This window comes from Roseobacter sp. MH60115 (assembly GCF_015644665.1).
Classification (GTDB): domain Bacteria; phylum Pseudomonadota; class Alphaproteobacteria; order Rhodobacterales; family Rhodobacteraceae; genus Roseobacter.
In genome coordinates, this window is sequence record NZ_JADOBQ010000005.1 from 331123 (window position 1) to 388115 (window position 56993).

54 protein-coding genes and 2 tRNA genes (1 of these 56 running past the window's edge) are annotated in these 56993 nt (G+C 59.3%); 26 read left to right on the forward strand and 30 right to left on the reverse strand.

Annotated features, from left to right (window positions below):
• Positions 1-319, reverse strand: the 5' portion of a protein-coding gene (locus ISX84_RS17435; RefSeq protein WP_195821670.1) for an EamA family transporter. 20 nt of this gene lie to the left of the window's left edge; only the first 319 of its 339 coding nucleotides appear in the window; the start codon lies at positions 317-319; its stop codon lies off the left edge, out of view.
• 347 nt (positions 320-666) lie between these two features.
• On the opposite strand from ISX84_RS17435, the gene ISX84_RS17440 reads away from it, so the two are divergent.
• Positions 667-1344: a choice-of-anchor E domain-containing protein gene (locus tag ISX84_RS17440; RefSeq protein WP_195821671.1), complete on the forward strand. Its 678-nt coding sequence runs from the start codon at positions 667-669 to the stop codon at positions 1342-1344.
• Between the two features lie 67 nt (positions 1345-1411).
• Here the strand turns inward: ISX84_RS17440 and uvrB are convergent, their stop codons facing one another.
• The 3 genes from uvrB to radC all read right to left on the reverse strand — a co-directional run bounded on the left by uvrB (position 1412) and on the right by radC (position 5337).
• Complete coding sequence (gene uvrB / locus ISX84_RS17445) at positions 1412-3616, reverse strand: excinuclease ABC subunit UvrB (RefSeq protein WP_326838762.1); 2205 nt, start codon at positions 3614-3616, stop codon at positions 1412-1414.
• Positions 3617-3697: 81 nt separating this feature from the next.
• The gene (locus ISX84_RS17450) at positions 3698-4426 is read right to left on the reverse strand and encodes a vWA domain-containing protein (RefSeq protein ID WP_229884381.1); all 729 of its coding nucleotides are present in this window, start codon (positions 4424-4426) and stop codon (positions 3698-3700) included.
• A 95-nt stretch (positions 4427-4521) separates the two neighbouring features.
• A complete protein-coding gene (gene radC, locus ISX84_RS17455; protein WP_229884382.1) occupies positions 4522-5337 on the reverse strand; it encodes a RadC family protein in 816 nt (271 codons plus the stop codon).
• Positions 5338-5513: 176 nt separating this feature from the next.
• Here radC and ISX84_RS17460 point away from each other — a divergent pair, with 176 nt between their 5' ends.
• The 7 genes from ISX84_RS17460 (at position 5514) to ISX84_RS17490 (ending at position 10232) form a co-directional block, all read left to right on the forward strand.
• Positions 5514-5825 carry an ETC complex I subunit gene (locus ISX84_RS17460; protein WP_195821672.1) on the forward strand — a complete coding sequence of 104 codons (312 nt, stop codon included), beginning with the start codon at positions 5514-5516 and terminating at the stop codon, positions 5823-5825.
• A complete protein-coding gene (locus ISX84_RS17465; RefSeq protein WP_195821673.1) occupies positions 5825-6307 on the forward strand; it encodes a GNAT family N-acetyltransferase in 483 nt (160 codons plus the stop codon). Before ISX84_RS17460 ends, ISX84_RS17465 begins: the two co-directional genes overlap by 1 nt.
• A gap of 225 nt (positions 6308-6532) precedes the next feature.
• Positions 6533-7129, forward strand: a complete 597-nt coding sequence (locus ISX84_RS17470) for a uracil-DNA glycosylase family protein (protein WP_195821674.1) — start codon at positions 6533-6535, stop codon at positions 7127-7129.
• Positions 7130-7419: 290 nt separating this feature from the next.
• A complete protein-coding gene (locus tag ISX84_RS17475) occupies positions 7420-8214 on the forward strand; it encodes an SseB family protein (RefSeq protein WP_195821675.1) in 795 nt (264 codons plus the stop codon).
• Positions 8215-8372: 158 nt separating this feature from the next.
• Positions 8373-8897: a YHS domain-containing (seleno)protein gene (locus tag ISX84_RS17480; protein ID WP_195821676.1), complete on the forward strand. Its 525-nt coding sequence runs from the start codon at positions 8373-8375 to the stop codon at positions 8895-8897.
• Positions 8894-9394 (forward strand): rhodanese-like domain-containing protein, encoded by a 501-nt coding sequence (locus ISX84_RS17485; protein WP_326838763.1) that lies wholly within the window; start codon positions 8894-8896, stop codon positions 9392-9394. Before ISX84_RS17480 ends, ISX84_RS17485 begins: the two co-directional genes overlap by 4 nt.
• A gap of 1 nt (position 9395) precedes the next feature.
• On the forward strand, positions 9396-10232 hold the full coding sequence (locus tag ISX84_RS17490; protein ID WP_195821677.1) for an alpha/beta hydrolase family esterase: 837 nt from the start codon (positions 9396-9398) through the stop codon (positions 10230-10232).
• Positions 10233-10399: 167 nt separating this feature from the next.
• Here ISX84_RS17490 and mdoH read toward each other — a convergent pair whose 3' ends face one another.
• From mdoH to ISX84_RS17530, 8 genes are all read right to left on the reverse strand, one after another.
• Entirely contained in the window at positions 10400-12304 is a 1905-nt protein-coding gene (mdoH, locus tag ISX84_RS17495) for a glucans biosynthesis glucosyltransferase MdoH (RefSeq protein ID WP_229884383.1), read from the reverse strand.
• The gene (locus ISX84_RS17500; protein WP_195821678.1) at positions 12301-13824 is read right to left on the reverse strand and encodes a glucan biosynthesis protein; all 1524 of its coding nucleotides are present in this window, start codon (positions 13822-13824) and stop codon (positions 12301-12303) included. Before ISX84_RS17500 ends, mdoH begins: the two co-directional genes overlap by 4 nt.
• Positions 13824-15065, reverse strand: coding sequence for an OpgC family protein (locus tag ISX84_RS17505; RefSeq protein WP_195821679.1), 1242 nt, complete (start codon positions 15063-15065; stop codon positions 13824-13826). The genes ISX84_RS17500 and ISX84_RS17505 overlap by 1 nt, the downstream gene beginning before the upstream one ends.
• A 48-nt stretch (positions 15066-15113) precedes the next feature.
• Positions 15114-16463, reverse strand: a complete 1350-nt coding sequence (locus tag ISX84_RS17510) for a tetratricopeptide repeat protein (protein ID WP_195821680.1) — start codon at positions 16461-16463, stop codon at positions 15114-15116.
• 174 nt (positions 16464-16637) lie between these two features.
• Positions 16638-17843, reverse strand: coding sequence for a CaiB/BaiF CoA transferase family protein (locus ISX84_RS17515; protein ID WP_195821681.1), 1206 nt, complete (start codon positions 17841-17843; stop codon positions 16638-16640).
• Positions 17830-19455: a thiamine pyrophosphate-binding protein gene (locus tag ISX84_RS17520; protein ID WP_326838764.1), complete on the reverse strand. Its 1626-nt coding sequence runs from the start codon at positions 19453-19455 to the stop codon at positions 17830-17832. The genes ISX84_RS17515 and ISX84_RS17520 overlap by 14 nt, the downstream gene beginning before the upstream one ends.
• Positions 19456-19572: 117 nt before the next feature.
• Positions 19573-20142 (reverse strand): GcrA family cell cycle regulator, encoded by a 570-nt coding sequence (locus ISX84_RS17525; RefSeq protein ID WP_195821682.1) that lies wholly within the window; start codon positions 20140-20142, stop codon positions 19573-19575.
• A 126-nt stretch (positions 20143-20268) separates the two neighbouring features.
• Positions 20269-21156: a DMT family transporter gene (locus ISX84_RS17530; protein ID WP_195821812.1), complete on the reverse strand. Its 888-nt coding sequence runs from the start codon at positions 21154-21156 to the stop codon at positions 20269-20271.
• Between the two features lie 257 nt (positions 21157-21413).
• Between ISX84_RS17530 and ISX84_RS17535 the strand changes: the two genes are divergently transcribed.
• A complete protein-coding gene (locus ISX84_RS17535) occupies positions 21414-22589 on the forward strand; it encodes an aspartate aminotransferase family protein (RefSeq protein ID WP_195821683.1) in 1176 nt (391 codons plus the stop codon).
• Between the two features lie 73 nt (positions 22590-22662).
• A complete protein-coding gene (gene argF, locus ISX84_RS17540) occupies positions 22663-23589 on the forward strand; it encodes an ornithine carbamoyltransferase (protein ID WP_195821684.1) in 927 nt (308 codons plus the stop codon).
• Between the two features lie 7 nt (positions 23590-23596).
• Here argF and ISX84_RS17545 read toward each other — a convergent pair whose 3' ends face one another.
• From ISX84_RS17545 to hrpB, 3 genes are all read right to left on the reverse strand, one after another.
• Complete coding sequence (locus ISX84_RS17545; protein ID WP_195821685.1) at positions 23597-24055, reverse strand: NUDIX hydrolase; 459 nt, start codon at positions 24053-24055, stop codon at positions 23597-23599.
• A 170-nt stretch (positions 24056-24225) separates the two neighbouring features.
• On the reverse strand, positions 24226-24774 hold the full coding sequence (locus ISX84_RS17550) for a sugar O-acetyltransferase (RefSeq protein WP_195821686.1): 549 nt from the start codon (positions 24772-24774) through the stop codon (positions 24226-24228).
• A 4-nt stretch (positions 24775-24778) separates the two neighbouring features.
• The gene (hrpB, locus tag ISX84_RS17555; protein ID WP_195821687.1) at positions 24779-27217 is read right to left on the reverse strand and encodes an ATP-dependent helicase HrpB; all 2439 of its coding nucleotides are present in this window, start codon (positions 27215-27217) and stop codon (positions 24779-24781) included.
• A gap of 94 nt (positions 27218-27311) precedes the next feature.
• Between hrpB and meaB the strand changes: the two genes are divergently transcribed.
• Positions 27312-28301: a methylmalonyl Co-A mutase-associated GTPase MeaB gene (meaB, locus tag ISX84_RS17560; protein ID WP_195821688.1), complete on the forward strand. Its 990-nt coding sequence runs from the start codon at positions 27312-27314 to the stop codon at positions 28299-28301.
• A 137-nt stretch (positions 28302-28438) separates the two neighbouring features.
• On the forward strand, positions 28439-28738 hold the full coding sequence (gene rpmB / locus ISX84_RS17565) for a 50S ribosomal protein L28 (protein WP_195821689.1): 300 nt from the start codon (positions 28439-28441) through the stop codon (positions 28736-28738).
• Positions 28739-28797: 59 nt separating this feature from the next.
• On the opposite strand, the gene ISX84_RS17570 is transcribed toward rpmB, so the two are convergent.
• Both ISX84_RS17570 and ISX84_RS17575 read right to left on the reverse strand, forming a co-directional pair.
• Positions 28798-29490 carry an NAD-dependent deacylase gene (locus tag ISX84_RS17570; protein ID WP_195821690.1) on the reverse strand — a complete coding sequence of 231 codons (693 nt, stop codon included), beginning with the start codon at positions 29488-29490 and terminating at the stop codon, positions 28798-28800.
• Positions 29491-29556: 66 nt separating this feature from the next.
• Entirely contained in the window at positions 29557-30561 is a 1005-nt protein-coding gene (locus ISX84_RS17575; RefSeq protein WP_229884384.1) for a LysR family transcriptional regulator, read from the reverse strand.
• 137 nt (positions 30562-30698) lie between these two features.
• Here ISX84_RS17575 and ISX84_RS17580 point away from each other — a divergent pair, with 137 nt between their 5' ends.
• From ISX84_RS17580 to ISX84_RS17600, 5 genes are all read left to right on the forward strand, one after another.
• A complete protein-coding gene (locus ISX84_RS17580) occupies positions 30699-31574 on the forward strand; it encodes a carbon-nitrogen hydrolase family protein (RefSeq protein WP_195821691.1) in 876 nt (291 codons plus the stop codon).
• A gap of 79 nt (positions 31575-31653) precedes the next feature.
• Positions 31654-31872, forward strand: a complete 219-nt coding sequence (gene infA / locus ISX84_RS17585; RefSeq protein ID WP_005978431.1) for a translation initiation factor IF-1 — start codon at positions 31654-31656, stop codon at positions 31870-31872.
• Between the two features lie 4 nt (positions 31873-31876).
• Positions 31877-32452 (forward strand): Maf family protein, encoded by a 576-nt coding sequence (locus tag ISX84_RS17590; protein WP_195821692.1) that lies wholly within the window; start codon positions 31877-31879, stop codon positions 32450-32452.
• Positions 32449-33471, forward strand: coding sequence for a ribonuclease E/G (locus ISX84_RS17595; RefSeq protein WP_195821693.1), 1023 nt, complete (start codon positions 32449-32451; stop codon positions 33469-33471). The genes ISX84_RS17590 and ISX84_RS17595 overlap by 4 nt, the downstream gene beginning before the upstream one ends.
• Complete coding sequence (locus ISX84_RS17600) at positions 33468-33668, forward strand: DNA gyrase inhibitor YacG (RefSeq protein WP_195821694.1); 201 nt, start codon at positions 33468-33470, stop codon at positions 33666-33668. The genes ISX84_RS17595 and ISX84_RS17600 overlap by 4 nt, the downstream gene beginning before the upstream one ends.
• 37 nt (positions 33669-33705) lie before the next feature.
• On the opposite strand, the gene ISX84_RS17605 is transcribed toward ISX84_RS17600, so the two are convergent.
• The 4 genes from ISX84_RS17605 to ISX84_RS17620 are packed head-to-tail and all read right to left on the reverse strand — an operon-like array spanning position 33706 to position 37658.
• Positions 33706-34437: a proteasome-type protease gene (locus tag ISX84_RS17605; protein ID WP_195821695.1), complete on the reverse strand. Its 732-nt coding sequence runs from the start codon at positions 34435-34437 to the stop codon at positions 33706-33708.
• 40 nt (positions 34438-34477) lie between these two features.
• A complete protein-coding gene (locus ISX84_RS17610; protein WP_195821696.1) occupies positions 34478-35275 on the reverse strand; it encodes a transglutaminase family protein in 798 nt (265 codons plus the stop codon).
• 12 nt (positions 35276-35287) lie between these two features.
• Entirely contained in the window at positions 35288-36229 is a 942-nt protein-coding gene (locus ISX84_RS17615) for an alpha-E domain-containing protein (protein WP_195821697.1), read from the reverse strand.
• 1 nt (position 36230) lies between these two features.
• Complete coding sequence (locus tag ISX84_RS17620) at positions 36231-37658, reverse strand: circularly permuted type 2 ATP-grasp protein (protein ID WP_195821698.1); 1428 nt, start codon at positions 37656-37658, stop codon at positions 36231-36233.
• A 318-nt stretch (positions 37659-37976) separates the two neighbouring features.
• Between ISX84_RS17620 and ISX84_RS17625 the strand changes: the two genes are divergently transcribed.
• The 3 genes from ISX84_RS17625 to ISX84_RS17635 all read left to right on the forward strand — a co-directional run bounded on the left by ISX84_RS17625 (position 37977) and on the right by ISX84_RS17635 (position 39077).
• A tRNA-Phe gene (locus ISX84_RS17625) sits at positions 37977-38051 on the forward strand.
• Between the two features lie 188 nt (positions 38052-38239).
• Positions 38240-38869, forward strand: a complete 630-nt coding sequence (locus tag ISX84_RS17630; protein ID WP_195821699.1) for a HEPN domain-containing protein — start codon at positions 38240-38242, stop codon at positions 38867-38869.
• A 22-nt stretch (positions 38870-38891) separates the two neighbouring features.
• Entirely contained in the window at positions 38892-39077 is a 186-nt protein-coding gene (locus ISX84_RS17635) for a hypothetical protein (RefSeq protein WP_195821700.1), read from the forward strand.
• 672 nt (positions 39078-39749) lie between these two features.
• Here ISX84_RS17635 and ISX84_RS17640 read toward each other — a convergent pair.
• The 4 genes from ISX84_RS17640 to ISX84_RS17655 all read right to left on the reverse strand — a co-directional run bounded on the left by ISX84_RS17640 (position 39750) and on the right by ISX84_RS17655 (position 44628).
• Positions 39750-40154, reverse strand: coding sequence for a DDE-type integrase/transposase/recombinase (locus ISX84_RS17640; protein ID WP_195821701.1), 405 nt, complete (start codon positions 40152-40154; stop codon positions 39750-39752).
• A gap of 187 nt (positions 40155-40341) precedes the next feature.
• Positions 40342-41181: a GIY-YIG nuclease family protein gene (locus ISX84_RS17645; protein ID WP_195821702.1), complete on the reverse strand. Its 840-nt coding sequence runs from the start codon at positions 41179-41181 to the stop codon at positions 40342-40344.
• A 300-nt stretch (positions 41182-41481) separates the two neighbouring features.
• Entirely contained in the window at positions 41482-42756 is a 1275-nt protein-coding gene (locus tag ISX84_RS17650; protein WP_268247503.1) for a DUF3987 domain-containing protein, read from the reverse strand.
• A 45-nt stretch (positions 42757-42801) separates the two neighbouring features.
• The gene (locus tag ISX84_RS17655) at positions 42802-44628 is read right to left on the reverse strand and encodes a sensor domain-containing protein (protein WP_195821814.1); all 1827 of its coding nucleotides are present in this window, start codon (positions 44626-44628) and stop codon (positions 42802-42804) included.
• A gap of 370 nt (positions 44629-44998) precedes the next feature.
• Here ISX84_RS17655 and ISX84_RS17665 point away from each other — a divergent pair, with 370 nt between their 5' ends.
• Positions 44999-45148, forward strand: a complete 150-nt coding sequence (locus ISX84_RS17665; RefSeq protein ID WP_195821823.1) for a hypothetical protein — start codon at positions 44999-45001, stop codon at positions 45146-45148.
• Here the strand turns inward: ISX84_RS17665 and ISX84_RS17670 are convergent.
• Complete coding sequence (locus ISX84_RS17670) at positions 45126-45488, reverse strand: type I restriction-modification enzyme R subunit C-terminal domain-containing protein (protein WP_195821705.1); 363 nt, start codon at positions 45486-45488, stop codon at positions 45126-45128. The genes ISX84_RS17665 and ISX84_RS17670 overlap by 23 nt on opposite strands.
• Before the next feature lie 715 nt (positions 45489-46203).
• Here ISX84_RS17670 and ISX84_RS17680 point away from each other — a divergent pair.
• From ISX84_RS17680 to ISX84_RS17690, 3 genes are all read left to right on the forward strand, one after another.
• Positions 46204-47082: a toprim domain-containing protein gene (locus ISX84_RS17680; RefSeq protein WP_195821707.1), complete on the forward strand. Its 879-nt coding sequence runs from the start codon at positions 46204-46206 to the stop codon at positions 47080-47082.
• 1247 nt (positions 47083-48329) lie between these two features.
• A complete protein-coding gene (locus ISX84_RS17685; protein WP_195821708.1) occupies positions 48330-49109 on the forward strand; it encodes a hypothetical protein in 780 nt (259 codons plus the stop codon).
• A gap of 158 nt (positions 49110-49267) precedes the next feature.
• Positions 49268-50311 carry an MFS transporter gene (locus ISX84_RS17690; protein ID WP_229884415.1) on the forward strand — a complete coding sequence of 348 codons (1044 nt, stop codon included), beginning with the start codon at positions 49268-49270 and terminating at the stop codon, positions 50309-50311.
• Between the two features lie 413 nt (positions 50312-50724).
• Here ISX84_RS17690 and ISX84_RS17695 read toward each other — a convergent pair.
• Both ISX84_RS17695 and ISX84_RS17700 read right to left on the reverse strand, forming a co-directional pair.
• Positions 50725-50801 (reverse strand) — tRNA-Arg (locus ISX84_RS17695).
• A 370-nt stretch (positions 50802-51171) separates the two neighbouring features.
• Positions 51172-52389, reverse strand: a complete 1218-nt coding sequence (locus tag ISX84_RS17700) for a helix-turn-helix domain-containing protein (RefSeq protein WP_195821710.1) — start codon at positions 52387-52389, stop codon at positions 51172-51174.
• A gap of 295 nt (positions 52390-52684) precedes the next feature.
• Between ISX84_RS17700 and ISX84_RS17705 the strand changes: the two genes are divergently transcribed.
• Positions 52685-53344, forward strand: a complete 660-nt coding sequence (locus ISX84_RS17705; RefSeq protein ID WP_195821711.1) for a hypothetical protein — start codon at positions 52685-52687, stop codon at positions 53342-53344.
• A gap of 72 nt (positions 53345-53416) precedes the next feature.
• Here ISX84_RS17705 and ISX84_RS17710 read toward each other — a convergent pair whose 3' ends face one another.
• Both ISX84_RS17710 and ISX84_RS17715 read right to left on the reverse strand, forming a co-directional pair.
• The gene (locus tag ISX84_RS17710) at positions 53417-54154 is read right to left on the reverse strand and encodes a MipA/OmpV family protein (RefSeq protein WP_195821712.1); all 738 of its coding nucleotides are present in this window, start codon (positions 54152-54154) and stop codon (positions 53417-53419) included.
• 57 nt (positions 54155-54211) lie between these two features.
• A complete protein-coding gene (locus tag ISX84_RS17715; protein ID WP_195821713.1) occupies positions 54212-55015 on the reverse strand; it encodes a class D beta-lactamase in 804 nt (267 codons plus the stop codon).
• Between the two features lie 1491 nt (positions 55016-56506).
• Between ISX84_RS17715 and ISX84_RS23410 the strand changes: the two genes are divergently transcribed.
• Positions 56507-56746, forward strand: coding sequence for a cupin domain-containing protein (locus ISX84_RS23410; RefSeq protein WP_326838769.1), 240 nt, complete (start codon positions 56507-56509; stop codon positions 56744-56746).
• Positions 56747-56993 lie beyond the last annotated feature (247 nt).

The following is a 56993-nucleotide window of genomic DNA, read 5'->3' on the forward strand; positions in this document are numbered from 1 at the left end:
GCACCATCGACAGCAGCGCGCAGCCGAGGCCCGCATACTCGCGGGCATGAAGTGCCTCGCCGAACCACACCGCGCCGATCACCGCCAACGCGATGAGCGTGAGCATGGAGTAGGCGACGCCTGCCTGGGCGAGCGTCACGTGGTGCATGGCGTAAAACCAGAAAAGCGCTGAGGTGCCGTAGAGAACGACACCAACGATCACGTAAGTAGACGTAATTGCGTGGCCTGCGTCGGCGGCGGTCTTGATGGCAAAATCGCCGAAAATGACGAGCATTGCGGTGAAAAAGGCAAAGGCATAGCCGAAGGTAAATTGGGTCATTAGGTCACTCGTTTCTAAAAAGTACAGTTTTGAAATGAGGGCAGTGTAACACAGTTTTGCGCAGTGCCTTCAGCAATGCTGCACGGTCCGGAGACGGAAGAGAATCGCAGAGGGCGGTCGCACCCGCCGACTTGGTGCCGCGCGCGAAGAGCGTTACAAAACATACACAAAAAATGACGCTATGTGCCTGTTTCTGCGTCAGTTTATGAGCGGGTTTCTGCCACCCGTTGGCGTAAAACAGCCAAACTTCGATTTTTTGAATTCTAGCACAGGTAGTACCTTGACCTTACCTCCGCAAAGCTGGAAAGCGCTGGTTAATAAACAAATAAATGTGTGGAGATGGACTTATGGTAAAACGTTTTGCGTTGGCGGTCGCCTTGATGGTGGCGACAGCGACTGCTTCCGGGGCGGCGACAATTTCTTTTTCGGATACGGTTGCTGTTCAACCTACGAACTGGTCTGAAACTGCGTCTGTGAACAAGTTTGACCCCTCCCTTGGAACGCTGACCAGCGTGAAGTTCACGCTGTTCGGAGAAGTGATTGGAGACGCCTCTGCCGAAAGTCTTGATGCGTCGCCATCGCAGGTGACATTGGAGGTCGAGGCGCGGATCACGGCCACCGGCCCGGGGCTGCCCGGGGATCTCGGGGTTGTCATTCCGGTGACCAGCGTGGTCGAGAACTTCACCGCGTTCGACGGTGTTGTTGACTTTGACGGCACGTCAGGTGCGTCTTTCACGGGTCTGACTGGCGACGACACCGTGGTGAACGTCTACAATGACGCTGCGACTTTGGCCTTCTTTACCGGTTTGGGTACGGCTGATATCAACCTGACCGGCGAGGGTACATCCAATGGCAGCGGGTCGGGCAACCTGATCACGCAGTTTGCGACCTCTGCAGGCGGTACAATCACGGTTGAATACACCTTCGATGACGGTGACATGGCTCCGATCCCTCTGCCTGCGGGAGCCCCACTGCTGTTGGGCGCTCTGGCAGGTCTCTACCTGGTGCGCCGTAGACGCGGCTAACCTCTGAGAGAGAAAGCTTTGAACGGCGCGTCTGCCCAGACGCGCCGTTTTATTCTGCGGTCGCGTTCTACCGGCCCTTGCGGCGCTTGACCCCACCGCGCATGCCGCCACGGCCCATGGTGCTCCGACCCGATGCCTTCTGGGCGTCGTCTACGGCTTTCTCGACCGCGTATTGCCGGGCCATGGGGTCGTCCGCGATCGCCAGATCGACCGCTTCGAGGCGTTTGACTTCGTCGCGCAGTCGCGCCGCTTCCTCGAATTCGAGGTTTTCCGCAGCCTTGCGCATGTCAGCGCGCAAACCGTCAAGCACCGCCTGGAGGTTGCCGCCGGCCATCTGGCTGTCGATCTTGGCTGTGACACGGCTCTGGTCGGTGTCGCCTTTGTAGAGGCCGGCGAGGATATCCTCGACGTTCTTTTTCACCGTCGCGGGGGTGATGCCGTGCTCTTTGTTGTATTCGATCTGCTTGGCGCGGCGGCGGTCTGTCTCGGCCAGCGCCCGTTCTATCGAACCTGTGATGCGGTCGGCATACATGATCACCCGCCCATCGGCGTTGCGCGCGGCACGACCGATGGTCTGGATGAGCGAGGTCTCGGAGCGCAGGAACCCCTCCTTATCCGCGTCGAGAATGGCCACCAGCCCGCATTCGGGGATGTCGAGCCCCTCTCGCAGCAGGTTGATACCGATCAGCACGTCAAAGGCGCCAAGCCGCAGATCCCGCAGGATTTCGATACGCTCAATGGTGTCGATATCCGAGTGCATGTAGCGCACGCGAATGCCCTGCTCGTGCATGTATTCGGTGAGGTCTTCGGCCATGCGTTTGGTTAGCGTGGTGCAGAGCGTACGGTAGCCGTCGGCGGCAACCTTGCGCACCTCGTCCAGCAGATCGTCCACCTGCATCTCGACGGGGCGTATTTCCACTTCTGGGTCCAGAAGGCCGGTGGGGCGGATCACCTGTTCGGTAAAAACACCACCCGTCTGTTCGATCTCCCAAGATGCGGGCGTGGCGGAGACAAAGACGGACTGCGGGCGCATCGCGTCCCATTCCTCGAATTTGAGGGGGCGGTTGTCCATGCAGGAGGGCAGGCGGAAGCCGTGCTCGGCCAGCGTGAACTTGCGGCGGTAGTCGCCCTTGTACATGCCGCCGATCTGCGGGACGGAGACGTGGGATTCGTCGGCGAAGACGATGGCGTGATCGGGGATGAACTCGAAGAGCGTGGGGGGTGGCTCGCCCGGCGCGCGACCGGTGAGATAGCGCGAGTAGTTCTCGATGCCGTTGCAGACGCCCGTGGCCTCTAACATCTCCAAATCGAAGTTCGTGCGTTGCTCAAGCCGCTGGGCTTCGAGCAGTTTGCCTTCAGAAACAAGCTGGTCGAGCCTGATCTTCAGCTCTTTCTTGATGCCGATGATGGCCTGCTGCATCGTCGGCTTCGGTGTCACGTAGTGGCTGTTAGCATATACGCGGATTTGGTCGAAATTGTCGGTTTTCTCACCGGTCAGAGGGTCAAACTCGGTGATAGATTCCAGTTCTTCGCCGAAAAAAGACAACTTCCAGGCACGGTCTTCGAGGTGGGCGGGGAAGATTTCAAGGCTGTCACCACGCACACGGAAGCTGCCGCGCTGAAACGCCTGATCGTTGCGCCGGTACTGCTGCGCCACGAGGTCGGCCATGACCTGCCGCTGGTCATAGCTGCTGCCCACCTTCAGATCTTGCGTCATCGCCCCGTAGGTCTCGACCGAGCCGATGCCGTAGATGCAGGAGACGGAGGCCACGATGATCACATCGTCGCGTTCCAGCAGCGCCCGGGTGGCCGAGTGGCGCATCCGGTCGATCTGTTCGTTGATCTGGCTTTCCTTCTCGATGTAGGTATCCGACCGCGCTACATAAGCTTCGGGCTGGTAGTAGTCGTAATAGCTGACAAAATACTCCACCGCGTTGTCCGGGAAGAAGCCTTTGAACTCGCCATAGAGCTGCGCCGCCAGCGTCTTGTTGGGCGCTAGGATGATTGCGGGACGCTGGGTTTCCTCGATCACCTTGGCCATGGTGAAGGTCTTGCCGGTACCGGTGGCGCCCAGCAGCACCTGATCGCGCTCGCCGTCGCGCACACCCGCGCTGAGCTCTTCGATGGCGGTCGGTTGGTCGCCTGCGGGCTCGAATTCCGTGGCCATGACGAATTGTCTGCCACCCTCAAGCTTAGGACGGCTGCGTACGTCTGGGGCCGGATTGGCCATGATCAGGGGGGCGTCGGACGAATCGGTCTGGGCGTAGGGCATCGGTGCTCCTTGGAGTTACCTCCAAAGTGTCATGAAACGTCAGGGGTTCAAGGGGCCAGCCTCGCCTGATGACAGAAATTGTCAGGTGGGCAGGCGGTTCCGGTCGACGGTCCGCAACCCGATCAGCTGACACCCCAGCGTGCGGGTCAGCGCCTCCGTCAGTTCATCGAGCGTCTCTGCGGAGGCGTAGGTACCGCCCGTGCGGTCGGCGAGGCAGCGGGCGACCGCGATCCTGCGTTCGTAATCGTCATCCTGCGGGTTGTCCCAACCAAAGTGATCGTCCCGCACCTTAAAGCCGATCACATGCACCGTCAGGTCATGGGCATCTGCGGCCAGGGTGGCCGCGAGCACACAGGGTTGGCCGTCGCAGGTTTCCTTGCCATCGGTCAACAAGACGATGACGCCCGGACGGGCGCGGTAGTCGAGCACCTCGGCAGCCTGCGCCACAGCATCCGTCAGAGGGGTTTCGCCTGCAGGCTGCAGACCGTCGACGGCATCGATGATTGGGCGGGCGGCCTCGGCACGCGGACCGAAACGCAGATCGATATTGCCGCAGGTCGCTGTCTGGCCGGGACCGTAGATCACAAGGCCAAGGCGTCGCACGGCCGCAATCTGCGGGATGCTGTTGTGGATTGCCCGACGCGCCTCGAAAATGCGCGGCTCATCCAGCAGGTTGAACCCCATCTCCGACATGGACCCGGACCCGTCGAAAACGATCATCGCATCCTCTGTACAGCTCTGCGACGCAGGCAGCGTCGCGGGCAAAAGCGTTGCTGCACAGGCCGATAAGATGCGCAAGGTCAGTCGCAAGGGTCACGCCTTTCCTGTTCCGGGTAGCCCACCCTCACAGGGTCGGGACCGTTCTGTCAACGTCCAGTCGCCGGTCATCTGACAAGGCGTTGGAGTCAGAGCAGCCCCAGCGTGCGGAAAGACGTCTCTTCCTTCTTGCCGATGATGACATGGTCATGCACCCGCAGGTCGATGACCTGACAGGCCATGACGATCTGCTCCGTCATCGTAACGTCAGCCTGACTGGGAGACGGATCGCCCGAGGGATGATTGTGCACGAGGATTAGGGCTGAGGCGTTGAGTTCCAGCGCGCGCTTCACCACCTCGCGGGGGTAGACCGGGACGTGATTGACCGTGCCCCGCGCCTGTTCTTCATCCGCGATGACAACGTTTTTGTTGTCCAGAAAGAGAATGCGGAATTGCTCGGTATCCCGGTGCGCCATTGTTGTGCGGCAATAGGTGATCAGTTCTTCCCAGCATGACAGGGCGCAGCGTTTCAGCACCTTTGCCTGCGCCATCCGGTGGGCAAAAGCCTCGACCAATCGCAGTTGCAGATAGACTTTCTTGGTGGTGCCGCGGACCTGCAGCAGGCGGTGCTCTGAGGCGGCAACCACGCCGTTCAGATCTCCGAAAGTCTCCAGCAGTCTTTTGGCCAGAGGTTTCACGTCAATGCGTTCGATGGCGTTAAACAACAAGAGTTCCAGAAGCTCGTATTCCGGCATCGGGGCATGACCCCCTGTCAGAAAACGGGTGCGCAGCCGCGCGCGGTGTCCCATGTAATGAGGGGAGGGGCCGCCGCCGTGCCCGGCAAACTCGCCGGCGGCCAGCGGTCTCGTCTCGACGCCGCTGGGAATGCGGCGCTCCAATTCCTCCAACCCGCGCAACGCAGCTTCGGAAAACCCATGTCTCATATCGGCACACATCAATCCCATGTCATCCACGTGAGTCGGATGTTGGGAAATCAAGGTTAGCGAAATCTTAATCGCATCGATTTTTGAGAAGATTGTTTGCAATTGGTGCTCAATCTGACGGCAGCGGCGGAAATGGCATCTTGCTCCAGAGGGTTAAATCTCCGATATACAAGGCAAGACCTATGAGGAGCCAGGCCATGCGCGCACGCATCTACCAGCCCGCCAAGACGGCGATGCAATCCGGGACCGCCAAGACCCACGGATGGGTGCTGGAATTCGCCCCGGCCTCGGCGCGCGAAGTTGATCCGCTGATGGGGTGGACTTCGTCGGACGACACGCAAAGCCAGGTGCGCCTGCGGTTCAAAACCAAGGCGGACGCGGTCGAATACGCGCAGGAAAACGGCATTGAGGCGGACGTACAGGAACCCAAGAAACGGCGTCCGAACATCCGTCCCGGTGGCTATGGCGAAAATTTCGCGACGGGACGGCGTGGTGCCTGGACCCACTGATGGGATTTGATATTGCCCGCGCACAGGTGTCAGAGGAGGATGTCGCGGCATTGCTCGATCGACACTTCGAGTTGATGCGTGCGCAATCTCCTGCGGAAAGCTGCCACGTCTTGCCAGCCGAAGACCTCGCCGCGGCTGACGTCTCGCTTTTTGCGTTGCGGGATCAGGGGCAGCTTCTTGCCATCGGGGCAATCCGAAACTTTGGCGACTGGGGTGAGTTGAAATCCATGCATACGGCGCAGGAAGCGCGCGGGCGCGGCGCGGGCAAGGCGATGCTGACGGCGCTGATGCAAGAGGCGCGTGCGCTGGGGCTGAAATATCTGAACCTGGAGACCGGGTCCGGCGCGGACCATCTGGCTGCGCGGCGTCTCTATGAGGCGGCAGGTTTTTCGGAGTGCCCGCCGTTTGGCGACTACGTGGCTGACCCGCTGAGCGTTTTCATGACGCGCAGGCTCCGGGTGCCTGAGCAGCAGGGTATTTGACATCTTAACCACCCCGTGGAGCGGTGGAGCGGGGCGCTGGTGGAGCGCACAGGTCGACTGCGTGTCAGCTTTCAAACCCGTTTGCTGCGCTTGGTCCTTTAGGTCCATTCAACCGGCGGCACAAAGCGACACCTGGTTGCGAAGAGATCAACCACGCTTACATTCAGCACTACACTAAATACTCTCGGTGCCTCGAAACGGCCTCCTCCGGTCAAAAGGGAACACATGCCCAAAGACTTGCAGACGCTCACATCTGACATGCTGGCCTGTACGCTTTGCAAGGACCTGCCCCTCGGCCCCAGACCGATTTTCCAGCTGGACCAACAGGCCAGAATTCTGATTGTCGGACAGGCACCGGGGCGCATCACCCATGCAAAGGGCCGCCCTTTCGACGATCCCTCCGGCGACCGCCTTCGCAGCTGGTTGGCGGTAGACAAGCCTACTTTTTACACCGATCCCCGGGTCGGAATTTTCCCGATGGGGTTATGCTTTCCCGGCACGGGGTCGGGGGGCGATCTGCCGCCACCAAAAATCTGTGCGACGACCTGGCGGTCATCCGTTATGCAAAAGCTGGAACAGGTTGAACTGACATTGATCCTCGGTGCTTATGCAATCGCATGGCACCTGCCTGACCTAAAGGGCAAACCGGTGACCGAAGCTGTCCGGCAAGCGTCCGAGGGAGACGGGCACATGTTCGTGCTACCGCACCCGAGCCCCCGAAACAATCGATGGCTGAAACAAAACGCCTGGTTCGAAGCGGATGTGGTGCCTCGCATCCAGGAGAACGTGCGGCGGATACTGGACGTCCCCTCTGTTTTGTAGGGTGGACGCCGGTGTGCAGGAGAACGTCCGGGCTTTGCGCATGCGTTTCGCAACCCTCTGCAGGGCGCACCGGTCACTCCCGGTCTTGCTGCGCGTGCCGATGGCAGGTCGGGTATCATTCGAACGGTGCGCCGCTCTTTCGTTGTCGGCAGAGCGCCTGTCAGATCGGCCAAGACGCAGTTTCGTGTTGACCAGGGTGAATTTGCAGAACATCAGCGGGATCATGGAAAATCTGACGCTCAAGTCGTATGCGCTGCCACAACGGCGTGCCTCTCTGGGAAAGCGCATGCATGGCTGATGTAACCCCGCTCGATCAGGCCCATGCGGCGATGGAGGCGGCCCCCGGCGATGATGCGGTACGGCTACGGTTCTATGACCGTCTGGCCGAGTGTGAGCTCTTCCTGATGCTGTCCGAGGAGGTGCCTGAGGGCGATCAGATATCGCCCGAGCTCTTTGATCTGGGCGACGCCCGGTATGTGCTTGTCTTTGACCGGGAGGAACGGCTCGCTGCCTTTGCGGGCAAGCCGGTGCCTTACGTCGCGCTCTCAGGTCGGTTGATCGCGGAAATGCTGGCAGGGCAGGGGATCGGGCTGGGTGTCAATCTGGAGGTGGCGCCTTCGTCGATCCTGTTGCCGGATACGGCAATTGCCTGGTTGCATGACACGCTGAGCAATCAGCCCCGCGAGGTCGAAGCTGCCATTGCCCAAGTGCACGCGCCGAAAGGTCTGCCGGAACATTTCATCACCGCGCTCGATGGTAAGCTGGCGACGGCACTTGGGCTGGCACAAACGGCCTATCTCGTGGGGGTGACCTATGACACCGGCGCGCGCGGGCATCTGCTGGGATTCGTCGGAGCGGTGCCGGAAGCAGAGGGCGCATTGGCGCGTGCCGCCGGTGAGGCGCTCACGTTCTCCGGCATTGAGGCGGGTGCCATGGATATCGGATTTTTCCGTCACGCTGATCCGATGACCCCTCGGATGGACTCTGTCGGCTTGCGGTTTGATTTGCCTCAGCTGCAGCACCCCGCGCCACAGCAACCTGGCATTCCGGGAGGGGACCTCGCCAAACCGCCTAAACTCCGATAGGCTCCGCTCCTCACGTTGTCCTCACGCGGAATACGGTGATTTTCACAAGGGCGAGAGGCGGCGCTACAGAGGGTGCAAAGCGGCAGGATCGCCGTCTAAATATCTCAAGAGCTCAAAACCCGACCCTAATGATCCTCTTGAAGAACTGGAGTTTTCTGATGAACCGCTTCCCCCTCAAAATTGCAGGTGCCGCCATTGCGCTGACCATCGCGTCGTCGGCCTGGGCCGGTGATCAATACGTTGATCCGACCGGGTTCGCCGTGTCCGGATATGACGTCGTGGCCTATTTTGACCTCGAACAGAACCCGGTCGGTACGGCGCAGCCTGCGGCGGTGCCCGGTGACAAGGATATCACATCGACCTACAATGGCGCGACGTTCGCGTTCTCGTCCGAAGCCAACAAGGCCGCGTTCGAGGCCGATCCCGAAAAATATGTGCCGCAATACGATGGCCATTGCGCCTATGGTGTGGCCAAGGGCGGCAAGGTGCCCGGCAACCCCAACCTGTGGCGTATTCTGGATGGTAAACTCTATCTCAACATCACCCAAAACGTCGTGGGCTTCTGGGAAGAAGACATTCCCGGCAACATCCAGCTCTCTGAAGCGAATTGGGTCGATATCGAAGCGGCACCAGCCTCTGACCGGGCAATTCCGCAGTTTGAAAGCGCTGCACCGGTTGAATGAGCATGACTGAGAAGGACCTGCCTTCTCGTTCCCCGGAAGCCTCGCCGCGTCTGACGCGGCGGGGCTTCTTGGCGCTGGGTACCATTTCCGTGGTCACAGCAGGTGCAGTGGCGTCACGATGGTTCAACATCTGGGCCGAGACGGGCGAGAACGCGCTGAGCGCGCCTCAGGCCCATCAGGCGGCCCTGTCCGGTGATATCCTTTTGGTCGATATCCGCAGACCGGACGAATGGGCGCTGACAGGCGTTGGCGAAGGCGCGATAACGCTCGACATGCGGCGCGAAGACTTTACCGAAGCGCTTCTGGCCGCCGTGCAGAACGACACCACACGCCCCGTTGCCCTGATTTGTGCGCGCGGCGTGCGATCTCGCCATCAGAGCGCGAGACTGACCAAGGCCGGGTTCACGCGCATCATCGACGTGCCCGAAGGCATGCTGGGCTCCGGTGCTGGGCCCGGCTGGATCAAACGCGAACTGCCCCTGCGCAAGGAGAGTTGAGATGAAACGGTTCCTTGCGCTGGCCGCCGCGGCCTGGTTGGGCGGGACGGCACCGTCGCATGCCGCTTGTGGCGAAGACACGGGGGCCTGCTCGATTGAGATGGGCACCTATCACGCGCGTGTGCCGGAGGGTCCCGTCAAGGGCGCGATACTCTATTTACATGGGTTCGGCGGGTCGGGCGAGGGCGCGCTGCGACCCAAGGACTGGGTGAACACGGCGCTTGACCGTGGCTATGTGCTGATCGCGCCGGATGGGTTGCCCTATGCGGAGGGACGCGGGCGTGGTTGGTCGTTCATCCCGGGCCGCCCGAAATTGCGCGATGAGCCTGCGTTCCTGCAGGCCGTGCGGGATGATGCCGCCGCCCGTTTTGGCTTCACGGCGGAACGCGTGATCCTGAGCGGTTTTTCCATTGGCGGTTCCATGACCTCTTACATGGCCTGCGACGTACCGGACAGCTTTGCGGCCTATGCGCCCGTGGCCGGTGGTTTCTGGCGCCCGCATCCGACCGGCTGCGCGGGACCCGTGCGCCTGTTGCACACCCACGGGTGGACAGATGGCACCGTGCCGCTCGAGGGCCGTGTTCTGCGCGGTCGTGACGCGACGGACCCGGAGGCACTGGTGCAGGGGGATATCTTCTACACGCTGCGCATGTGGCGCGAAGTGAACGCCTGCAACCAGTTGCGCGCGGACCGATATGTCACCAAGGGCGACTTTATGCGCCGGGCGTGGGATCGCTGTGCCGACGGCTCCGCATTGGAATTTGCGCTCTTTCCCGGTGGGCATGTCGTGCCGCAAGGGTGGGCAGGCATGATGCTGGACTGGTACGAGGGGCTTTGAGCACAGCTCGCGCCGCCGGCCATTCTGGCGCCCAGACCAATCAATCAGACAGTCCACACAGGTGGGAGATAGGCCAGAAAGTTGCGTGTGACCGGGCCGCGATCCAGTGCTGCTGCCTATCCATAGCGCGAGCTTGAACGCCTCCAATTCCCAATCCTGTGCCGGAGTTATTCAGCGGGAAGCTGGCCTGCGTCCAACAGATTGCGCAGCCGCGATCTCTCAAGGCGGGCGCGGCCGACAATGGCGGGCTCGCGAATAGTGTGCGGGCTTTGCATGCGCAACCCACCGGGCAGCGCGCGCGACAGTGGCACAGCGCTGAGCGCTGACAACGGCACGGCGAGGCAGAGACTGGCGACAATCGGGATGAGCCAGAGAGAAATCAGACCGGAAGCCAAGCCAATCAGAAGTACCGCGCCCAGCAGGGTTTCCGCCCAGTGGAACCGGATCAGCGTACGCAGCGGGTAGGCATGGGCATGGCGCGACTGCGCGGCCCAGGCGTCGGATTGGCCGAGCAGGGCGCGCAGTACCGCGCAGGTCTGCTGGATCATCAGGATCGGCGCATAGGCGATCGACAAGACAATTTCGACCAGAAAAGCAGTCAGGAAAGCACCACGTCCCCCGTAGACCCGCGTGGCCTTGGGATGCAGGGCGATGATGCCTGCGCCCACTAGCTTGGGGGTCAGCAGCATGGCGTACATGATCACCAGGAAGACGGCGGAGTCGATGTGGCTCATCTCCGGCGGCCAATCCGGGAAGAGCGGATTGGTCTCGTTGAAATAGCGCACGACATTGGTGTCCGCGTCGACGCCCAGCAGAGCCCAGATCACCAGCAAGACAAACCACGCAGGAGACAGCAAGTAGCTCACCGCGCCGTGGAAGAGATGAAAGCGCGACACCGGGTGCAGACCCGCAGTGCCCAGCAGGCGCAGGTGCTGGAGGTTGCCGCGGCACCACCGCTGGTCCCGCAGCACGTAGTCGATCAGCGTGCCGGGCGTCTCTTCGAAACTGCCAGAGACGCGCGGCAGAAACCGCACACGCCATCCGGCACGGCGCAGAAGCCCCGCCTCGACAAAGTCGTGGCTGAGGATCAGTTCCGCCTGGCCCTTGCGCCCCTGCAAATGGGGCAGTCCGGCGGATGCCGCAAAGGCGCGCGTGCGGATGATCGCGTTGTGGCCCCAGTAATTGCCTTCGCTACGCGCCCATTTCGCCAACCCTTCGGCCAGCAACCAGCCGTAGGCAATGTTGGAGAATTGCTGCAATCGGGCGAAGATGGTTTCGGCTCCGATCAGCATCGGAAAGGTCTGGATCAGGCCGGTCTCGGGGTCGACGCTAAGCTCGTCTGCAAGGCGGTCGATGGCGCGCCCGGTCATCAGGCTGTCGGCGTCCAGCACCACCATGGCTTCATAGGCGGCGCCCCATCCGGTGATCCAGTCGACAAGGTTGCCGACTTTCTTGTCCGTGTTCGCAGTCCGGCGGCGATAGTGGACGGCAAACCCTTCCGGCGCGGAGGCGGCCAGATCGGCAAAGGCGCGCTGTTCATCCTCGGCAATGGAAGGGTCGCGTGTATCCGACAGAACAAAGAGCGTGTAGCTGTGTGCGCTCTGGCGTCGTGCAAGGTCATCCAGCATCGCCGTTGCATTGCCAAAAACGTCGCTGGGTACCTCGTTATAGATGGGCACCAGCAAGGCGACATCCATCGGAACCACCTCTTTGGGGCTGCGGCTTTGGGCCGTTTCCCGGGCCAGCAACCCGGCTATGGCCACGCCGACGGTGCTGACAGAGAGGGTGACCCAGACAAAGGTCACGCCAATCAGCGCCAGCAGCGCCCATTCCAACCCGGTCATGCCGGTTTCAGATAGCCAGCCGTGCAAGGCGGACATGAGCATCGCCGTGCCGATCAGTGCTGGCAGAAACAGGGCGAGCCGCCAGGCAATCGTGCGCTCGGGCCCTTGCGTCGGCGCAATCCGGGGAGTGCCCGGAGAGGCGGACAGGTCTTGGGCGCGCATTCGCAAAGGCGCACGGGGAGGCATTGTGGCTGCTACCTCACCCATCGTGTCCGTACCGTCGTTCATCCCGCTGTCCACCTGTAGAGCCAAACCTCGCTGAGCGGCGTGCCATCGAGACGCAGTTGCGCCCTGAATTCGATGTATCTGGCCTCACCCGCCTGGAAGGTGAACGCCAAGCGGGGCCCATTGGTTTCAGGATTTCTTTGCACCAGCCCGTCGGACAGCGTGCCATCGCTGCCACGCAGGATGATATCGAGCCGCGACAGATCGTCTGGCACCAGCGCGCCATCTTCAAAGTCGATGGTGACCACCTTGCCGCCTTCGGGGCGTCCACCGATGGCTGTGCCCAGCACGCGCAGAGGCATGTCAGCCTTTGGGGTCGGATCGTCGCCCCAATCCATCAGATAGCTCATCTGGTGACTTTGCCCGGCCAGAATGGGCTCTGACGGTCGCCAATAGGCGACGATATTGTCGTAAATCTCCAGATCAGCCGGGATTTCGACCAGGGTGACCGAGCCTTGACCCCAGTCCTCCTGCGGGGTGATCCACAGGGAAGGTCGCGAGTGGTAAAGAGCTTCGAGATCCGCGTAGTCACGGAATTCACGCGGGCGCTGCATCAGGCCAAAACCGCGCGGATTGTTGTCGGAAAACGCGCTGATCTGCAGCGTCAGCGGATTGGCCAGCGGCCGCCAGATCGTCTCGCCCGCGCCATTGTGGATGAGCAGGCCATCGCTGTCGTGCACTGCGGGGCGGAAGTCGTCGAAACGCTGGCGCATGGTCTCGTCGAAGAGGAACATGGAGGTGAGCGGGGCAATGCCCACATGGTCCATATCGGTCCGCGCGAAAATTTCCGCCGAGACCGCCATGCGCAGCGTGTCGCCATGGGCGATATCAAACCGGTAGGCACCGGTGCAGCTGGGACTGTCGAGCAGGGCGTGCAGCACGACCGACCCGGACCCCGGTTGCGGTGTTTCCAGCCAGAAGGCGGTGAAGTCAGGGAACTCCTCGCCCATCGGATCGCCGGTTTTCAGCGCCAGGCCGCGCGCAGAGAGGCCATATGTCTCGCCTGTGCCGATCCCCCGGAAATAGCTGGCGCCCTGAAAGACGGCATACTCCTGAAAAATGCCTGCCTGCTCCAGTTCCGCCCGCAGGCGCAGTCCGGAATAGCCCAGCGTCGCATCGATCTCGACATCCGGGAATTTGTCGGTGCTGTCGAAAACGCCCATGTCAAAGGCGAGGGGCCGTGCGGCGCCGTTTTCGACGACATTGATCTCCACCGCCTGCGGAAAATAGAGGCCGGGTGGAAAGACATCGACGCGTTGCGGTCTGAGCGAGCCTTCCCAGAGCGCGTTGCGACCGTCGAACCAGATCTTGCGATACTGATCATAGGTCAGGTTGCGCCAGCTTTCGGGGATCAGCGGACGGGGGGTGTAGTCCGCCTCTGCCAAAGCCACCGCACGGGCGCGCACGGTGGATGCATCGAAGGGTTGCGCATCCCCAAGTTGCAATCCGGGCTCCTCGGCGAAGCTGGCCGATGGCACCGCAGCCAGTGCGGCAAGAGATTTCAGAACGTCACGACGTAGCATCAGTGCACCGCCTTTTTGCGCCAGGGCTGGGATTTGTACCATCCCGCGCCGTAAGCGGTCAGGACAAGCACACCCATGCCTGCAAGGTTGACAGCCACGACAGTCCAGGTGTCGCGACCAATGTTATCCATGGCAAACCCGCTGACCCGCGCGGTAAACATGCTGACGATGAAGACGGCGAGCGACTGCTGGCCAACCTTCAGGATAATGGCAAGGCTGCGCTGCCAGACACGCGCGGCGAGGCCATCACCATGGGCGAGAAGGCGCGCTCCTTTATCGCCAGCAGCCACCCAGCAGAGGTAGGCAAGCGCCAGGAAATGCACATAGCGCAGCAGCCCAAAATCGGATTTGTCAATCAGACCCTTGTTGGCGATGCGCCAGTCGCGCGCCCAGTCGAACCCGAATTCGCGCACGCCGATGTTCGACAGCGGAATGTTTATCAGCACCAGGGCCAGCGCGATGCCGATCAACAGCGGCGAGACCGGCGGTTTGGGCAACCAGCCGCGCATAAAGGCAAAACCGGTGAAGAAAATGAGCTGCCAGCCAAAGGGGTTGAAGAACCACGTCCTGTCCGACCATGGCTCGGCTGGCAGCGCAAAGGTCAGGTGGTCAAGCCCCACCAAAGCCAGCAACCGTTCCTGCGCAAAGAGCCACACAAGCCCGACAAATGCCGCCACCAGACCCAGATGCACCCTGGAGAGCGCCATGATCAGCGGCATCATCGCCAGCACGACCATATACATCGGCAGAATGTCGAAATAGTTGGGCACGTAGGTCAGGGTCAGTAGCCCCACCAGTTGCGGTCCCGGTTCTTCAAAGAACTTCCACAGGTTGAGCGTGCCGATATAGACCTTATCGTAGGCCCCGGTCATGTCGATGGCGGCAAGGAATGTTGCCACGGCAAAGAAGAGCCCGATGTGCGCCCAATAAACCTGCCAGACCCGAAAGCTGACCCGCGCCGTGCCGAGCCGCCAGCCGACGGTGTCGTATGCGCGCCCAAAGGCGATCGCAGAGGCCATGCCGGAACAGAAGACAAAGATCTCTGTCGCATCTGAAAAGCCCCAGCGCGCAGGAATCCAGGACGTAAAGAAGTTCCCCGGCGTATGGGCGAAGAGGATGATGAACATCGCAATGCCGCGAAAGAAATCCAGGCGAACGTCGCGCTGCTTGGCCGCAGGGGCTGCTTCGGTGCGCGAAGGGGAGGCGCTTGGCGTCATATGGGCGGGGTCGGCGAGTGTCATGGCCGGTCTTTATGCTGTGTAAAAGGAATTGTCATCAGGGACTTGCGATCATTGTGCGGGGATCCGCCGGGCCTCTTGAATGCTGGCCAGACGGGTGGTGGTGAAACGGTCCGGCCGCCCTGCGCGCCGCGCCAGACGGTCCGCGATGACGGCTTCGGTCTGCTCGTAACGGCCTGCGCGCAGACCCGCGTCAATGGTGATGCGGTCAAAAACGTCACGCTGGGCGTGGCTGCCGCCGATGGTCTGCAGTGTCGGGCGCGCGGCTGTCAGATCGGCAAAGGCGGCGTCATAGCGCCCTTCGGCAAAGGCATTCAGTCCTGCAAGGGCCGCGACGCCGGGGTCGGCATAGCGCCTGGGCATCTCGCCGGATTTCGCGGCATCGCGGGCAAAGCGCCGGGTCATCGCTGCCTTGGCTTCTGGCCGGTCGGCCCCTGTCAGCGCCAGCATGTAATGCAGGTCAGCAAAGACAACGCAGCCATCCTCGGTGCGGTTCTGTGCCAGATCGGCAAGCTCCTCCCAGCGCGGGCCGACATCCACGCCCTCCAGCTCCAGACGGACCAGAAGGGAGGTCGCGTTGGAAATGTCGCGGTAGTCGTCGGTCTTGTCGGCGCGGATCTGAGCGTCGTAGAGGCCCAGGGCGACATCCAATTGACCACGATCCATGTGCAAAAGCGCCTTGTGCCACCAGACGTGGTAGCGGAAGTTATTGCAGTGATCCCAGGCACCGGTGTTGCCTTCGATCAGTGCGATCCCCAGGTCGGGCCGCGCGGTCATATCGTAAACATGCGTGACCGCATGGAGCCCCCAGGAATCGTCCGCCGCCAATGTCAGCCCCTCACGCCCGGCGGCTTCGGCCCGGTCGTAGGCCCCGGTTTCTTCCAATGCGAAGGCGTGGCAGCCCAAGGCAAACCCGCGACAGGCATGATCGGGGCCATGGGCCTCCAGCACCCGTTCGATGGAGGCGCGCATGCCGGTGGCATCGCCGAGAATGAAGCGAATGGCGTGGCTGACCTTGGCGGTCAACGTGTCTTCAGGGTGCCGCGTCAGCACGCCTTCCATCGCGGCCACCGCCTTGGTCGGGCGGCCGTCGAGCCAGTGATCCAAGGCGCGCGTCCAGGCGGCCTCGCGGAATGTCGGCGTCGTGTTGGCGCAGGCCTTATGCGCCAGAACAGCAGCTTCCTGCGCCGTTTTCACCAGTTCCGCGCGCCCCAGCATCAAAGAGAACAACCCGCGTGCCGCGTGGCCCATCGCAAAATCCGGATGGCTTGTCAGCACGGCGCCCAAATGGGTCGGCGTCGCGGTGCTATGGGCCAGAAACGCCCGCACCATGCCATTCCAGTGATCCAGCGCCGCTTGGGTAGAGAGCGAAACAGGGCTGTTACAGATATCGTACATCATCAGGATCGCGCCTTTATTCTCGGAACAGAACAATTCTTTAACGCAATATCGGCACGTGCGAAGGTTCCGGGCAGGCGGTACACGCCAACGTGAAGCCGCGTGTTAGATTTCCGCCAATGTTTCAGGAATAAGCTCGGAATACAGGCGAAAGGAAGCCGATATCGCGGGTGTGTTTCAGTCCGCCTTGGGCTTGATTTCAAAGGCGCGGAGTACGGTCTGGGTGTCTTGCCCAAAGCGCGGCGGCGCGTGCCGGTACGTGACTGGTGTGCGGGAGAACTTCAGGGGATTGCCCAAAAGGGCAACGGCGTCACCCGCGGTGTCCGCGGCTTGGACCTGCACGACGGTATCGCGCGCCTTGGCTTGGTCAGAGTTCAGCGCTTCGGCCACGGTGTGGATGGGGCCTGCGGGCACCTTTACCGCGTGGCAGCGGGCCAGAACGTCTTTGCGCGGTACATCGGCCAGCGCTGCCGTGATCTTTGTGGTCAACGCCGCGCGGTTTTCGATCCGGGCAAGGTTCGTGGCATAGGCAGGGTCTTCTGCAAGGGCGGACATACCGAAGGCATCGCAGAACCGCGCAAACTGGGCATCGTTGCCGACGGCTAACAACACGTGCCCGTCAGCGCAGGGAAAGGCATCGTATGGCACGATGTTCGGGTGCGCATTGCCGCGCCGCTCGGGCAGTTTGCCGGAGGTCAGGAAATTGGTGCCCTCGTTGATCAGCCAGGCCATCTGCGCATCGACCAGAGCGAGGTCAATATGCTGACCTTCCCCGGTTTTGTCTCTGTGGCGCAGGGCGGCCAGAATGCCGATGGTCGCGTACATCCCGCACATCACGTCGGCAATGCCCACGCCCACTTTCATCGGCGGGCCGTCTGGGGCACCGGTCAGGGACATGATACCGCCATAGCCCTGCGCCATCAGGTCGTACCCCGGCTGCGCGCTGTTCGGGCCGGTTTGGCCAAAACCCGAAATCGAGCAATAGACAAGGCCGGGATGGACCTTCAGAAGGGTCGCGTGATCCAGTCCGTATTTCTCCAGGCCGCCGGGTTTGTAGTTTTCAACCACGATGTCCGCCCGCGCTGCCAGCTGGCGCACAGTGTGCTGGCCTTCATCGCTCGACAGATCGACGGAGATCGACAGCTTGTTGCGGTTGGCGGCCATGAAGTAGGCCGACAGATCGGTCGGGTTGCCCGCAGCGTCCTTGGCGTAGTTCGGGCCCCAACTGCGGGTGTCATCCCCGTTGCTCTTGGGGTTCTCGACCTTGATCACGGTCGCGCCGAGATCGCCCAGCATCTGTGTGGCGGTCGGCCCGGCGAGAATGCGGCTGAGGTCCAGCACGACCAGACCGTCGAGCGCCATAGGCGTGTCAGATACGACCATCGTAGGCTCCACGGTCAATCACGGCAGCGATCACGGTGAAGGTGTCCGCCGTCATTGCGGTGTGTAGGGCTTCGGTCAGTTCGGCGCGGGTGGTCACGGTATGGCCCGCGCCGCCAAAGGCCAGACCCATGGCCGCGAAATCATGTTTGGCAAAATCGACACCGCGGTTTTTCATCTGGCGCGAGCGTTGTTTCAGCTCAATGAGGGACAGCGAGGCGTCCACAAAAACCACGATGATCGGTTTCAGCCCCAGTTCGGCGGCGGTGGAAAGTTCGCCTGCCACCATCAGGAAACCGGCATCCCCGCAAAAGCCGACAACGGGCCTGTCAGGGTCCGCGAGCTTGGCGCCCATGGCCAGCGGAATGGCGCAGCCCATGGTGCAGAGGGCGGTGGATTGGGTCAGCCCGCGCGCCTCATAGCATTCCCACATCTGGCTGAGCAGGATCCGGTGCGCGCCGCTGTCCACCGTCGCCAGTGTCTCGCGCGGCAGTACCTTGCGGCAGGTGTCCATGATGGCGGCGGGACCCCAGTCTTCATCCGTGGGAAAGGCTTGCGACAGCGCGGCTTTGATGGCGGCAATCTCGCCACCCTTCCATGTCGTCTGCGGCGTCACACCGTCTGACAACGCCTCAAGGCTGGCGGCGCAGTTGGCGATGAAATTGAGGCTCGATTGATGCATGTAGTGATGATTGGGTTCGGCGGTGATATCGATGATCCGCTGGTCAGTGGGGTCCCAGATGTCGCGCCAGCCCACCCGCATTTCGATCGGATCGTAGCCGACGCAGAGGATCAGATCGGCGCTTTCGATGAACGGGAGCAGGTGACGGTCCGCCAATGGTGACAACCCGGCGCCGCCAAGCGCCAGCGCGTGATCTTCTGCCAGCAGCCCCTTGGCCTTGTAGGTGGTGATCACCGGCACGCCAAAGCGTTCGGCAAAGGCGGTGACCTCTGCGCCCGCGTCTTCGATCATCGCATCCAGTCCCAGGATCATGACAGGGCGTTCGGCGTCTTGCAGCCACGCGCGCGCGGTTGCCAGATCCTCGCCCGACGGCGCAGTGGCAGAGGCCTTGGCGCGGGGGGGCGGGGCTTTTGCGGGCACCTGCGCATCCGCGACAGAGATCGGAACGTCGATATGTACCGGACCGGGGCGGCCTTCGGTGGCGATGGCTACGGCCTTGTCCGCGATCACATGGGCGGCACCGGGTACCAGCGAAAACGTGGCCTTGGTGATCGGGCGGAAGACGGCCTGCTGATCGAGCACCTGGTGCGTGTAGGTCTGGGCTTCATCCGCATCGACGGCGCCGGCCAGCACGATCATGGGCACGCGGTCCTGATGCGCGTTGGCCACGGCATTCACGCCGTTCAATGCGCCAGGGCCAACGGTGGCGACCAGGATACCCGGCGCGCCTGTGCGGTGATAGGCGCCCTCGGCCATGAAAGCGGCGGCATTTTCATGTTTGGCGAGGATGAAGCGGATGCCTGCGTCTTCCAGCGCATCAACCAGCGTCAGGACTTCGCCGCCGGGCATGCCAAACGCATAGCGGCACCCTTCGGCATAGAGACGGCGCGCCAAGGCATCCGCCGCTCTGATCGTTGTCGATGTGGTGGCCACGTGCCAACCCTCCCGCCTGTCACTTCACCGCATCGTCATAAACGATGCCGACGCCAGCGCAATTCACCATTGTGTTCGAAGTGTTTCAAGACGCGGGCGGGCTGTCGGGCACGCTGATCAGCGGCGGCGGTCGCGCCGCGAAGACATCGGTTGGAAGGCAACGCCCACATGCGCCTCGCAATAGGGTTTGCCCTGTTGCACAGGCAGGCCACAGAACCAGAAATCCTCGGTCGCCGGATCCCCCACGGGCCATTTGCACGTCCGCTCGGTCAGTTCCATCAGAGACAGCTTCTTGGCCTTCTTCTCGATCTCCGACACTTTGGCCAGGGCTTCGGGGCTGATTTCATTCGCCGACGGCTGCGGCGGCAGGGGTTGGCCCGCCGGGATGATCTGCTTGCGCGCCGGCAGCGGCTTGGGCACTGCGGGTTCGGCTTCGACTTTGGCGGCAGGCTCGGCCGCTTTCGGCACGGGTTTCGGTTTTGCCTCGGCCTTGGGCGCCGGTTTGGCCTTGGGCTCCTGCTTGGCCGTGGCGGAGGCGGTGGCGCGGTTCGACAGGCCCAGACGATGCACTTTGCCGATCACGGCATTGCGGGTCACGCCGCCCAGCTCTTTGGCGATCTGGCTTGCGGATTGACCCTCGCCCCACATCTTCTTGAGCATTTCCACGCGTTCGTCAGTCCACGACATCAGCCATTCCCTAATTTAAAAGCGGTCCTGCTGGCTGCGGACCGCTTTGTCAGTATCGATATCGCTCTATTTTAGTCACTCGGGACGGAGTTACAAGCGGTGAACGCGCGTCACTTGGGCCTTCCTCTATGGCGATTGACGCAGCCGTGCCTCGCGCCAGGCCAGCAAAAGCCCCCCCGACAGAATGACGCCCGCGCCCGTCAGGGTGACCCAATCGGGTATCTGGGCGAAAAACGCAATGTCATAGAGCGTGGCGAAGATCAGCGTGCCGTAACTGAAGGGCGCCACGAAGCTGGCATCTGCGCGGGCCATGGCATTCACGAAACAGGCCTGCGCCAGCGCCATGCAGATACCCAGGGCGATCAGAACAGCCCATTGTGCTGCTGTCGGCATCTGCCAGACGGCAATCACGGCGAGGGAGGCGATGAGGACGCCAAGGAAGTTGTTGATCAGCAGAACCTGGATCGGGGCTTCGCGCCCGGAAAGTTTCTTGATGAAGATAATCTCCACCCCCATGATCACGGCCGCCGCGAGGGCCAGAAGGCTGGCAATCTGAAAGCTCTCGGGCGTCGGGCGCAACAGCAACATCGCCCCGGCCAGTGCGATGAAGGCGGCTGTCCAGCGGATGCGGCCTACTTTCTCTCCCAAAAGCGGGATCGCCAGGATCATGCCGAAAACCGGGTTAAGGAACACGATGGCCGTGGCATCGGCCAGAGGGATGAAGGCAACGGAGGCAAACATCAGCGTGACGCCGCCCCAGCCGCAAAACGTCCGGGCAAAATGAAGCCCCCAATGAGGACGCGTCAGTTGAGGCCGTAACACAGCCACGGTGGAGGCAATGGCGATGAAGGCAAAGACAAAGCGTCCGTGGCTGACTTGCAGCGGATGCAGCGGCGGGCCAAGGGTCTCACCCCCAAGCGCCTTGGCAAAAAGTGTGGTGGCGGCAATGAAGGCCGTCGCCGTGATCATCAGGAAAACGGCCAGACCGGGATTATGCTTTTTCGGCAAGAACATACCCGCCGCTATGCGCCTGAACAGCGTCTCCATCAAGGGCGAAAAGGGGCTTTGCAAAGTCGCGGGAATGCGATAGTGCGACGACATGATCACGTCACTGCTGAAAATCAACCGACGACGCGCAGCCGCATAACCCCGCTGCCATGATCCCATGCGCCTGGCGCATATCCCGCACATCTTACTTAAATTGTTGACCTGTCTGTTCGGCTCATGCACGTGTTGTGTTCTTGCCGCAGACCCCTGAAAAGGATGATCCGATGATCCCGACCCTTTTGCCCACCTATGCCCGTGCACCGCTCAGCTTTGTCAAAGGCGAAGGCAGCTGGTTGATCGAGGCGGATGGGCGACGTTTTCTGGATCTGGGTGCTGGCATTGCCGTAAACGCGCTGGGGCATGCGCATCCCGCCCTCGTGGCCGCATTGACAGAACAGGCCGGGGCGCTTTGGCACACCTCCAACCTCTATCAGATCCCGAAACAGCAGGAACTGGCGGATAAACTGACCGCGCACAGCTTTGCGGACACCGTGTTTTTCACCAATTCCGGCACGGAAGCCTGCGAGCTGGCCGTGAAGATGGCGCGAAAATACTGGTACGAAAAAGACCAGCCCGAAAAGACCGATATCATCGCCTTCACCGGCTCATTCCACGGTCGGTCATCGGCAGGCATTGCCGCGGCAGGGTCTGAGAAGATGACCAAGGGTTTTGGTCCGTTGCTGCCGGGTTTCGTACATCTGGAGTTCGGCGATCACGAGGCGCTGACGGAGGCGATCACAGAGACGACGGCGGCCATTCTGCTGGAGCCCGTGCAGGGCGAAGGTGGCATCCGCCCGGTGCCCGATCAATGTCTCAAAGGACTGCGCGATCTCTGTGATGAAAAGGGCATTTTGCTGATCCTGGATGAGGTGCAATGCGGTGTCGGTCGAACCGGCAAGCTCTTTGCGCATGAATGGTCCGGCATCACGCCGGATATCATGATGGTGGCCAAGGGCATTGGCGGGGGGTTCCCGCTTGGTGCGGTGTTGGCGACCGAAGACGCGGCAAGCGGCATGACCTTGGGTACCCATGGCTCAACCTACGGGGGCAACCCGCTGGGCTGTGCTGTGGGGGCGGAGGTGATGGATCACGTGACCGATCCTGCGTTTCTGGACAGCGTCAACCGCAAGGCAGGACTTCTGCGGCAAAAGCTCGAAGGGTTGGTGGCCACGCATCCCGATGTCTTCGAGAGCGTGCGCGGGTCGGGCCTGATGCTGGGGCTCAAATGCAAGGCGGCGAATGTCGACGTGGTCCAGGCGGGCTACGACCAGCTGGTGCTGACCGTTCCGGCAGCGGATAACGTCATCCGTCTGTTGCCGCCCCTGACGATTGAAGACGACGAAATCGCGCAGGCGATTGACCGTCTGGACGCCGCTGCCGTGGCCCTTTCCGCAGCCTGACAGTCAAATTCGCCGGGCCCTTTTGTCCACCGGGGTCCGGTGCACGCAAAGTTCAAAGATGAAACGATAAGACATGAACCATTTCCTCGATATTCACCTGACCGATCCATCGGATTTACGGCAGATCATCAGCAGCGCATCAACCATGAAAACGGCCCGTGCCGGGCGCCCGCGCGGGGCGCTGGACGACGATCAGGCGCTCAAGGATCGCATGGTTGCGCTGATCTTCGAAAAACCGTCGACCCGGACGCGTGTCTCATTCGATGTTGGTGTGCGCCAGATGGGCGGGCAAACCATGGTGCTGTCCGGCTCGGACATGCAGCTGGGACACGGTGAAACCATCGCCGACACCGCGCGCGTGCTCAGCCGCTATGTCGATCTGATCATGATCCGGACCTTTGACGAGGCGGTGCTGACCGAGATGGCGGAGTTTGCCACCGTGCCTGTCATCAACGGGCTCACCGATCGGACGCACCCCTGCCAGATCATGGCGGATGTGCTGACCTTTGAAGAGCATCGCGGCCCGATCAAGGGCAAGAAAGTGGTCTGGTCCGGTGATGGCAACAACGTCTGCGCATCGTTTTTGCATGCGGCCGGCCAGTTCGGTTTTGACCTGACCTTTACCGGCCCGCCGACGCTGGACCCCGAGCAGGAGTTCATCGATCTGGCCCGGGCCAAGGGGTCGAAAGTGGAGATCGAACGCGACCCGGCCAAAGCCGTCGCGGGTGCCGATCTGGTGGTGACGGATACCTGGGTGTCGATGCACGATGCGCAGTCCGCGCGGGAACGTCGCCACAATCAGCTGCGCCCCTACCGCGTTGACGAAGCCTTAATGTCCAAGGCCAAGCCCGACGCACTGTTCATGCATTGCCTGCCTGCCCATCGCGATGACGAGGCGACGTCCGAGGTGATGGACGGGCCGCATTCGGTCATCTTTGATGAGGCCGAAAATCGTCTGCATGCGCAGAAGGCCATTCTCCGCTGGTGTCTGGAGGTCTGATCAGGCCTCAGAGATCGCGTAAAATCGCTTTCAACTCCGGTTCCTGCACGCGGGATGCCGCCTCGTCCTGGCTGAACCACCGGCGTTCGCGCTGGTGATCCTCCGGGTAGCTGTCCGCCATGCTCTCCACTTCGGCGATGTACACCTGCGCCTGCACCGGGGTAACATCGCCGCCTGCGCGTTTTTTGTCATAGTCGTAGGTGCCAACCGGATCGGTCTGAATGTCCGCCGATTTGACACCTGCTTCTTCCCAGGCTTCCTGGAGTGCCGCTTCCGGATCTTCCAAACCTTTGATGGGCCACCCTTTCGGTACAATCCAGCGCCCGGTGCCCCGGCTGGTCACCAGCAGCACCTTTTTTCCGGCGCGCGTATGCCGGTAACACACGGCAGCAACCTGTCGCGCGCGCGTAGGTTTGAGGACCAAACGCAGGGCGTCCTCGAAATGGGATTTAACAAATGCAAACATCGTCGTTTTTTATGACCTGCCTTATTTCTAATCACTATATCGATTTTCGCTGAGATTTCAAATCACTGGATGTGTGGATAAGTTTCTCAGCCTGTTCCGGATCGAGAATAGGCAAAAAGTTCAAATTTTCTGTAAACAGGATTACACAAGAAAATTTAATCCAGGGGCCGCTAGATGGGACGTGCCGGATTGCCAACGACGCGCCCGTTTTCGGCGACATCCCGGGTCACAATCGACCCCGCCCCAACGATTGCACCAGCTCCGATAGTAACCCCTGGCATCAGGATCGCGCCACCACCGATCCAGACATCCGCACCCAGCGTCACAGGCAGGGCGCGTTCGATCCCGGCGCTTCTCTTGGCAATATCGCGATGATGGTCCGCACAGTAGATATGCACGTTGGGGCCGAGCATGCTGCGCGCCCCGATCGTTACGGGGGCACTGTCCAGTATCGTGACACCTGCGTTCAGAAAGACGTCGTCCTCCAGCGTGGTGTTGCAGCCATAGGCGGTGTGAAACGGGGCCTCGATCAGGCAGTCCCGCCCGACGGATTTGAGAAGTGCCATAAGCTCCGGCGCCATGCCGCCGCGCTTTTCGGGCGGGCAGGTGTTATGCGCATAAATCGCGCGCCGGGCGTTCATCCGTAATACATCCAGTTCCGGGGTCAGGGCATTGTACCAATCGCCGCTGATCATCTGCTCGTAAGACGTTTGCGTCATGTTCTCACTTTCTCGGTTTGGCCCGCAGGGTCGGATCGGCCTGCGTCGGATCCTCCGGCCAGGGGTGGCGCGGGTACCGCCCGCGCATGTCCTTGCGCACATCTGCGTAGGAGGACGCCCAGAAACCGGGCAGATCTTCGGTGACCTGTATCGGTCGATGCGCAGGCGAGAGCAGCGTGAATTGCACCGGCGTGCCTGCGACCTGCGGATGCTGCGTGACACCAAAAACCTCCTGCAAGCGCAAAGAGATCCGTGGCCGGGTGTCATCATAATCGATGGCGATCCTGCGGCCGAGCGGGGTGGTGAAATGCGAGGGGACGGCGGCCTCCATGCGTTGCGTCTGATCCCAGTTCAGCCGCGCCTGCAAAGCAGGACCAAGATCGAAGAATTTCCAGTCGGCCGCCGTGCGCAGGCCCGCAATATGGGGCAGCAACCAGCTGTCCAACGTCTGCATCAGGTGCGGCTCGGAGAAGTCGGGAAAGCTGTCCTCCGCAGCCTGCATCAAGCGCGCGCGTGCCATGAAACGGCGTGCTTTGGCGTCCGGGGTCAAACCGATCTGTTGCACACCGTCCAGCATGGCACGCGCCACGTCGTCGGCAGGCGCTTCCGTCCAGGCACGGTCTTCCAGGATCAGCGCCCCGAATTTTTCCTGCTGTCGTGCCAGCACGCGCCCGTCACGTCTGGACCACACACAGGACGCATGCCAGCGGATCTGGTCAGGAAAGGTATCGCGCAACTCGGTCTGTGACAGGGCGACCGCCTGACGGATGCGCGCCTCGCGCGGATCGCCATCCAGATCCGTGGCGACCAGCAGCGATACACCGGCCATCGGATCACTCTCGGGCAGCACCGCCCCTTTGCCGCCGGACAGCAGGAACCGAGGTTTCTCGCCAGGCCGCCGCATGCCAACCCGGTCCGGATAGGCAAGAGCGGCCAGCACCCCCGGTGCGTTTGGCCCGGTCGCAGGGGCCTTGGATCTGAGCCTTCTTGCCTCGTCACGAATGCGAGAGAGAGTGGGGCGATGCGGTTCCCAGCTGTGTTTCGCCCCGAAGGCACCGGGGTTTTTGACCGCATCAATGCGCAGTGAAAGATCAACGGGTGCACCACGCAGAACATCGCGTTCAGACAAGATTGCAGCCAGAAGCGGTGCATCACTCCCGCCCAATGTGACCATATGGGCAAGTCGTGGATGTAGAGGTAGGGCCGCCAATGCCTTGCCATGTGCCGTGATCTGAGCTTTTTCGTCCAGAGCACCGAGCATTTTCAGCACCGTCTGCGCCTCTTCAAACCGCCCGGCGTGAGGGTGCGTGACGAACTGCATCTGTTCCGGCGTGCCGCCCCAGAGGGCCAGTTCAAGCGCAAGTCCGGTCAAATCACCCACGTCGATTTCAGCCGGAGGATGGGAAAGCAGGGCGCCTTCCTCGCCTTTCGTCCAGAGCTTGTAGCACACGCCGGGGGCGACACGCCCTGCACGCCCCATCCGCTGTGTGGCCTCCGCGCGCGTCACCCGCGTCGTGATCAATCGTGACATGCCGGAGCCCGGGTCGAATTCGGCCCGCCGCGCGTATCCCGCATCGATCACGATGCGAATGCCTTCGATGGTCAGGGAGGTCTCGGCAATGGAGGTGGCCAGAACCACTTTACGCTCTGACCGCGCCGGTGCGATGGCCTTGCGCTGCTCCTTGAAGGGCATGGCTCCGTAGAGCGGATGCAATGTCGTGTCCGGCGGCAGAGCCCCCTGCAACGCGGCCTGCGTGCGGCGTATCTCCGCTTCGCCGGGCAGAAACACCAGCGCGCTGCCGTCGTCTGTGTCCAAAGCCTGCAGCGTCAAATCGGCAACCGCCCGTTCCAGTCGTTGCGTTTTGGCCACGGGTTTCGTCAGCCAATGCGGGGTCACCTCGAAGGCCCGACCCTCCGATGTGAGGATCGGTGCATCCATCAAGCGGGCGATGGGTGCTGCATCCAGCGTCGCGGACATGGCCACAAGCAGCAGATCGTCGCGTAATGCGTCCGCCACATCCAGACACAGCGCAAGGCCCAGATCCGCGTTGAGCGAGCGTTCGTGAAATTCGTCAAAGATGACTGCGTCGACATCCGGCAGATCGGGCTGTGACTGGATCATGCGGGTCAGGATGCCTTCGGTCACCACCTCAATCCGGGTGGCGCGCGACGTCTTGGCTTCGCCCCGGATGCGATATCCGACAGTGCCACCGACGGCCTCGCCCAGCGTGTCGGCCATCCGTTCGGCTGCTGCACGCGCCGCCAACCTGCGCGGCTCCAGCATGATGATCTTGCCCCGGGCAATGTCAGCCTCCAGCATGGCCAGCGGCATCCGCGTGGTCTTACCCGCGCCAGGCGGGGCTTGCAGCACCAGCCGACCACATGCGCGCAGCTGCGCAATGGCGTCCGGCAGAATGTTGTCGATGGGCAGGGAAAACCGCATGCCTCTGCTTAGCGAAAAGCCCCGGCGCAGCCAAGCTCTGGACATTTAGCAACGGCTGCCGGAAAACCATTTCAGGAAAGAGGGGCAAGGGCCTATGGATATCGCCGATCTGGCAGAGCGTGTCGCACAAGGCGAGCGCCGGGCACTGGCCCGCGCCATCACGTTGGTGGAAAGCGCGCGCGCCGATCACCGGCAGCAGGCGGCGGCTTTGCTGGATGCTCTGCCCAAGGATCGGCAGGCGCTGCGTATCGGTCTCTCGGGCACGCCGGGTGTGGGCAAATCCACCTTCATCGAGAGCTTTGGCATGATGTTGGTGGATCAGGGGTTGAAGGTTGCCGTATTGGCGGTGGATCCGTCCTCGACGCGATCTGGTGGATCCATTCTTGGAGACAAGACCCGGATGGACAGGCTGTCGCGGGTACCAAATGCCTTTATCCGCCCGTCCCCCAGCCAGACCCATCTGGGCGGGGTCGCGCGCCGGTCCCGCGAGGCTGTCGCCCTCTGCGAAGCGGCGGGGTTCGACGTTGTGCTTATCGAGACCGTGGGCGTTGGTCAGTCTGAAACAGTTGTGGCGCAGATGGCGGATATTTTCCTGCTGCTGCTGGCCCCCGCGGGGGGCGATGAGCTGCAGGGCGTCAAACGCGGGATCATGGAGATTGCGGATATCATCTTGATCAACAAGGCGGACGGTGATCTGAAACCTGCCGCGACCCGGACCTGTGCCGACTATGCCGGGGCCTTGCGTTTGTTACGTAAGCGTTCGCAGGACCCCACCGGTTTTCCAAAGGCGATGATGGTCTCGGCGCTGCAGGAACAGGGTCTCAAAGATGTCTGGACCGATCTGACCGGCTTGCGCGACTGGCGCCAGAGCAATGGGTTCTGGGAGGCGACGCGGGCGGATCAGGCGCGGTATTGGTTCGAACAGGACGTCAGGAATGCGCTTTTGTCTCAGCTGGAGACGGCGCCTGCCAAGGCACGCCTGGCCATGCTGAGCCAAGATGTGGAGACTGGCGCAAAAACCCCCGCAGCCGCCGCAGAAGAGTTTCTGGCGGATCTACGCAAAGCCGATGCATCAAATCGGTGAATTCCGCGCCCCTTCGGGTTGACCGGAGGGATGATTCCCACTAAAACCAGCAAACGAATTTCCGGGGCGTGGCCTGAGGCTGCCCCCTTTTGTCGTTTACCGGACCGCCGGGACGGCTCAGATAAAAGGATAAACCCATGTCGCGCGTTTGCGAATTGACCGGAAAAGGCCCGATGACTGGCAACAATGTCAGCCACGCCAACAACAAAACCCGCCGGCGTTTTCTGCCGAACCTGAACGATGTGTCCCTGCAGTCCGAAGCACTGGGCCGTGCGTTCAAGTTCCGCATTTCAGCTGCAGCCCTGCGCACGGTTGACCACCGCGGTGGTCTGGACAAGTTCCTGGCGAAAGCCAAGGACAGCGAGCTGTCGCCCAACGCGCTGAAAGTGAAGAAGGCAATCGCCAAGTCGTCCGATACGGCAGAAGCGCTGAGCTGATCACAGCCGGTTTTTGAATGTAGGGAAACCCTGCCCGGATCGGGCGGGGTTTTGTCGTTTCAGCCCTTCAACAGTTCCGAGACCCAGAGCGGCAGGGTCTGGCTGGCCGGTCCGATGCGGATATCGTCGAATTGGCTGCCGACCAGCGAGGGTTCGAGGTTGAATTCAACGGTATGTGCGCCTGACCTGCGGGCCTCGGCCACAAAACCTGCGGCGGGATAGACGTTGCCGGAGGTGCCGATGCTGGCAAAGACATCCGCGCCTGCCAGATGATCGAAAATCTCATCCATGTCGTAGGGCATCTCGCCAAACCAGACGATATCGGGGCGGGCTGTCGGCGCCTGACACGCGGGGCAGGTGTCGCCCGGTGCCATGGCCAGCGGCGCGGGCCAGCGATGATCGCATGCGGCGCAGAGCGCGCTTTTGAGCGCGCCGTGCATGTGCATCACTTTCCTGCTGCCTGCTTTTTCGTGCAGGTCATCCACATTCTGCGTGATCACGACAACCTCGCCGCTGAAGGCCTCCTCCAACTCGGCCAGCGCGATATGGCCTGCGTTGGGTGCGGCCTCCGCTGCCTGCGCGCGCCGCGCATTGTAGAAATCAACCACAAGCTTTGGATCACGGGCGAAGCCTTCTGGCGTGGCCACATCTTCGATCCGGTGCTGTGCCCAAAGTCCGCCTTCGGCCCGAAATGTACCCAGACCGCTTTCCGCGGAAATGCCTGCACCGGTAAGGATTACGATTTTCTGCATGGGCCTGCCTCCTGATATCTTGACCCATAGATGCCGCGCCCGTGCACCGGTGTCAAAGTGCGGGCGTCAGGCTTCCAGAACCTGCAAGTGACCAGACAGGAAAGACAGCTCGGCAAGGGCGGGATCAATCATGTGGGTCTTGATCAACCGCCGCATCGTTTGCGCCACGTTCAATGGCACATCGTCCGCCCAGTCTTCGCTTGCAAAGAGTGATATCTGCCGGGAAAACGGCGACCCGGGCAGGGGGTAAGCGACCAAATCGCCGTGAAACCGATGTGCACGCATGTACCCTAGAGGCGTTGTGATCGTCCAGCCAATGCCGCGCGCGACCATGGCCATCAGCGCCAGATGGCTGCCGATTTCGAAGCGTTCGGGGTGATCGCCCATATGTCCTGCAAGATGCGCTTCGATCTGGTGGCGGATCAACTGATCCGCGTCGTAGCGCAGGAAGGGCAAGCCATCCGGTGCAGGCAGTGCGTTTTCAGCCACCTTGGTTCCCTTGGGCGCCACCAGCATGAAGGGATCCCGCGCCAGCGGATGTTCAATGACCCCCTCCAATGGCCGGCCCGTACTGGCGGAAATTGCCAGGTGCAGGCGCTTTTCCACCATCGCCAGTGCCAGATCATTGCTGGAGGCGGTAATCATCTTGAACTGGCAGCCGGTGAGACTGTCGGCGAGGATCGTTGCCAACCGCGGCGTCAGGCTGTCGTCGAAATCATCGATGATGCCGATGCTGAGGGCGCGGAGATGAGCGAGGTCCATCACGGTTAACTCACTTTGCGCCAACCGCAACTCAGCCAGTGCGGCCTCGGCCCGGTGCAGGAAAAGCGTGCCGGCGGGGGTCAGGCGCATCGGTCTGCGCCCGTGATCGATGAGGTCCGTGCTAAGAGCCGCCTCAAGGTTGCGCAGTTGTTGGCTGACGGCAGGTTGACTGAGACCCGTGCGCGCGGCGGCCTGCGCGACCGAACCGGTGCTGGCCAGGGCCTCGAAAACCTCCAGCCCGCGCAATGTGATCCCCTTCATCATGTCGAACACCCTTCGCGCAGTTTCGGGTTTCTTGAGTGTATTCATGCCATGCGTCAAGAAATATTGAGCACTCACATGCTCTACATGTCGAATTTTCAAAGATATCGGCGCAGCCATGGGCACTTGCAGCGGGGCAGGATTTGCCGGAGGGTAGGGCGCCAACACCACAGGGACTTTCCAACGTGATCATTGCCACAGCTGCTTACCCGCTCGATTTCCTGACGTCCTGGGCGCAATATGAGGACAAGATTTCCGCCTGGGTGTTCGAGGCGGCGCAGGCGGGCGCGAAACTGGCGATTTTTCCTGAGTATGGTGCGATGGAACTGGCCACGCTTGGCGGCGAGGCCGCCGCCGGTGATCTGGAACGATCGCTCTACGCTGTCTCTGACAGATTGCCCGAGGCGGACGTCCTGCACGGCAAACTGGCGGCTGCGCATGACATCCACATTCTGGCGGCATCGGGACCGGCGGCCACTGCAACACGCCCGGTTAACCGCGCGCGTCTCTTTGCACCCGGCGGTCAGATCGGGATGCAGGACAAGCAGATCATGACACGATTCGAGCGCGACATCTGGGGCGTAATCGGCGGCGGACCGCTGCAAATCTTTGATACGGCCATCGGCAAAATCGGCATACTGATCTGTTATGACAGTGAATTTCCGTTGTTAGGCCGGGCATTGGCGGACTGTGACATCATCCTTGTGCCGTCCTGCACCGAGGCATTGTCCGGGTACTGGCGCGTGCGCATTGGGGCGATGGCCCGCGCACTGGAGAGCCAATGCGTCAGCGTCATGGCCTCGCTGGTGGGAGAGGCACCCTGGTCGGAGGCCGTGGATATCTCGACCGGGACAGGGGGTGCCTTTGGCCCGCCGGATACAGGCTTTCCAGCCAATGGGGTCTTGGCCGTGGGCGAAATAGGGGTTCCGGGCTGGACCTATGCAGAGGTGGATTTGCAGGCCATCGCCCATGTGCGGGCAGATGGCGTTGTGCTCGGGCGCACCCACTGGGCCGAGCAGATTGGCCGGGACGCTGCGGCGCCAATTGTGACCTTGCGCTGAATCCCCCTTGAAAACAGCTTCGAATGCGCGCATTTAAGCGGCGTCCACAAATGGGTGGGCGTGCAATGAAGGAGAAACCATGGCCAAGGAAGATACGCTCGAATTTCCCGGTGTCGTGAAGGAACTCCTGCCAAATGCGACATTTCGGGTCGAGCTTGAAAACGGCCATGAGATCATCGCACATACGGCAGGCAAGATGCGCAAGAACCGCATCCGCGTTCTGGCTGGCGACAAGGTGCAGGTTGAGATGACCCCCTACGATCTGACAAAGGGTCGGATCAACTACCGTTTCAAGTAACCCCTTGTTTATTCTGGGGTCTGGAAGTCCGCGCCGCAAGGAATTGTTGGCGCAAATCGGCGTTGTGCCGGATGATATTCGTGCGCCGGACATTGACGAGGACCCGTTGAAGGGCGAATTGCCGCGCCCCTATTGCCGTCGGATCACCCGCGCGAAGGTGGCGGCTGTCACGGCGGAAGCTGATAATGTCGTACTCTGCGCGGATACTACGGTGGCACTGGGCCGCCGCATTCTGGGAAAACCGGCTGACGCAGCGGAGGCGGCGGCTTTTCTGCGCCTGTTGTCGGGCCGTCGGCACCGGGTGATCACCGCCGTGGCAGTGCGGCGGGGCGAGGAGATCTGGGAAAAGGATGTGGTCAGCACGGTGCGCATGAAATCTCTGTCAGATGAAGAGTTGAATTCCTATCTGGCGACGCAGGACTGGCGCGGCAAGGCAGGGGGTTACGGCATTCAGGGGCCCGCAGGGGCGTTGATCCCCTGGATCAGTGGCTCCTTCACCGGCATCGTTGGATTGCCCTTGGCGGAAACGGCGAACCTGCTCAGGGCCGCCGGACATCCTGTGTTGCAGGCCCCTTCATGAAGGGCCGGAGTATCATTCTCGATCATATAGGCGACCGCGAGGCCGCCGCCCTCATGGTTGATGGTCAGCTTGAAGATATCCTGATCGATACCGATGCGCCGCGTCCCGGGACCGTGTACCGCGCGATTGCCGACCGGCCCGTAAAAGGGCAGGGGGGCATGTTCCTGAAAACACCTGACGGGTCTGCCTTTCTGCGGCAGATCAAGGGGTTGGCGCCGGGGCAGCCCATTCTGGTGCAGGTCACGGGCTATGCCGAACCGGGCAAGGCCTTGCCGGTCACCCAGAAACTGCTCTTCAAAAGCCGTTACGCGATTGTCACGCCCGGCGCGCCGGGGATCAATATCAGCCGCCAGATCAAGGATGAGGCCGAACGCGACCGGCTTCTGGAAATTGCGCATGACGCCCTGTCGGATCAACCCACGGGCCTGATCCTGCGGTCCTCCTGTGACGGCGCGCCGGTCGACGCGATTGCGGAAGACATCGCGCAAATGGCCGAGCTCGCGGCACGTATCCTGGCGGATGAAAGTCAGGAGATGGAGGTGCTCGCCGAAGGCGATGGTCCGCATCTCTTGGCTTGGCGCGACTGGGTGGCGCCAGCCGAGGTCGTGACCGATGCAGGTGGGTTCGAGACCCACGGCGTGCTGGATGCCCTGGAAACGGTGCGCGGCACGGAGGTTTCTCTGGGCTCTGGCGCGCGCCTCTACGTTGAGCCGACCCGCGCTCTGGTTGCCGTCGATGTCAACACGGGTTCGGATGCGTCGCTGGCCGCAGGGATCAAGGCCAATATGGCCTGTGCCAAGGCTCTGCCGCGCGCGCTGCGCCTGCGCGGTCTGGGGGGTCAGATCGTGCTCGACCTCGCTCCCATGCCCAAGAAAGATCGCCGCAGCTTCGAGACGGCGCTGCGCCAAGGCTTTCGAAGGGACGATATCGAAACGGCGCTGGTTGGCTGGACACCGCTGGGCCATTTTGAACTCCAGCGCAAACGCGCGCGCCTGCCATTGAGCGAGGTTCTGACATGAGCTGCCCGATTTGCGGCAATGCAACGGTGCCTGAGATGCGTCCGTTCTGCTCCAAGCGCTGCGCGGATCGTGATCTGGCGCGCTGGTTCAATGGTAGCTACGCGGTACCCTCGACGGACCCGGAAGACATCGAAGAACTCGATGAGGCGCTGGAAGAAGCCGCACGCGACCAGCGTGGTCCTGAAAAACCGCACTAGCTCCAGACAGGTAAGGTGGGCTTCAGGCCACCTTTGTTCACAGGTCGAAGGTGGGTAACTGATCGAAGGCCGTGCGCAAGGCATCGCCCCATCCGGTTGAAATGCTCTGATAGACGGCGTCATCCTGCTCGATCCGGCGGTCCAGCAGCGGCGCGTAGGCGTCATTCTCATAGACCATCAGATCGAAAGGAGGCGCGACAGAGAGGTTGGAGCGCACGGTGGAATCGAAGGAGACCAGCAACAGCTTCACGGCATCTTCAAAGCGCATATGCGGCTCGTAGACGCGCACCAGAATGGGGCGCCCGTACTTCGTCTCGCCAATCTGGAAAAACGGCGTCTCCGACGTCACCTCGATGAAATTCCCTTCCGGGTAGATCATGAACATGGTGGGCGCGCCGCCCTTGATCTGTCCGCCCACGATCACGGTGGCCTGAAACGCGGCATCCCCCGTCTGACCCACGGGCGCACTCTGGGCGATGACCTCTTTCAACGTCGATCCGACCATGCGCGCGACCTGAAACATCGACGGCGCACGCAGGATCGACGGATCGCGGTCCCCCACAGCCTTTACCCGCTCTTCGATCAGGCTGACCAGCGCCTGCGTGGTGGCCAGATTGCCGGCCGTCATCAGCGTGATCAACCGCTCGCCCGGCACGCCCCACTGAAACATCTTGCGCGTTTTTGAAAAGTTGTCGACGCCCGCGTTGGTGCGGGTGTCGGACATGAACACAAGGCCGCGATCCAGGCGCAGGCCCACACAATAGGTCATGAAGATTTCCAGTCGTCAGGCAGTCTTTCAGGGCAGAGGCTTACTGCTGTATCTGCAGCGACACAATCATCGATTCATTGGCGGCCCCCAAACGCAGGCCTGAAATCGGGGCGGCGTGGCTATAATCCAACCCCGTGGCCAGCCGGACATACCGCGCATCCGGGCTGATCCCGTTGGAGATGTCAAAACCGACCCAGCCCAGCTCGTCCACATGCGCCTCCGCCCAGGCGTGGCTGGCGTCCTGATCCACCCGGTCGTCCATCATCAGATAACCCGAAACATAGCGCGCGGGCACCCCGGCGGCGCGCGCGGCGGCAACGAAAATCTGGGCATGGTCCTGGCACACACCGCTGCCCCCCATCACGGCTTCTTCGGCAGAAGTGGCCGCGTAGGTCTCGCCAATCCGGTAAGGTACAGCCATCAGGATTGATGAAGAGAGAGCATGCAGAGCCGAAAGCGGGTCAGGCGCTGCTGCCAGCTGTCCCGCCAGGGCCTTGATGCCGGGGCCAGCCTCGGTCAGCGGCGTGAACTGCTTGAAATACCACAGGGGCGCAGGCCCATAGACCTTGCCCAAGACGCCCGCGGTGTCCGTGGTTTCCACCTCACCCGCGGCCGTGATCGCCACCTCTTGCGCGTCTTGGTCGACACTGACCAAATGCACCTGCGCGCCATTGTGATCCCGATATTCCGTCTCGATCTTGCCGCCCGCGACGTTTAGATCCCAGGTGTGCACCTCCTGTTGAGCCGTGCGCGGCGGTGTCAACCGTACCTGCTGCAGCGCATAATCCACCGGACTGTCATAGCTGTAGCGCGTCGTGTGGTTGATTTTCAGTCGCACCTGATGCCTGTCCTATCCAATGAAGCGGAAGTCTTTTTCAATCTGTGCCCCCAGCGCGTTGTTGTCGCGGATGAACTCCGTGATCATCTCATGCAGCCCGTGGTCAAAGACCGTATTGATATCCAGCGTCTTCAACTGTCGCCCCAGTTTGTCCGCCAGATCGTGGCAGGGATGGCGTGTCTCATATTCCTGCTCCAGATAGCGCAGGTTTTCCGTTGTCTGTTTCACGCAGAAGGCCAGCGAGCGGGGCAGGCGTTTGTCGAAAATCAGGAAGTCCGCGATGGCCGTTGCCGTCATGTCCTGCTCGTCCAGCCAGCGAAAACAGCGATGTGCCGAGACCGACCGCAGGATCATTTCCCACTGCACATTATCCAGCGACGACCCGACAGCCGAGGCCGAGGGCAGCAGCGTATAATATTTGACATCAATGATCCGCGCCGTGTTGTCCGCCCGTTCCACGAAGGTGCCGATGCGCGCAAAGTCGTAGATGTCATTGCGCAGCATCGTGCCGTGAAGGGCCCCGCGCACCAATGCGCTCTGCTTACGGATCAGCGCGAGTGCCGCGGGCAGATCGACTGTTGTCACCGGTTTGGCCAGCAGATCGCGCAGGGTCATCCAGTTATCGTTCACCGCCTCCCACACTTCGGTCGTCAGTGCGGTGCGCACCAGTCGTGCGTTGTCGCGCGCGGATTTGGTGCCGGCAATCACGCTGGAGGGGTTGTCGGTGTCCCGCAGCAGCCAGTCCATGACCAGCGTGTCACTGTAACTGTCGTATTTTTTCTCATACCCAAGACCGGTGCCGGAGGTGATAACCACGGATTTCCACTCCGACTCAGCATCAGACGACCGGGTGAGCGCCATGCGGAAACCGGCTTCGAGGAGACGGGCGGTATTTTCACTCCGCTCCAGGAACCGGAACATCCAATAGAGGCCGCCTGCTGTTTTCCCAAGCATATCAGTCCTCCAGCACCCAGGTGTCTTTTGTGCCGCCACCCTGGCTGGAGTTCACGACCAGCGACCCTTCGGTCAGCGCCACCCGGGTCAGCCCGCCTGGCGTGATATTGACGCCCTGAGGGGAGACGAGCACGAAAGGGCGCAAATCCACATGGCGTGGGGCAAGCCCCTGATCGACAAATATGGGAACAGTTGAGAGCGACAAGGTCGGCTGTGCAATGTAGTTGCCCGGTCTCGCCTCGAGCTTTTTGCGGAAGTCGGCAATTTCCTTTTTACTCGCCGCGGGGCCCACCAGCATCCCATAGCCGCCAGAGCCATGTACCTCCTTGACCACCAGCTCGGCGAGGTTGTCCAGCACATATTGCAACGCTTCGGGCTCCGCGCAGCGATGCGTTTCCACGTTCTTCAGGATTGCCTTTTCCCCGGTGTAGAACTCGACAATCTCCGGCATATACGAATAAATGGCCTTGTCATCCGCGATCCCGGCACCCGGTGCATTGGCAATCGTGATGCCGCCCGCGCGGTAGACATCCATGATGCCAGGAACGCCAAGCATGCTGTCGGGATTGAAACTCAGCGGGTCCAGAAAATCGTCGTCGATGCGCCGGTAAAGCACATCAATCACGCGGTAGCCTTTGGTGGTGCGCATGGCGATCCGCCCGTCGACCACCCGCAGATCATGCCCTTCGACCAGTTCTGCCCCCATCTGATCGGCCAGAAAGGAATGCTCGAAATAGGCGGAGTTGTGGATGCCCGGGGTCAGAACCGCCACCGTCGGTTTGCCGGAACAAGCCTGCGGCGCGCATGCCGACAGGGACCGGCGCAGGTTCTTGGGATAATCGCTCACCGGCTGGACGCGGATTTGCGAAAAAAGCTCCGGGAACATCTGCAGCATCGTTTCCCGGTTCTCCAGCATGTAGGAGACGCCGGAAGGTGTGCGGGCATTGTCCTCCAACACGAAGAAATCGCCTTCGCCGGTGCGCACGATATCGGTGCCGACGATATGGGTGTAGACTTTACCGGGCGGGGTAAAGCCCATCATCTGCGGCACGAAAGCTTCATTGTGCGCGATGAGCTCCTTTGGTACGCGCCCGGCCCGCAGGATTTCCTGCCGGTTATAGATGTCCCAGATGAAAGCGTTGATCGCGCGCACCCGCTGATCAATACCTTTCGACAGTTTTGCCCACTCCCGATGTGACAAGATGCGCGGCACCAGATCAAAGGGGATCAGACGTTCCTGGGCTTCTGATTGTCCATAGACGTTGAAAGTGATCCCGGTCCTGCGAAAGAAGGCTTCGGCTTCTTCCGCTTTGGATTCGAGCCGTGCCGGATCCTGGCATTTGAACCAGGCGTCGTAGGCCGCGTAGGGAGGGGTTACAGATCCGTCGGGGCGGATCATCTCGTCGAAGCTCTTTGCATTCGTTGTCATCCCGCCATGATACCGGTCTAACGCAGAGGCACAACCAATTCGCGGCAAGAGCTTAATAACCTTGGAGAAATGCAGAGGTACGCCTGTTTTTTGAGCGATTTCCCTCTGCGAGTGAACCGCCGTCCATCTGCTTGCCTGAATGTGATAGCGGGTCTTTCTGGTGAGCGTCGCTGGCAAATGTAACCTCCGGATAGCTCCACAGACAGAAGCCGCTTGCACTGGCGATGCCATTGAGCAGAGCATTTGGCAAAAAGGCACTGGACACCCTTGAAGCAAACTCCTAGAACCCGCTCACCCAGCCAAGCTTTGGCAGCCCGTGCCCGGGTAGCTCAGGGGTAGAGCAGTGGATTGAAAATCCTCGTGTCGGTGGTTCGATTCCGCCCCCGGGCACCACTATCGAAAAATTATCAAATAAGATCAGACGCTTAGGCGGAAAAATTGTCCCGCTTTTGGGCTAAACTTTTGAAAGTGGGACACAAGAAGGGTTTCGGCTTGGCATCGGCAAACGCACGAAGTTTTTCATTTGATAGCGTATTTGGTCTTTGGATTTGATTTATTGATTAGTTTAGGAAGGCATTGAGTTGTCAGAAGCGCGAGAAGCATTCATCAATCAGCAAGGCTTGGTGGAACAACTTGTTGATATCCATGAAAGCCTGCAAACTGGACGCGGAAGACGACACAGGCAGGACGCCTTACATCGTTCAGGGGTCGTTTTGACCGTCGCTGCGTGGCAGTCATACGTCGAAAAGGTGATCGCAGAAGCTTTTCACTTGGTTTCGGATCATATGACCGATCCGGCTAGTGCCACCCCAACTTGGGCAATTCAGAGCTTCAACTTGCGTAAGGCGCAGGCAAAGACATTGATCAAGAGATTCAACACCCCAGACGATGTTCGAGTTCGGGATGTTTTTCAGGACACCATGGGGTTCAATCCCTGGGGGTCTTGGGAATGGCGTCAAGGACCAAGACAGTGGGATGCGCCTGAGATTAGACGAAGGACCAATGGCTGGGTGCGAGTGCGCCACTCAGTAGCCCATGGTTTTGATCTTCCCGACGACTTGGATTGGCTAAAGGGTGAGAATGGTGAAGCTCGGTTGACCCTCGGCCTGCTAAATGAGTGTAGGAAGCACTTCGCGCATTTGGTCGGGATAACAGACGATAGCTTTGGCGCTTTCCTCAGTAACTCGTTCGGCATCCAAGATTTTGCCTAAATACGGGTAGGGAGGATCAGCCATGTCTGACACACGCACAACCATTCGCAACATCGACCAAACGCTCTACCGCCGTGCACGAGTCCTGGCGGTGGAGAATGACATTCCCGTGGGCGAACTCATCAACCACAGTCTGGAACTCTTCATGAATGAGGCTGAATTTGTGGATGTGGAAACTAAGGAAGCCACAAACCTAGCTGTGGCATAGTCACACGCAATCGGAGGGATTTCCTATTTGTCTTGGCCGAGAGAGCTAGACCATCGGTTAGGCCGACCAACGGGTCTTTCTCCGATAGAGGTTTGGGATATCTAAGGGAGGTAGCCCAAGCTCTCGCCGGATCGCGTTTCGCTTCCATAGGCGTTCGAGAATGGCCTGCTTGGTTTGTCCCTGGCCATTGGTCATGCGCCTATCTTCACTGCGCCTTATTGGTCAGCAGAGCCTGTCCGTGTGATCGACAGGTTGCGGAAATCCACCACCGAAGTCCTGTTCCCTACCGTGCTGCCGGAGCGATAAACGCCGAACCGCAGGTAAAGGCGGTGTTGCGCGGGGACCCGCAATGAGGCAGCCCACTACATCGGTGTCAGTCCGACTACCTTCGACCGTCTTGTCCAGCAAAAGGTTATGCCCCAGCCGATCAAGGCGTTCTCCCGCGCGATCTGGGACCTCAAAGCACTTGATGACGCTTTCGAGGTCTATGCCCTCTCAGATGAAGAAAACCCCTGGAACTGAGGGGGGGTATCGATGAGCATTTCACTCCCTTACGGGCCATAGGACTTCCAAAGAGGTCATTCGCTACACACGGGCGGCGAAGCAAAAAACCCGCGCGGTAAACGCGGCGGGCAAAATCAGCCCGACCTCCCCGCGAACTTCTGAGAGCAACTATGATGGAAAGGACCAATCAAAATGAATTTCTACCACTTCACCAACATCACGAACCTTCCGGCGCTCATTGTATCCGTTTTCCCAGGGTGATCCTGGGTAGATCTGCATCGGTTGGATGCCGACGCGTCTGAGCCAGTCCTGAAGCGGTGCAGCGATGAACTCTGGGCCATTGTCTGAACGAATATACTCGGGCTTGCCGTGCTTCATCAGCAGTCGGTGCAGAACGTCCAGAACATCACCTGCATTCATCTTGGGGCGCACCGCCACGCAGAGCGCCTCACGGGTATATTCATCGAGCACCGTGAGCATCAGGGCCACTTCATGCGGAATCGAGCCGGAGGCATAAGCTGGAGGAACCCCCACGTGCGGGGCGCTGGCCCACTCGTTGAGCAAGAGAGACATGTCTCCTTCGAAGATGACTGATGGTACCAATGAGAATTTGCGAGCGGCACCCATTGACAGCTAGCTTCGCCCGCACCAGCGATCTCCGGCGGTCCACGGTTTTGGTATTCGCAGCGAATAGCAGCTTTGGTTGGCCGCGCTGCGGCAGCGCCAGTCGCGGTCGAACGGCGGCAATGGGCCATTGCTTTCAGTTTGCGTTCAGCCCATGTGCTCTTGCGCCGAGCTTTTGTTTCCAGAAGGTTTCACGGGCGATGATGTCCGCTGTCGCCATGTCGGGCGAGGCGATCTCAAGAACGGAAACCGTGTAGTCCCGGTGCCTGCCTTCGCGCAGCAGGACGTTGCCGCCATGGCCGTTGGCAAGATAGCTGCGCCAGCGCCCCATGAACCCATCAGCGCCCGATGCTGATCCGACATACTGCTCGCCCTGATCGGTCACCAGAAGATAGATGCCCCTGACACTTTCCAGCGCACCTATCCACGATTGGGGAAAGGTCGGAATGTCGCTGATCCGCGCCCGAATTTCGGAAAACCCGGGAAACGCCGGTTCCTTGGCGTGCAGGCGGAGTTCAAGGATTTCCTTTGGCTGCTTGTTCGCCCACTGCGACCATGCCCGGGTGCCTGTCCCCCATCGGATCAGGATGCGTTCAGCGTATTCCTGTCCGGCTTCCAGCCACTCAAGATCGAAGGCTTCAAGATTCTGACGCCCGAATTCAGTTTGGATGACGTCCGGGTCCAGAAGGGCGGGCATGCGCACCTCATCCCAATCCCATCGGTCGGTGATGCGGGTGGTGCCGAGGAACAGGGCCGTGGCGTCGCCGTCTGGCAGGCTGGGCGCGGGGAGGAAGTGGCAGACGACATCAGTACCGCGATATGGAGAGTTTTCGCGGGTTTGAAAGCTGGCGAAGCATCCAAATGCCAACGCACCGCCGCGACGCCAAGCGGCGGCACCGCGCTGGTCATGCCGCAGCAGGCGTATCTGGGCCGGGTTCATATCAAGTTTGCGCAGAAAGTCATTGAAATCGAACATGCCGCTATTGTTGCCTGATGCCCGCCCAGTGTGAAAGGTGTTGATTGGCGGAGATTGGTGTTGCGCGGGTCCGGGCCGGAAGAGTTGGTCAACCAATTTCTGTGCAATATTTAATTCAGTTCAGGAAAGTGGTCCGCAGTTTGCCCCAATGCGGATGTGGCTTGGTGCCCAGTTTCTATACTTTTCCGTTTCGACATTTGACTAAACCGGACAAAACGCGGAAATCGCACCCGAAACAGGGTTTTGTATGGTTTTGTCAAATGTCGAAGCGAGCAAAGACCAAGTCCTAGGACCTGCCCCTCATCGCATTTTGTTCACCAGTGGATTGACGGCATAGGCTTTCGACGGCCTGCCCGGGCCAGTGCTTTTGATCGGAGCAATCCAGTCCGCACTGATCAGAACATCAATCGCCGGATGGATTTCCTTGGCTGATGTGAGCCCGCGCTGTCCCCGTTTTTGGATTTCCCGGGTGGTGATTTTCGTGAGCCCATCGTTCAGGATCATCTCCGCGATCTTGCGCGCGCCCTTCACTTCTGGCGGCGCACCAGCAGCGCCATACGTGCGATACGCGTGCAGTCGGTAGTGGTCGCCCACCAAGAGGCAGGCGCAGTCCAGATGGCCGCTGTCGAGGTCGGTGACAGCAGGACACTCCGGGTCCACGGCGTAGTCCAGCAGTGCCAACACACCCGCCATTCTGACCGTCAATCCGGGCAACTTGCCGATGTGGCTCTTCAGCTTGCCATCCACCTCCTTTTCCCATGCGCAGCATTGTTCCCGGAAGGCGAACAACCTGTCCTGTGCTTCTTCATTGAGGTTCAGATACACCGGCGTCAGTATACCGTCTTCTGACGTTGCAAGCTGTAGATCGAACAGTCGTTTGAGTGCTTTCAGAATGAAGTCCTTGTCGATAGCTTCCGCACGTCTCTTCAACGGGGCCTCCGCTGGATAGACGGTCAGCAAGCGTGCCAGCAACCCATCGTCTTCAGAATGCAGAAGTGAGCTGTCCAACCTGTCTGGCTGTATGCCGCCTATCACCGAGATGCACAGACGATCAATAATTATCGGATCAGGATTGTTTTTACGATCCACCGAGTAGGATCGCCCACCATTGGCTTGAAGCCAAAATGGCCGATCTCCCCCACCGTTGTATCTGCTCATGCTTTGCAGCCATCCGGCCAGTTCATCATCAACGAGCAAGAGGCCGCGCGGGTTCTGGCTGGATAGCTCAGCCGTCTTTTCAATGGTGACATCGCCAATCCTGATACGCTTGCGATGGGGGAGATCAGGTTTTTCGGCGCTGGCCGGTTTGTCCGGCGGGTCAGTGTCACGGGCAAAGGCCTTCTTGGCCTTGGCCTCCCATGCGTCATGGCTGAGCTTGGCAAGCTCGCTTTCATGATCCCACTTCTTCAGTTCAGCTTTGTACTGGGCGGTCAGGTCTTCTTCGATGTTGGTCAAAGGATGCAGGACAGCTTCCACTGCAGGGCTTTTCCCGGAGCTGGGGTCGCCAACCAACATCACCCAAAGCGCCAATGGTTCCGACCAATCCGGTGCTGGTCTTACCCACCGGGCATTCAGGCGACACTTTTCTGGATTAGCAGGACAGGACTTCTATCAAGCGGCTCAACTGACATCCCGCAGCTCCGGTGACCAGAACTGGCCCCCCGTTTCAAGCAGCCTGTCATGCAGATCGGTCTTGCTCATCGGCTTGCCGAAGTAGAAACCTTGCAGATAATCACAGCCCATCTCGCTCACGATGCGGGCGTGCTCGTCGGACTCGACGCCTTCGGCCACAACCCGCATGCCGAGACTCTTTCCGATACCGATTATGGATGCCGTCAGCGACCTCGCGCCCGCATCCTCGACAACAGGTTGGATGAAATGGCGGTCGATCTTCAGGATCGCAGGCCTGATTTGCAGCAACCCTTGCACCGATGCGTGCCCAGTTCCGAAATCGTCCAGTGCAATCGTCACGCCCAACTCGTCCAGCTCGTCGATGGTCCACCGAACCACATCGCCGATGCGGTCCAGATAGACAGACTCCAAAATCTCCACCGTCAGCCGTTTTGAATCGATGCCCGAGCTCTTGATGTCATGGATGAAGGTTGGATCTGCCAGCCTGGCTGCGGAGACATTCACCGCAACGCGTGGCAGATCAACGCCCGCTTCGTCAAAATATGACAAAGCCCCGGACAAGCCTGCAAACACGATTTCGTCAATCCTCTTGAGAATCCCGAGGTGCGCAGCGGTATCGAGAAATGCAGCTGGCGCGAGGATACCCTTGGTGGGATGAGGCCACCTGACCAGTGCTTCGGCGCACACGATCCTTCCGGTCTGCGCATCAATCAGGGGCTGAAAATATGAAACAAACTCACGTCTTTCGCAGGCCAGCAGGAGATCCGATGCCAGTTGCTTGGTTGCAATGGATTCAGCATGCATCTCTTCCGTAAAAAATGACCACCGCCCCCGTCCTTGCGATTTCGCATGATAGAGCGCCGCGTCGGAATCTGCGACGACCTGCTCTGGAACCTCCATTTTGGCATTGGCAATGGCAACACCGACGCTTGCGCTGCAGGCAGTTGATTTGCCGTCGAATGAAAAAGGCGCCTGCATCCTCTGCACAATCTCGTCCGCGAGACTGCTGACATTGAGGGCGCTTGTGCCGAGCGGCTTGAGAATGACAAACTCGTCGCCGCCAAGACGCGCGACCAGATCGGTCTCATCGGTCAGGTCCCGCAGCATATGGGCGACGGAAACCAGCAGCCGGTCGCCCGCATCGTGACCAAGCGTGTCGTTAACAAATTTGAACCGGTCAAGATCGATGTAGAGCACCGCGAATTCTGTTCCGTGCGCCTTGAGATTCCCAATCCAGGTTTTCAATTCAACCTCAAAGTGCCGCCGGTTTGAAAGACCGGTCAGGGCGTCTTCATTCGCGTCCTTGGCCACCGACCTTGCCAGTTCGTGCAGGCGCGCGTTTTCTTTCTCCAACCGGTGAACTTTTGCGATTGTTTTCGCATAGCCTTCCTGATCCACTATCGTCGACTGATCGCTCTGCACCACGGCGGGTGTGATGCGTTCTTCCTCAAGTTCAATGATCGAGCAGAGCCACCAATGGTCCCCTGTCTCTGGATCGGATAGGTGTGTCCAGCCCATGCGCTGCAGATAATTTTCACCGTTTTTGCGGTTGTTTAGGCCTTTGGTCGAAAAATTCTCCCAATTCATCAGCTTTTCGATGATGTAGAGGTGAACGCCCTGCTCCAGATCCGGGCCAATCAAAATGGTTCCGCGTTGACCAAGAACCTCGTCAGCGCCATAACCAGTGATCCTGGTGAAGGCCTTGTTGCACCATTGAAATTCCATAATGGCGCCGTCGTCACTCGACGCCAAAGCAAGTGCCAACCCTTCGGCGCACTTGTCGTTGATTTGATTGAGTATTCGAGCAGGAACCACAAGCAAGCTTTACATTTTTTCATGGTTACATAGCTGCCAAACGACTAAGAAGGTTTAAGCAAGAACAATGTGAGAACTTTTTTTATAGAAAAGTGGAACAAAAAATGGGCGCTCAGGTCACTTGGCGCTTCATGATCCGTTCGCCTTCCAACGAGCAAGTGCGCGCTGCGACGCGATGTGGATCTGGGCGGACGACGGCGGCTATGGCGTTGGCCTCGGGATTTCTGGCTTTGGGCAAGCGTGTGATGGTGATGGATTGCAGCAGCCAGGCTTGCAGTCACCTTAAGTGTCACGACCCTTCCACCTTACAGACGTGGCTGACGGCAATGGAGGCTTGCCGGTTTCGGTCGCCTCAACTGGAGTTGGCCGAATGTCCGACATAGAGGTGTGTTTTGTCGACGTTGGAATGGCCCTACCGCTTGGCGGGCGAACAACAATTTTCGTCATCATTTTACCTCCGCAAGAGCTTATGCTGCCAGTACTTTTCATAGAGCTGATCAAGCCGCAGCAGTTTCATTGACACTTCGAACTAACGAGATGATTTGAGCTGATTGAATTGAATCAAAAAGTCCATTTATTCCCAAGTCATCTAAGTCAGTACACGGACTTTCATAGAAGCTTTTGGGGTCGACTACGCCACTCTCGCATAGGCTGTTGATGATCAGCTTGATGAATTCCATTTGGTTCGCTGAAAGCCGGTTGGCCGCCGCAAAATCGCTGAACACAGCTTTCGCCGCCGCTCGATCAAGTCCCGTCAGGGATCGCAGAAATACCCCGAGGCCGCCTTCGTTCTGCAACCCATCAAGGACTTCGTGGTCGGCAAACTGTATACCTTTATCGGAATGGCAAGTGGGAACCACACCGAAAGTCGCTGCTTAGCAACGACTCTGACATTCAGCAAAACTTTCGCGATTACTGTTCAGTGGCTCATATTTGTGCTGCGCTCGTGTCGTTTCCCAACGAAGCTTCTTGGCCAATGCCTTTTGAACCGAACCCTGAAGCACACGGTCGATTTGTATCTACAGTCATTGCCATGCAAAGCTACCTTCAGAACGCCACCACCTTCAACAAGTGGGGCCTCCAAGAGCTTATCGTGCCGGAAAGGTTCGACTTTGACCGCTTTCCGCCGTTTGTTTCCATGTAGGACCGCGCTCTTGCATTCCATTGAGTACCGTTGCCCCCGGGGGGGGGCAAATACACAAAGACACCCCCCCCGGGGTCCCTTGACCTGACTTATGCCACTCGCACAGACAAGAGTTGAGTTTTTGCAGTTTGGATTTTTTGTGATTGTCAATTAGGGAACTTCATCTTCCCCAAGGAACTTGAAGCACCCGAATTTGCAAACTCAACCTATGCGGTAGTTGTGTCCCATGACAAACCATGAGGCACACAAGTGAAATATCTATCATTCAAAGAACTACAGAAAAAACTGGGTGGCAGGGGCCGCACCACAATCTACCGCGACGTGGGATTGGGGAGACTGCCTGAGCCCATGAAAATCGGGGGGCGGCTCTACTGGGTTGAGGTCGATGTCGATCATTTTCTTGCATCAGGAAAAAACGGAGGTCAGCGCTAATGAAGATTCCAAGAATCAATCCGCGTGATCTCGTCCACAAATTAGGCGGCTTTTGGGATCGGGACGAAGGATTTTCTGCATGTCCACGCTGCCAACCGGGACAGCCTTTGGGCTGCGATCAATTGCGTGTGACAGTTTGCCAGCCTCGCGCAGGGTTCGACGTGACCTGCGAGAACGAAGGATGTCATCCCACGGATATCCTCGCTGAGATTGCAAAAATCCTGCCGAACGGCAAGCTCAAAACAAAAATCATCCATCTGATGGCCATCGAAAGGTGGGAACAAGAACAAGCCTCTTTCAATATTGCACGGGATCACTGGTCCAAGGCAGTACCATTGGCAGGGACGCTTGGCGAAAACTACTTTCGTTCAATCGGCATAACGGCATGCCTTCCCTCGTCATTGAGGTGGGAGCAGAAGGCTTGGCCAGGCCCCGATGGGTTTGGCGAGCACGCGATTCTGGCTGAATTACTCCCGAACGGCGGTATTTACAGTCAACCTTTCACGGTCCGCGCGGGTCAATTGCACAAACAAGCACCCTTTTTATGCGGTCCAACTTCTGGCTGCGCAGTGCGGCTGTCCAAACCTAATGGCCCTCTGGTCGTCTGCCACGGCATTGAATCCGGACTGAGCTTGAACAGCGGTATTTTGCGCGGACCACATGAGGTTTGGGCTGCTCTTTCAAATTTGCAATTCGAGCATTTTGAATTGCCTGCTGTGCCCAGTCATTTGATTGTAGCTGCAGATGGCACCGAGCAAATTCACGCAGCGGCTGCCTCTCTTGCCAGTCGGGCTGGTGATGTGGGCTGGGAGGTGTCGTTGATGGCCGCACAGGACGGCAAGACTTGGAACGATGTCCTGCGTGAGCGGACAAGCTGATGTCGGGAGCACCAGAACGCGAAAGCGCTGTTGCGCAGAGACTTGCATGGCTAGAGCCCGACAGGACCATTCTGCGGCCAGAAAGGCCTCCGGCACCAGTGCTGAGTGACGCGCAGTTCAACGAGGTTTTTGGCGGCTGTGCGGACTGGATACGCAAAGCCGCCGCTGCGAAGAGTGCGCCAGTCGATTTTGTCGCCGGGGCGCTGCTGGCAACAATCAGCGGTCTTGTCGGCAAGCCTGAGGCGGCATCTCGTGTGCGCCCAGTGTTCTTGAAACGGATTGGGACCGCCAGGGTGGTCAGTAGAGATTTCCGATTTCAAGGCCAGCCGCCCTATGCAGCAGCCGTCACAGCCAGGTCAATTGCGCGAGAAAGAGCTTCGTCCGCTGAGTATGTGGGGGCGGCGGCAGAGCAAACCTGTCTGCGGCCTGGACCGATTTCATAGACACAAGACACATAGGCACCATCCGCAATTGCGGAAGCGCATGGTATCCATCTTCCTCCAGGACCTTCGACGGCGTTTCCGATACACACGTTCACGGAGCCCGGAGGAGGGCAAGACACTAAAGAAGATGCGTCAAGAAGTCTGTCAATGCTCATAAACATGCCTTTCCACATGCTATATCTCGGTCAGATCCGCCCAAAATATGGCTGGGCTTCTATGGCTGTCTTCTGAATGCCACATTTCAGGAAGCTGAGAGAAGCAGTGCGGAGGCTACGGATGCCCCTACAAATTTCATTTAAACTCAAAAGTACAAATAAATATTTAAAAACAATGTATTGAAGGTGAATTTTGGATGGAGATGAGTTTCGCTAAATTCTATCAATCTTTCTTACTTTGGCCGCTTTTATCTTGGTTGCTGCTGAGACTGAATACCAATCATGGAATGCGCAGGGAGCCCGGTAACCCACCTCCCGGAAACGCAAAGAAGGCTGCTGTGCAATAGGTAAATTCTGGTCACTTGCTTGGTGTGAGCCGTCCTTTAGAGCGGGTGCGATGCTGGGAGGCAGTCAAGCTGCGTTGCCAAATCATTTCCTTGCAAGGTGTTGGCTTTTTAGGAAAAAAACAGGCGTGGATAGATCTGTGCTAAAACGAAAACACATCTTTTTTCCAGCGCACTGCACGCATAGATTGAGCCAGCGACCCAGGCGATTTTTTGTTTTCGAGCATCAAAGTTGGCTAACAAATCCTTAACCAATTGATGGGAATGTACTTGCCTGATCGGAAACAATTGGCCAAGTGGGTGGCATGTTACCATATAGTTTGTTTAAAATTGTAACCAGCCTGTCCGACATTCTCCGCCAACTTGAGGCCATGGGAATTCGGGTTGAGGTTGGTGACGACTTCGCCAAGTACCGCGCATACCGGAGCAAGCAGCTTGACCGGGGTGCGATTTATCCGATGTTCGATGTCGCGAGTTCGTACATCGAACGAACGAACGGCTTCTGGATTTGCGGTTTTGACTCAGACGGTGAGCTGATCCACACGCAGGCAGTGCGGCTCCTCGATCTGTCGGACGTTTCGCTTGCCGCACATCTGAACGACCACCGCCACAAATACATCACCCCAGATACAACGCCTGATCCGGATCTTACTTTCTACTCGGGTCCGGAAGCCCTCGACAGCATCACGGGACAGGTCTGTTATCAGGGGGATTTCTGGCTCCGTGCCAACGGTCTTGGGGGGCCACGCAGCCAGGGTGCGACCGAACTTTTGTCGCGTGTTCTGTTCGAGATTATGGTCGGCGCCTGGAACCCGTCCTTTGTCTTTGCCTTCGTGCCCAAACGATTGGGGGCGAAGGGCGCCCACCTTCGGTACGGCTATACGCATTGCGAACTTGGTCGATGGCTGGGACCGGACCAACAGGTAACTGAAGAAGAATATCTGATCTGGATGGGAGCCAAAGACATGGCCAACATGCTTGCACCGGCGCCGGAAAACCGTCACCGCGCGCTCGGAGTTGCGACGGCCCCCACCACCACATCTCCTGACGCAAAGGGCCATCTCAACGCACGTGCAAATGTCTGATCGGCGGGATTGATCCAATGACATCCCATATGCCGGACATCGAGAAAACGGCCTCCACTGCCGCGTCACCGCGCAAAGCGATATTCGGTCCAATCGTCGCAAACGTTGCGTTTGTGATGGAGCTCACGCTGGTTCCATTGCTCTTGCCAGCAATCCAGATGCAGTTCGGCCTGTCGATTGGCGCGCTGGCCTGGGTCTTCAACGCCTACGGCATCGCGGTTGCAATCGGGGTTCTTCTCGGAGGCTGGTGCGGCGACGCCTTCAATACTAGGAAAGTCTTTGGCTACGGTGTCGTCTGTTTCGCTGCGGGATCGCTGGTGGTTGCCGCCGCTGAGAGTTTTGAGATGCTCATCATCGGGCGTATCGTGCAAGGCCTCGGTGCGGGCATCTTTTCACCGCTTGTTCCCATTCTCCTGACACAGGCCGCATCGCTGAAACCCGGGCGGGCGCTCATCGTCTGGGGCAGTATTTCAGGCTATGTTGCGGCCTTCGCACCGCTCTTCTATGGCAGCTTCCTCGGCCAATATGGATGGAAAATCGCGTTCATTTTTATCGCATTCTTGGCGGCAATCGCATGGTCGATCCTGAACGGATCGCAAACCGACGACGCGCCTACGCCAGATCCAGGTCGGACGAAGGACTACTCGGAGTTTTTTCGCGCCCGTAATCTCTGGGTGACATTCCTCTATGTGTTCTGCACTTATGGATCGATCACCTACTATCTTTTCCGCCTCCCGGTCTGGCTGTCCGAAAATGACGTGGAGGCAACGAGCGTTGGCTTTGTGCTTTCAACCATGTGGCTGACATTCTCCGGTTTGAGCACTCTTTTGCGAAACATGGTGGATGGGCCTCGTCTTCGGGTGATTATGTTGGCCGCCCCGCTTCTCATTGTTGCAGGATTTCCGCTTTTGTACTCTGGCGATAGTCTCTTGCTGCTCGTATTGTCGTCGGTTCTCGTCGGCTCAGGTCTGGCCTGCAGCAATGCACCATCGACGCAATTGATCCTGAAGTTCGCGCCGAAGGGGATGCGCGCCGTGTCGACAAGCCTGGATATCACCTTTGCGCGCGTCGGTGGAATCGCGGCAGTTGCTTTCCTCGCAGACACCGAGTTTGCCTATGCTGCGGTCGCGATAGGCGGTTCCTGTCTGATCGCAGCCATTTGCGCGCTTACGGCGAACAAAGGGATTGCGGAGGACAGATGACTTCCCGATCGGCGCCGCGGCCCTGTTTTTCGTTTTCAAAAAGCCCGTTGTCCGCGCCGGTCTAATCCGCATATTGGTCACATGATCAACTGCTGCTTTTGCTGATACCGCAAACCTTTGCGAATGCGGCATGCTTATCGCTGCGATCCAGCCCATTTCGCCAAGCCGAGAAGGGCGTGTTGGTTGAACGCATGGGCTCAGCTGGACGTAAATCGGCAGGGTTCGAGAGACGCTTTCGAACCGCGATGCGTTTTCTCTCAAGCCCCTGCAATATTTGGGAAGGTCCAAGGTTGGACGACTGACATACCGTCCTTTTCAGCCCCGTTGCCCGACACCAAAACAAAGATTTCGAACCGCAAAAACCACTATAGATTTCAGAGCTATAGACGATCTTTCCGACCCTGAAAAAGCAATGGCGAGCCCTGAAGGATTCGAACCCTCGACCTGCCGATTAGAAGTCGGCTGCTCTATCCAGCTGAGCTAAGGGCCCGTTGCTGCGCGACATCTAAACGATCAACGGCGGGCAGGCAAGACGCAGGCATACACTCTGTGGCAGAGACTTTCTTCCAATGGGTGAGGCGGGTCCGAAGACCAACCGCTTTCGAAAACCAAGCTGCTGGCGTGACGCGCATTCGCCGAACCAAAGGGCATAGGTTATTGCTTTTTTGGTAACACCACTGGCGGCCGAGGGCTTGCAAACTGCAGTGATCAGGCCAGTCGCTGCGATATCCCCTGAGCTTTCAGCACAAGACGCAAGATCACATTGATGGGGCGCTGCTGATTGTGGCGGGTTTGGCGCCTCCGCTTCGCGGCGAGCAGGTGGAGTTATCGGTCAAGCAGCTTCCCGAAAAAGGTCTCACCTATGTGACTTTGACCATCTTTCCGTCGTCGCTCACGCGCGAATTGCGCAGGGCGGAGGGTGTCATGCCCACATGTTTCTTGAACGCCTTGTAGAAGGAGGATTTCGAATTGAAGCCGACGTCATAGGCAATCGCCAGAACGGTTTCTTCGGAATTCTCTATCCGCTCGACAGCGTCTTCGATCCGCCAGCGGTTCACGTAGTCAAAGAAATTCGTGCCGATGGTTTCGTTCAGGGTCTGTGAAAGGTAGTTCGATGTCACCCCGATGTGCTTGGACAGATCCCACAGCGACAGGTTGGGGTCGCGGTAGAGAAGACTGTTCTGCATTGCCGACCGGATCTTGCGCGCCAGCCGCTGCGCCTGCTCTTCGGAGAGGGCGGATCGTTCGTATTTCTGACCGTTCACCACCGATACCTGTTCTTCCCGCGTGTCGGAGGTTCTTTCGCGGATAAGCCCCGGTTTCTGCCGAAATCCCCAAAGCGCCAGAACCCAGACCACCGCGGTATTGACCAGCACATCAATTACCGGTTGCTCCAACACACTGGTTGGCAGGATCTGCACGCCAAGCAGTTGCACCAGCACATTCGCCACGTTGAAGATCAAAAAGCAGCCACAAACGATGCTGATCCACCACACCCAATAGAGCTCTCGGTGTTCGGTGCTTGAAAACAGGTCCTTCAGCCTTGTGTTGTAGAACGTCAGCAGCCGGATGATCAGGACCACATAGAAACCCACCTGCGCGTAGAAAAGAATCGTCAGCGCCCAGATGGCAAAGATGATGATCGGGACCAGCGCATGATCCGATGTGCCCTCCGCCTCCAGAGTTTCGTAGACATCGTACGGCAGGATCAGGAGCAACACCGAAACACAAAGACCGTACATGGCGGGCACGGCATGCAGGACCTTGTATCTCAAGTCGGAAAAACTGTCTTCGGTTGTCAGCCCGCGCACATAGAGCCAGAACAGCGGCGCCAGCATCATCGAAAACGGCAGGTTGAGCGGTGCCAACAGCATGATGAATTCGTCCATGCCGCGCTGCGTGGCGATCACATTCAGGATGGTCGGAGCGGAGGATGCGGCCTCGGCGACGAAAAACAGGCCAAGGGGCCAGTAGATCTGCCTGTGCTGTTTTTTCAAAAGCAGGACATTGGCGCAGAAAATCGACACGCCGAGCATGAAACTGCAAAACCCAAAATACAGTAATTCTTCACCGGACATGTTCGAGCCTCTGACTGTTCACGACCTCATATCGGTCAGTGGGGCATTTCTCATCCTGTAACCTGTCTTCGCGTACACGCAAGGACCAGAATAGCCGCAGTCTCACGCCCCGAAAATCCGACGATTTGTCCCGCCTCATTGGCATTCGTCTTGGACATTTCTTTCAGCTTTGGAGTGTCCGCGTATGGTTTTCACCGACACTACCGGACGACTATCCCGTTTCGAAATGACAAAAAGCCATGGGCTCGAATGTCCGAACCAAACATAAGCCAAGAAAAAATCCGGAGCAGTCAAAGTGAATTCGATCAGTACCCCGATCCCCGCGCGCCTGAAAACAGACGGCGGGGTCAAACCTCTTCAGCCCCTCACGCTGGTAGTGGAGATGCTTGCGCCGATGGCGCTCTTCGTGGGCGTCGTCCTCATTATCCAGATCGACGTGAGATTTCTTGGAAACGGCCTGCGTGAAAATTCGATGACCGAGCTTTCTCAAAGCGCGCTTCTGATTTTTTCCGCAAAGGTTTTCGCGATGCGCGCCTGTCAGGACGTCGGATCGCGCGGCTATCTGATCCTGGTGGCGACGCTGTTTGCCTGCATGTTCGTACGCGAGAACGATGGGTTTCTGGACCATATCCGACATGGCTTCTGGGTCTTTCCTGCCATGTGTGTCGCGATTGCAGGCGGCCTGTCGGCCCTGCATTGTCGGGACAGCATCGTCATCCCCTTCCTGCGCCACTTCGAGCAGCGCGAGACAACTTACATCTTCATCGGTCTCTTGGTGGTGCTGGTGTTCAGTCGCCTCTTTGGCACAACATCGCTGTGGCAGCCCCTCATGGCGGACGCCTATGACGCATCGTTCAAGACGGTTGTGCAGGAGGGGCTTGAGCTGCTCGGCTACGCGCTGATCGCCTACGGGTCCGCGCGTTTGTCCGCGCGCCAGTTGGCTCAAGCGGGCTGAATGCAGGGATTTGCCCGCTTGTCTGGTGCCACCGGGCAGCATAGGTCGCGATGCTGCCCGGCGCTTTGGTCGTCAGAACTTGTATATGACGGCGATGCCAGCCGATGCCTGGCTGCCCCTTTCCGTCAATGGGCTGTCGTCATAAGCGCTGCCAAATCGTTCGTAGGACAGCGAGCCGACAACGGCGGTCTTATCCGACACCGGAACAGTGGCTGACACCTGAGCGACGGGGCTGAAGGTCGACCCGGGCGCATAAGCGCCGCGCAGGGCATTGGCTTCGCTTGCGGACACGCCAACGAGATAGTCATTCAGATCGCCGCTGCGGTAGCGGACACCCAGGGAGGCATCGAAATGAACACGGCCCGAAGAGAAGCTTCTGCCAAGATGTACCTGCGCCTCATACCCGTCGTGCTCTGAGGATACGTCATGCAGAAAGGACCCCTGTAGATAGAGGTCCCGCGCAAGGGACTGGCGGGCGGAGAAGCCCACTTCGAAGGCCGTATCGCGATCAAGGCCCTGAAAGAGCGCAGTGTCCGGGAAATCAGGGTCCCCGCGTGGGCTGAGATGCAGGTTGAAGCCAAGTTGGTCGGTGTTCACCAGTTTATAGGCAATCCCGTCAAAGCCGATGTGAAATCTCTCTGTGTCGTAGGCAATAAAGGGAAATCCGCTCAGGCTGTTGCCATCGTCGCGGTAGAGTTCCGTTTGCGCGCCAAGGCCGACCCCAATGGTCCATTCGCCTTCGGCCAGGGCGGCCGATGACAGGCCAAAAACTGTGCAAATAGATACAATCAGCGTGTTGCTGTTTTTCATAGTGTGGTTCCAGTGATGTGTTTGATGGTTGTCGAAACTTAGGTGGTCTTTTGCGGGCTAGTGCCAGTTGCTCCTGGGCAAAGCGCCGATGCTCCTAAGAACATGTCGTGCTGTTTCCTGGCGCTTGCGCCGGTCCGTCGGATGGATCATGTCGAGATTGACGGCGAAAACATGGGTCTGTTGCCGGGGGTGCGCCTGTTCCACCCAGCCCACGCACCAACCGATGTCAGGGTGCGTGCCGCGCGGGCCCCACCCGGTTTTGGCAAAGAACTTCCAGTCAGGCCCACTGTCTTCCAGCATGACGTGCCGCGCGTGTTCCTGTGCCTTCTGGGACAAGGGCAGGTCGCTTGAAACCAGCCGCGATAGGAAGTCGACTTGTTCCATCGCCGAGATTTTAAGGGGGCCGCGTGACCAATAGCTTGTCAGGTCGGGAACCCGTCCGACCGCGCGGTTGCCATACGCCAGCTTTTCCATCCAGCGTGACATTTCCGCGTGGCCGACCGATTTTGCAATGTCCTGATAGACGCGGATCACCGACCCCTTGAAGGCCTCCCGGAGCGTTTGATCTATGTGCCAGGCGTCGACAAATCCCGTTTCTCCACGCCATGGGACAACCTCATCAGGCGCGGCAATCCCCGCTTCCAATGCGATAAGGGTGTGGGGGATGTCTGCCGTGGAGGCGGGAATAAATGCCTGTCTGGCCCGCGCCGGATTGCTGACCCACAGGTGCCCGTCATTCAAGCGGCGGACCACGACGGTTGATGTTCGTATGTTGATGCCCAAATTCCAGACCGCATCAGACATATCGGTCGGCCCGATGTATTCTTGCGCCGCGGCGTTCAGCGGTGTGCATATTGCCATGGTTCTGAACCTGCCTTTCCATTCGTTTCTTTTTTTGCGTGTCGCGGGATTGACGCCCCGCGGATCGTGAACGTAGCCAGCCATCCTGGTGCGCTGCGGTGAGGACAGGCGAGGATCAGTGGCAATGACCATCTCGCGTGCATCTCGGCGACCCGCTTCGCGCCGTTTCTTGTCCTGGACCTCCTTTCAGATTGATGTTTATGTCCCGACTGGAACTGCTCTTCTCACGGCGTGATTGATACGGACAAAGCGCCTGTGTCGTCGTCCGATCCAATGGGCGCGGACACGGATCGAGGCCGTATCCGTCGGGAGAGACCCGCGTCTCCCTGCGCGCGCTCGGACGGGTGGCCACCTAGGGTGTCAGGATTGGTCGTAACCATCCCCACCCGAACCGGATGTTTCGGTGGGAGCCGCTTTGGCAAAGGATGTGGGCTGACCGCCAAATTTCGCTGCCGGGATGAGCCCTATGCCACCTCTCTGACGTCCTGACTTCAGCAAACCGTTTCATCTACTCATAAAAGTGCAGTCTGTGCAGAGGACGGCTGAGGCGGAAAATCCCGACTTTGATGACAAAGTGCTGAGACTCATTCTAGAATGTAATCCATGCAATCCGGTCTTGAGCGTCAAATACAGAATTTCGATGGTGTTGCCGTTTCAATACTGTCGGAGGCGCGCGTTGCCTGCACAAGTGCGAGCAGTTATTTTGATGACCTAGTATCATTGTGTTTTGATCCTAGACCGCTTGTTTCGAATGGAGCCACTTGGATCCTTAAGGCCGAAATCGAAGAAGGAGCGCGATTGGCACCCGGCTTGGTTGAACGCGTTGTTGATTCACTGGAGCGCCTTCAGTCTTGGCAAGCAAAACTCCACATTTGCCAATCAGTTGAGGGCTTTCAGTTTACAGCAGCGCAAGCTGATCAGGTCATGCTGTGGGCTAAATCACTTTCTGACCACTCCCGCCCATTTCTAAGGGCATGGAGCCTGAATGCGAGAGTTATACTTGGGATCAGGTAAGCCAAGCTCAGACCTGCATTAATGCTTGACCTGGAGGCCGCAGATGCAGATGGAGCTGCATCAGTTCGAGCACGGGCGCGGAAACTGCGAAAGCTACTCTCTCAGCAGGCTTGAATTTTCTCAAAACTAATCGTCTTGGGTGGAATGGCATTTCCTAGGATGACGGCTTTGGACTCTGACCCGTCATCTGACACTTTTTATCGGATAGCCACATCAGCCCCGAAGCCGACATTGGATTTGAGCGGCAAAAGTCGGAATCGCGGGACATCGGTGCGGTTTGACTTTTGCTGCCGAATGTCCGCTCCTTTAGATTTCCTAGATAGGGGTACATGCCATGACAGGTCGCAATTCATGCCCTACACAAACAACATGATTACAAAAAACCGTACAAACGCGGACCATTACCTCTGGAGCGACGGGGCCTGCGACGGATGGCGGCTACTCGACGGTAACGATCTCAGCGTGATCGAAGAGAGGATGCCCCCGGGGACTGCCGAGGTCATGCACTTCCATGAGCGGGCCAACCAAGTCTTTTACGTTTTGTCCGGTACTCTGACGCTGAAGGTTGGCGAGAAGTTGGAGCATCTATCGTCTGGAGACAGCTTCAACGTTTGTCCTGGACAGCGACATCAGGCGCGCAACGAGAGTAACAGCGAAGATGCGTGCTTCTTGGTGATATCCGCGCCCACAACCAAGGGCGACCGGATCCCCAGTTAGGTGTGCTCCTGTATTTGAGTGGACTCATCTAGTGGATCCTGCGTGGGAGGAAGCTGCAGAGCCGTCATTCGCGATATGTGCAGCACCGGTCACGTTGGGCTCACTCCAGATTTTCGCCATCCGGCGCGATCTGCACGCTTATAGGTCAATGACAAAACGACCATCCTTTGGACATATTTTCTCGCATCGCGAGCAGGGGGATTTGATCATGAATCCTCCGGTTGTGTCGGATGGAGGTCGAATTGCA

Coding starts and splice junctions, on each gene's coding strand:
- ISX84_RS17440 (WP_195821671.1), top strand. CDS start 667: ATGGTAAAACGTTTTGCGTTGGCGGTCGCCTTGATGGTGGCGACAGCG.
- uvrB (WP_326838762.1), bottom strand. CDS start 3,616: ATGCCCTACGCCCAGACCGATTCGTCCGACGCCCCCCTGATCATGGCC.
- radC (WP_229884382.1), bottom strand. CDS start 5,337: ATGGGATTGATGTGTGCCGATATGAGACATGGGTTTTCCGAAGCTGCG.
- ISX84_RS17460 (WP_195821672.1), top strand. CDS start 5,514: ATGCGCGCACGCATCTACCAGCCCGCCAAGACGGCGATGCAATCCGGG.
- ISX84_RS17465 (WP_195821673.1), top strand. CDS start 5,825: ATGGGATTTGATATTGCCCGCGCACAGGTGTCAGAGGAGGATGTCGCG.
- ISX84_RS17470 (WP_195821674.1), top strand. CDS start 6,533: ATGCCCAAAGACTTGCAGACGCTCACATCTGACATGCTGGCCTGTACG.
- ISX84_RS17475 (WP_195821675.1), top strand. CDS start 7,420: ATGGCTGATGTAACCCCGCTCGATCAGGCCCATGCGGCGATGGAGGCG.
- ISX84_RS17480 (WP_195821676.1), top strand. CDS start 8,373: ATGAACCGCTTCCCCCTCAAAATTGCAGGTGCCGCCATTGCGCTGACC.
- ISX84_RS17485 (WP_326838763.1), top strand. CDS start 8,894: ATGAGCATGACTGAGAAGGACCTGCCTTCTCGTTCCCCGGAAGCCTCG.
- ISX84_RS17490 (WP_195821677.1), top strand. CDS start 9,396: ATGAAACGGTTCCTTGCGCTGGCCGCCGCGGCCTGGTTGGGCGGGACG.
- mdoH (WP_229884383.1), bottom strand. CDS start 12,304: ATGAACGACGGTACGGACACGATGGGTGAGGTAGCAGCCACAATGCCT.
- ISX84_RS17500 (WP_195821678.1), bottom strand. CDS start 13,824: ATGCTACGTCGTGACGTTCTGAAATCTCTTGCCGCACTGGCTGCGGTG.
- ISX84_RS17505 (WP_195821679.1), bottom strand. CDS start 15,065: ATGACACTCGCCGACCCCGCCCATATGACGCCAAGCGCCTCCCCTTCG.
- ISX84_RS17510 (WP_195821680.1), bottom strand. CDS start 16,463: ATGATGTACGATATCTGTAACAGCCCTGTTTCGCTCTCTACCCAAGCG.
- ISX84_RS17515 (WP_195821681.1), bottom strand. CDS start 17,843: ATGGTCGTATCTGACACGCCTATGGCGCTCGACGGTCTGGTCGTGCTG.
- ISX84_RS17525 (WP_195821682.1), bottom strand. CDS start 20,142: ATGTCGTGGACTGACGAACGCGTGGAAATGCTCAAGAAGATGTGGGGC.
- ISX84_RS17530 (WP_195821812.1), bottom strand. CDS start 21,156: ATGTTCTTGCCGAAAAAGCATAATCCCGGTCTGGCCGTTTTCCTGATG.
- ISX84_RS17535 (WP_195821683.1), top strand. CDS start 21,414: ATGATCCCGACCCTTTTGCCCACCTATGCCCGTGCACCGCTCAGCTTT.
- argF (WP_195821684.1), top strand. CDS start 22,663: ATGAACCATTTCCTCGATATTCACCTGACCGATCCATCGGATTTACGG.
- ISX84_RS17545 (WP_195821685.1), bottom strand. CDS start 24,055: ATGTTTGCATTTGTTAAATCCCATTTCGAGGACGCCCTGCGTTTGGTC.
- ISX84_RS17550 (WP_195821686.1), bottom strand. CDS start 24,774: ATGACGCAAACGTCTTACGAGCAGATGATCAGCGGCGATTGGTACAAT.
- hrpB (WP_195821687.1), bottom strand. CDS start 27,217: ATGCGGTTTTCCCTGCCCATCGACAACATTCTGCCGGACGCCATTGCG.
- meaB (WP_195821688.1), top strand. CDS start 27,312: ATGGATATCGCCGATCTGGCAGAGCGTGTCGCACAAGGCGAGCGCCGG.
- rpmB (WP_195821689.1), top strand. CDS start 28,439: ATGTCGCGCGTTTGCGAATTGACCGGAAAAGGCCCGATGACTGGCAAC.
- ISX84_RS17570 (WP_195821690.1), bottom strand. CDS start 29,490: ATGCAGAAAATCGTAATCCTTACCGGTGCAGGCATTTCCGCGGAAAGC.
- ISX84_RS17575 (WP_229884384.1), bottom strand. CDS start 30,561: ATGAATACACTCAAGAAACCCGAAACTGCGCGAAGGGTGTTCGACATG.
- infA (WP_005978431.1), top strand. CDS start 31,654: ATGGCCAAGGAAGATACGCTCGAATTTCCCGGTGTCGTGAAGGAACTC.
- ISX84_RS17595 (WP_195821693.1), top strand. CDS start 32,449: ATGAAGGGCCGGAGTATCATTCTCGATCATATAGGCGACCGCGAGGCC.
- ISX84_RS17600 (WP_195821694.1), top strand. CDS start 33,468: ATGAGCTGCCCGATTTGCGGCAATGCAACGGTGCCTGAGATGCGTCCG.
- ISX84_RS17605 (WP_195821695.1), bottom strand. CDS start 34,437: ATGACCTATTGTGTGGGCCTGCGCCTGGATCGCGGCCTTGTGTTCATG.
- ISX84_RS17615 (WP_195821697.1), bottom strand. CDS start 36,229: ATGCTTGGGAAAACAGCAGGCGGCCTCTATTGGATGTTCCGGTTCCTG.
- ISX84_RS17620 (WP_195821698.1), bottom strand. CDS start 37,658: ATGACAACGAATGCAAAGAGCTTCGACGAGATGATCCGCCCCGACGGA.
- ISX84_RS17635 (WP_195821700.1), top strand. CDS start 38,892: ATGTCTGACACACGCACAACCATTCGCAACATCGACCAAACGCTCTAC.
- ISX84_RS17640 (WP_195821701.1), bottom strand. CDS start 40,154: ATGTCTCTCTTGCTCAACGAGTGGGCCAGCGCCCCGCACGTGGGGGTT.
- ISX84_RS17645 (WP_195821702.1), bottom strand. CDS start 41,181: ATGTTCGATTTCAATGACTTTCTGCGCAAACTTGATATGAACCCGGCC.
- ISX84_RS17665 (WP_195821823.1), top strand. CDS start 44,999: ATGTCCGACATAGAGGTGTGTTTTGTCGACGTTGGAATGGCCCTACCG.
- ISX84_RS17680 (WP_195821707.1), top strand. CDS start 46,204: ATGAAGATTCCAAGAATCAATCCGCGTGATCTCGTCCACAAATTAGGC.
- ISX84_RS17685 (WP_195821708.1), top strand. CDS start 48,330: ATGTTACCATATAGTTTGTTTAAAATTGTAACCAGCCTGTCCGACATT.
- ISX84_RS17690 (WP_229884415.1), top strand. CDS start 49,268: ATGCAGTTCGGCCTGTCGATTGGCGCGCTGGCCTGGGTCTTCAACGCC.
- ISX84_RS17700 (WP_195821710.1), bottom strand. CDS start 52,389: ATGTCCGGTGAAGAATTACTGTATTTTGGGTTTTGCAGTTTCATGCTC.
- ISX84_RS17710 (WP_195821712.1), bottom strand. CDS start 54,154: ATGAAAAACAGCAACACGCTGATTGTATCTATTTGCACAGTTTTTGGC.
- ISX84_RS17715 (WP_195821713.1), bottom strand. CDS start 55,015: ATGGCAATATGCACACCGCTGAACGCCGCGGCGCAAGAATACATCGGG.
- ISX84_RS23410 (WP_326838769.1), top strand. CDS start 56,507: ATGCCCCCGGGGACTGCCGAGGTCATGCACTTCCATGAGCGGGCCAAC.